This is a genomic window from Mesorhizobium sp. WSM4808 (genome assembly GCF_055811675.1).
Genome location: NZ_JBVVQX010000004.1, coordinates 172,386 through 228,875, shown reverse-complemented (window position 1 = coordinate 228,875; position 56,490 = coordinate 172,386). Strand labels below are relative to the sequence as shown.

The following is a 56,490-nucleotide window of genomic DNA, read 5'->3' as shown; positions in this document are numbered from 1 at the left end:
CAAAGTTTCTCGTGGATACATTGTTGACAGTGACTACTTCAAGGCTTATGTAGAGGCATAAGTTTCTCTTGTCTACATCAGAGTGGATCATGAACGCCATATCAAAAACCACCGACGCCGATCACATAGGCGGTTTTCTGTCAGCCCAGCTGCGCGACGAGGCCCTGAGCCATGCCAAGGGCATCTATGAGCAGGTTCGGTGGAACACCATCAAGCTCCTGCACGCCCCCTCCGGGCGGCCGGTCGAAATCAGTCTCAACATGATGCTGCGGTGACCGGAATGGCGTCCCCAAATGAAACCCAGAAGCATCAGCACGTGACCGCCGACAGCTCGTTCCCGCTCACCGGCTCGTGCGAGTGCGGCGCCTGCTCGTTCGAAATCCAAGTCGCGCCAAAGGGCAGGTTCCGGTGTCATTGTCTCATATGCCAAGGCTTCACTGGCAGGCACTTTTCCGACGTCGTCGTCGTGCCGGCCAGGCATGTCACGCTGAATGACGCCTCGAACATCTCCTTCGCTAAGTATCGCCCGCCGCCGAACTTCAATCGCGGCAAATGCCGGACATGCGGAAAGCCCGTAGTCGAGGTCGCGGGGGTAGGCTCCCTGCAGCTGATGTTCATTCCGGTCTTCAATCTGCGGCCGACCGCGCCTTTGACTCCCGTTCGCGCCGACGTCTTCTACCACCGCCGCGTCGAGGACATGCATTACGGCGTCCCCCACTACAGCGGTTACTGGCCAAGCCAATATGCCATCACCCGCACGATTATCCGCAGCCTGTGACGAGCTGCTTCTCAGCGCTTGCTGCCATCACAAATCGAACCAACTGAAAGAGACATTCAAATGAGCAAAGACAACAAGGCAATCGCGCTGGTGACCGGCGCTTCCTCGGGCATCGGCCTGGCGACCGCCAAGGCACTGGTCAGGGCGGGCTACTGGGTGTTCGGCACGAGCCGCAAGGCCGTTGCAGACCGCGACGGGATCACCATGCTGGTCTGCGATGTCACTGAAGATGCATCGGTGGAGGCGCTGGTTGCCGAGATCGCGCGACGCGCCGGGCGCATCGACCTCGTCGTCAACAACGCCGGGATCGGCATGCTGGGTGGCGCCGAGGAATCATCCATTGGCCAGACTAAAAGACTGTTCGACGTCAATGTGTTCGGCGTCGCCCGCGTCGTCAACGCGGTGTTGCCCATCATGCGCCGTCAGAAGAGTGGTCGGATCATCAACATGAGTTCCATTCTCGGCCTGATCCCCTCGCCGTTCAACGCCTTCTATGCATCGACCAAGCACGCCATCGAAGGTTATTCGGAGTCGCTGGATCACGAAGTGCGGGGCTTCGGCGTCCGCGTCCTCATGGTCCAACCAGGCGTAACGCACACCGCCTTCGAGGAAAACCTGACGCGGGCGGACCAGCCTATTGACGTCTATGGCGTCGGCCGCGACCGCAGCGAGAAGCTGATGCGCAAATGGGTGGATGCTGGCGATGATCCGCAGGTGGTCGCCGATGCTGTGGTGAAGGCCGCAACCGCGGCCAACCCCCGGCTGCGTTATCCTGCAGGACCACAGGCCCGCCAGCTCAGCATGGTGCGCCGGTTCATGCCGCAGCGCATCATGGACCGCATGCTGCATCGGTATAACGGCTTCAACGGCTAACGCTCGCAAACCGAAGGCCCGCAGCCCGACCGCACCTTGGCGAAGCTCGCGACGGCGATCCGGCACACCCAAACAATCAATCAATCTGGAGGCGATGATCAATCGTGCCGTACTGCCGCCCGACGCCGACCTGGTCGCCGCGTATGGTGAGTTCAGCCGATCACTCACCTTGCCAGGATTTCTCGTGCGTGCCGCTGGGAGCCAGGCCTTGATCCAGCAAGCGGGCTCCGATATCGAGTACCGTCTAGGGCACTACCTCGGCATCGCCAATCAACGGGGCTGAGACAACGCCGGGTGACGAGCGCAACAGCGCTCCTCACCCCCACTGCTACACAAAGTGTGAGGCAGCTTTGGGCCACTTCCGGCCCTAGGCTTTCATCGGCGGTATGTCCGTTTCTCGATAAACGTCCCCCAATAGCGGCCTGTCTGCCACCGGCCCCATGACAGACATAGAAGCGAGCGAACTGCACGTCTGCTTTCCTGAACTGCTTCCCCGAAACCTGCCGTTCCGCTTTCCACCAATCAGCCGTTGGCGGGAAAGCCCAAGTTGATTTTGCCCCGCCTCGGCCGTCAGATCGCCTCCTTGACCCGCGCCGAGAGAAAATCCGGCAGGTCGGCGACCGAATCCAAGATCACATCGGCAATGCCGGCCAGCGATTCGCGGGTGCCGGTGCCGGAGAGCACGCCGACTGCCAGCCCGCAGCCACCGGCACGCGCCATTTCGAGGTCGTGCCTGTTGTCGCCGACCATGGCGATCTCCGCCGGCCTGAGGCCGGTGAGGTCGCTGAAAGCCAGGATGGTGTCGGGCGCCGGCTTCGGATTGGCCACCGCGTCGTAGCCATAGGCCGCGTCGAACAATTGGGCGACGCCGAGCGTCACCAGCGTCTTTTCCGCGCCGCTGGTCGAATCATTGGTGGCGACGCCAAGCCGGTAGGATTTCCTGTGCAAGGCCGTCAACGTGTCGACGATGCCCGGCAGCGCCACGGCCATCGCCGAGCCCTGCACAGAGGTGATCTCGTTGAAGCGGGCAACCGCAAGCATCTGGTCCTCGTTGGACAGGCGCGGAAACCACAATTCGACGACGTCGAGATTGGTGCCGGACGCAAAGATCGAGTCGGGCTTGAAGCGTTTGTTGGCGAAATCGAAGCCGGCGGCGGCCAGCAGCCTGTCGGCTTTCCAGCGATCGCCTTCGGACGCATCCATGGCCATGAAGTCGGCAACGCCGAGCCAGGTTGCGTTGAAGTCGACAAGCGTGCCGTCCTTGTCGAACAATATTCCCTTGATGTCTGCCAAGCTTTTCACTCCGCGCCACGCAAATGGTGGATGAATCCCACAAGGCCAGCGGTCGATGCATCCCGCTTGGCGGCACTTTCCTTGCCCTCCACGACAGGCAGAAGGCCGGTGGCCAGTTCCTTGCCGAGCTCGACGCCCCACTGGTCGAAGGAGTTGATGTCGAACAGCGTGCCCTCGACGAAGACGCGGTGCTCGTAGAGCGCGATCAGCCGGCCGAAGGTGCGTGGGTCGAGTTTGCGGTAGAGGATGGTCAGCGAGGGCCGGTTGCCCGAGAAGACGCGGTGCGGCGCTATCTTGTCGACGTCGGCCGGCTTCATGCCCTTGGCCAGCATCTGGGCGCGGGCTTCGTCCAGCGTGCGGCCCTTCATCAGCGCTTCCGACTGCGCCAGGCAGTTGGCGAGCAGCAGATCGTGCTGGTGTTTGAGTTCCGGCTCGTGGCCGACCGCCGCGGCGAGGAACTCGACCGGGATGAAATCGGTGCCCTGGTGCAGCAGCTGGAAGAAGGCATGCTGGCCGTTGGTGCCGGGCTCGCCCCAGACCAGCGGTCCGGCCGGCGTCGTCACCTCTGTGCCTTCGAGGGTGACGCTCTTGCCGTTCGATTCCATGTCGAGCTGCTGCAGATAGGCCGGCAGCCTGGACAGGCGCTGGTCATACGGGATGACGGCGCGCGCCGGGTAGCCGCAGATGACGCGATGCCACCAGCCGACCAGTCCAAGCAGCGCCGGCAGGTTCTCCTGCACCGGCGCGGTGCGGAAATGCTCGTCCATCTCATGCGCGCCATCGAGGAAGGCGCGAAAATTCCGCGGGCCGACAGCGATCATCACCGGCAGGCCGATGGCGCCCCAGAGCGAATAGCGGCCGCCGACCCAGTCCCAGAAGCCGAAGACGCGATCCGGCTCGATGCCGAACTTGGCCACCAGGTCGAGTGCGGTGGAGACGGCGGCGAAATGCTTGCCGACCGCTTCCTTACCCAGTGCTTCCTGCACCCATTTCCGAGCGGTTTCGGCGTTGGTCATCGTTTCGACGGTGGTGAAGGTCTTGGAAGCGATGATGAAAAGCGTGGTTTCGGCGGAGAGGCCCTTCAGCGTGTCGTGGATATGGGCGCCGTCGATGTTGGAAACGTAATGTGCGCGCGGCCCGTCATGATAGGGCGCCAGCGCCAGCGTCGCCATGGCCGGGCCGAGATCGGAACCGCCGATGCCGATGTTGACGATGTCGGTGATCTTCTTGCCGGTGGCGCCAGCCGCCTTGCCCGAGCGCACGGCATCGGCAAAGGCGCCCATGGCGTCGAGCACGGCGATGACGTCAGCCTTGACGTCCTGGCCATCGACGGTGACGCCCTTGCCGGTCAGGTTGCGCAGCGCCGTGTGCAGCACGGCACGGTCCTCAGTGACGTTGATCTTCTTGCCGGCGAACATGGCGGCGCGGCGGCCTTCGAGATCGGCGGCCTGGGCGAGCTTTTCCAGCAGCTCCATGGTGGTCGCGTCGACCGCGCATTTCGACCAGTCGAGCAGCAGATCGCCGTCGGCAGCGGAGAATTCCACGAACCGCTTGGGATCGGCGGCGAAGGCCTGGCGCATGCTGGCGGGCGCCGCCGCGCGGTGGTCACGCAAGGCGGCGAGCTGTTTTTGAAAGGACGATTGATCCACTGCCAAACTCCGAGACCTCGAGCCATCATTACGGACCGGATGTTTCCGGCGCGTGTCGTCGCGACAATCTATCGGGCCGAACTCCACCCGTTTCAATGCGCAGCGATGACGCACACCGTCACCCCAGCGATGACGCAGACGTCACGCGGCGATCACGCAGACGTCACGTACGGTGTCATCGCCGGGATGAGGCGCCGCGTCACCCCAGGATGCCGCAACGCGGCATCAAAAGGACGTGAAGGATCACTGGCATAAATCCCAACGATCAGAAAAATTGATTGGCGCAACCCCTTGTGCCACGGTTACGTTCGGCTGGTCCAGCCAAGCGAAAAAGGCTGGCCATCGAGGAAATCTCCCATGCCACAGCGAAACGACACGGCGATATGGTCCGGCCTGTTCCGGATTTCGGCCGAATCCGGCCAAACCCTGCAGGCGCAGATCCGCCAGGCCATCGTAGCCGCCATTCTCGACCGCCAGATCGCCGCTTCGATGCCGCTTCCTTCCTGCCGGATCCTGGCCGAAAAACTTGGCGTGGCTCGCGGAACCGTGGTGCTGGCGTTCCAGCAGCTCGTCGACCAGGGTTTCCTGGTGGCGCGCGAGCGGCGTGGCCATTTCGTCAATCCCGATGTGCTGGCGACACCGGCCAAGCCCCACCAGAAGGCGCCCGACCAGGCCAACGAGATCGACTGGAAGGCACGCCGCAAGATCGCCGCAAGCGACATGCCGCCGCCAGCGAAGCACGAGAACTGGATCAAGTCGTCCTATCCCTTCGTCTACGGGCAGTTCGACCCGGCGCTGTTCCCGACCGCCGAGTGGCGCGAGTGCAACCGCATGGCGCTTGCCGTGCTGGAAATCCGTAACTGGGCGTCCGACATGGTCGACCGTGACGATCCGCTGCTGATCGAGCAGATCCAGGCGCGGCTCCTGCCCCGGCGCGGCATCTTCGCCAATCCGGACGAGATCATCGTCACGCTGGGCGCTCAGAACGCGCTCTACATGCTGGCGACGCTGCTGATGTCCAAAGGCTCCAAGGTGGCGATGGAAGACCCGGGCTATCCCGACGCCCGCTCGATCTTCCGCCTTGCGGGCGCGGAGATACAGCCGGTGCCGGTCGACCAGTCCGGCATCGTAACTGCTTCTATTGCCAACGATTCCGGGTTCGTCTTCGTCACGCCAAGCCATCATTGCCCGACCATGGTGCCGTTGTCGGCGGAGCGGCGGCAGGATCTTCTGGCGCGCGCCAACCGCTACAACCAGATCATCATCGAGGACGGCTATGACAGCCAGCTTCTCGACGAGGCACCGCAGCAAGCGCTGAAGAGCCTCGATCGCTCCGGCCGCGTCGTCTATGTCGGCTCGATGTCCAAGACGCTGGCTCCGGGCCTGCGGCTCGGCTACATCGTGGCGTCCGCCGGACTGATCGCGGAGCTCAGGGCGCTGCGCCGCTTCATGCTGCGTCACCCGCCGGCCAACAATCAGCGCGCCGTAGCGCTATTCCTGTCGCTCGGCCACCACGAGGCGCTGGTGCGGCGGCTGTCTTCAGCCTTCGACGAGCGGCGTAAGCGGCTGGTCCATGCGATTTCCGCCTTCCTGCCGGAATGGCGTTCGACCGATTCGGCCGGCGGCACGTCGCTGTGGCTCGAAGGGCCGCGCGGCACCGATTCGCGCGGGCTGGCCGAGGCAGCCGCCTCGCGCAGCGTCATCATCGAGCCAGGCGACCGTTTCTTCGATCGCACTGAAAAGCCTTCGCGTTTCATGCGGCTGGGCATCTCGTCGATCGCACTGCAGCACATCGAGCCAGGCATTCGCGAACTGGCCACGGCCGCCGGACGCAGACCCGCGGCCGCCTGATCCATCGTCGATCTCTCGTGACCGGAGCCGTTCGCAGCGGCTCCGGTATTTTAGCTCTGGCACATGGAACTGGGCCAGCTGGCCCATAGGATGGGCCAGTGCCAGCGGCATAGTCGGCGTCAGGGGAAGAAGCAGGCCGATGGTGGACCAACCGCCACGAGTTCCTGCCGACGAAGGTGGAGTGCTTCCATGCCAGTGGCTGTCGAACAGCAGGACACGCCGGCGAACCGTCGTCCGCAGCGCTCCGGTCTTCGCGAAACAGGACATGCCATGCGATCATCTCCCCTGGTGGAGGATACCAGACCACAGCACAAGGCCATCGAGGGCGGCGGCTACGGGCCGCTGCGCGGGGATGACCGCGAGCGTATCCACGAGGGCGTGCTGACGCTTTTGGAGACAGTGGGTTTCGCCAACGCCATTCCTTCCTGCATAAAGGTGCTGACCAAGGTGGGGGCGGTCCACGGCGACGATGGCCGGGTCCGCTTTCCGCGCGCGCTCGTGCTCGACACCATCAAGCGAGCGGCACGACATTTCACGCTTCATGGCCAGGACCCCAGGCACGACATGGTGGTCCAGGGCAAGCGCGTGCACTACGGCACGGCAGGCATCGCCGTGCACCTGGTGGATCTGGAGAAGCGCGAGTACCGCGAGTCCAAGCTGCAGGATATTTATGATGCCGCCCGCATCGTCGACGGGCTGGACAACATCCATTTCTTCCAGCGGCCGATGGTGGCGCGCGACATCGCCGATCCGCTCGAGATGGATTTCAACACGCTTTATGCCTGTGTGATGGGAACATCGAAGCACGTCGGAACATCCTTCACCGTGCGTGAGAACGTGAAGCCTGCGCTTGAAATGCTGTACGCCATCGCCGGCGGCGAGGAGAATTTCCGTGCCCGGCCGTTCGTTTCCAACTCCAACTCATTCGTCGTGCCGCCAATGAAGTTCGCCGAGGATGCCTGCGGCGTGCTTGAGGCCTGCGTCGAAGGCGGCATCCCGATCCTGCTGCTGTCGACCGGCCAGTCCGGCACCACGGCACCCGCGGCGATGGCCGGCGCCGTCGTGCAAGCAGTGGCCGAAGTGCTGGCCGGCCTGGTCTATGTCAACGCGCTCAAGCCCGGCCATCCGGCGATCTTCGGCGCATGGCCGTTCATGTCGGACCTGCGCACCGGCGCCATGGCGGGCGGGTCGGCCGAGCAGTCGGTGGCAACGGCGGCCTGTGCCCAGATGGCGCAATTCTACGACCTGCCCGGTGGCTCCGCCGCCGGCATGACGGATTCGAAATTGCCCGATATTCAGTCCGGCTACGAAAAGGGCATCACCAATGTGATGGCCGGCCTCTCCGGCCTCAACCTCGTCTACGAGGCGGCCGGCATGCATGCCTCGCTGCTCGGCTTCTGCCTGGAAAGCCTGGTCATCGACAACGACATGCTCGGTCATTGCCTGGGCTGCGCGCGTGGCATCGACGTGACTGACGAGGCCCTGTCGATCGACAGCATCGCCGAGGTCTGCCTCAAGGGTCCGGGCCACTATCTCGACAACGAACAAACGCTCAAGCTGATGCAGACCGAGCACTTCTATCCCGCCCTCGGCGATCGTTCCTCGCCGAAGGAATGGAACGAAAAAGGCCGGCCTGATATATTGCTGCGTGCGATCATCGAGAAGAAACGCATTCTTGCCGAGCGATTTCCGCGCCACGTGCCAAAACAGGTCGACGACAGATTGCGTGCCCGCTTCGGCAACCTGATCCACCTGCCGCGCACGCAAATGGGCGGCTGACCGGAGACGAGTTCGTGCAGCCATACAGCCACCACCCGGAGCCAATTCAGGACGGGAAACCGCTTCACACTTTTCCTGGAATTGCGCTCTTCGTTTGACGCAATTCCTAACAGAAAACCGCTTCACACTTTTCCTGGAATTGCTCCGGGATCAACCATCGGGCAGAATGACAAATGAGTGTGCATCCTATCCAGCAAGCACCCACCGACGGCGACGCGATCGATCGGCTGGTGGCATCTCATCAGCCAGGTCACGGCCTGGTGCGTGCCTTCTATCATGATCCGGCGATCTTCGAGCGCGACATCGAACGTGTTTTTCGCCGCCATTGGCATTGCCTGGCCCATGCCAGCGTTATCCCGAACCCCGGCGATTTCGAGCTGTTCAAGCTGGGCGACGAGGCGGTCATCCTGACACGCGGCATGGATGGCACCGTGCATGCCATGCTCAATGTCTGCCGCCACCGTGGTGCCGAGGTCTGCACCAAGGAGAAGGGCAATGCGAAGATGTTCGTGTGCCCCTACCACGCATGGGCCTATTCCAATGACGGATCCTTGCGTGCCGCGCGCCTGATGCCAAAGGATTTCGACCGCTCGGCGCACGGGCTGAAGAAGCTTCATGTCCGCGTCGCTTCCGGGCTGGTCTTCATTTCCTTCGCCGAGACGCCGCTCGATTTCGATCCGATCGAACAGTCGCTGCGCACGAGCTGCGGCCAATATGGCTGGGGCGACGCCAAGGTGGCGTATCGTCAGTCCTATCCGCTCGACGCCAACTGGAAGCTCGCCGTCGAGAACTATGTCGAATGTTACCATTGCGGGCCGGCGCATCCGGAATATTCGCAGACGCATGCGCTGGAAAAACCGGCCGAGATGATCGAGCAACTCAATGCCGCGATGGAGCAACGCACCTGCGCGCTCGGCATCGAGATCGGCAGCGCCAACCGCTGGCAGAACTCGGCCGCCGGACAGGAGGCGATCCACACTTTCCGCTATGCGCTCTATGACGGCGTTTCCAGCGGCAGCAAGGACGGCTCGCCGGTCGCGCCGCTGATGGGCCGTTTCACCGACTATGATGGTGGCGTGACATCGATCCATCTTGGCGGTACGACCTTTCTCGTCTGTTATCCCGATCACGGCATGATCTATCGTTTCATCCCGAAAACAGCTGGTACCTGTGAGATGGAGCTGATCTGGCTGGTGCGCGGCGACGCGGTCGAGGGCCAGGACTACGATCTGGAGAAGCTGACCTGGCTGTGGAAGGTCACCACCGAAGAGGACAAGAAGATCATCGAGCACACCGCGCGCGGCGTGCGCTCGCACTATTTCGTGCCCGGACCGATCGCGCCGATGGAATACAACGAACTGCGCTACATCGGCTGGTATCTCGAGGAGATCAGCCGGGCCTGATCGGCTCGGCTGCCGCAGGGGATCAGGCAGATCTTGCCTAATTGTGCCACAGACGCATAGGTGCCCGGCGGCGGCTCGTCGGGCCAGCGATCCTTCATCAGGTTGACGATGGTAAGCTTCACGCCCTCCGGCACAAGGGCTGGATGCAGATCGGCGCCGCGCAAGGCATCGTCGAGCTGCCTCAAGTCGCCCGAACGGCCGAACATTCCGAGGAAGCCGAGGGAAGAGCGCCGTCCGGCCATGATGTTTCCTTCCGTTTCCAGCCCACTTAGGTGGTGGGCAAGCGGATTACAAAGGCGGTGCTGTCTAACCAGCCGCCGCCAGCAAGACCCCTGCAAGGGCGGATAGCGCGAGTGCCGGCAGCATGCCGACTTTCAGCTTCAGGATGGCGACCATGGCGGCTACGGATAGCAAGGCCGCACGCCAGTCGATGGACGAAAGCACCGGCACGTTCATGCCAAGCCCCGTCGCGTGCACCTCACGGAAAATGACATGCAAAGCAAACCATAGGGCCAGATTCATGATCACCCCAACAATTGCGGCGGTGATAGCGCCCAGTGCGGCCGACAATGCCTTGTTGCCGCGCAAGGCCTCGATGTAGGGCGCCCCGAGGAATATCCAGAAGAAGCAGGGCGTGAACGTGACCCACAGGGTGAGCAGCGCCCCCAGCGATCCGGCAAGTAACGGGTCGAGCGAGCCGGAATGGCGGAACGCGGCGATGAAGCCGACGAACTGCAGCACCAGGATGAGCGGTCCTGGCGTCGTTTCTGCAAGTCCAAGACCGTCCACCATTTCACCCGGCGCCAGCCAGCCGAAGGACTGGACGGCTGCCTGCGCGACATAGGCGAGCACCGCATAGGCGCCACCGAAGGTGACGACAGCCATCAGGCTGAAGAACCGGCCTATCTCGGTCCAGACGCTTGCGGAGCCGGTGAACCACCAGATCAAAAGAACAGGCCCGAGCCAGATCGGCAGCCAGATGGCGAGGGTGCGCGGCGCGTGCCATTTGGTCGGTTTGACATGGGCCAGTTCGCCACGCTCGAACATCAGGTCGACCGCTCCCTTGGAGTCGGCAACACCGTCCTTGGCATGGGCCGAGCCGGAAAACAGGCCGGGAGCAACGCGGTCCCCCAGCCATCCCGTCAGGCCGGCGAGAAGGACGATGAGCGGAAACGGCACATTCAACGCATAGATGGCAATGAACGCCGCGACCGCGATCGACACCATGACCCGGTTCTTGAGGGCGCGTCGCCCGATCCGGATCACCGCCTCGATGACAATGGCGAGCACCGCCGCCTTCACCCCGAAAAACAGCGCCGCGACGAGCGGCATGTCGCCATAGAGGACGTACAGGCTGCTCAAGGCGAGCATGACAAGCGCGCCCGGCACGACGAACAGGATGCCGGCGACAAGGCCACCGGCCGTCCTGTGCAGCAGCCAACCGATGTAGATGGCGAGTTGCTGGGCTTCCGGGCCAGGCAGCAGCATGCAGTAATTCAACGCATGCAGGAAACGCCGTTCCCCGATCCAGCGCCGCTCCTCGACCAGTTCCTTGTGCATCAGCGCGATCTGCCCGGCCGGTCCGCCAAAGCTGAGCAATCCGATTTTCGCCCAGACCTTCGTGGCTTCCGCGAAGGTCGGCGCAGCCGGCGGCTCGACGGTCACCGCCTTATTGTCGGGGACAAGAATGGTCATGACGGTTTACCTGCAGCGGGCCAGTTGTGCGTTTCTTCGGTGGCGTCGCGACACCAGCGGAAGAACGCGTCGTAGAGCAGCATGCCTGCTTCCAGTTGTTCCAAATCGTCGCGGAACATACGCGACAGACCGAGCGAGGCAGCCAGAAAACCGGCCGCCTGGGGCACCAGGTCGAGGCTTGCGGTGTCGGCCGCGCGCACGATCAACGCCAGGCGATCGAGCGCCCCGGATTCCAACCCGAACTCCTCGATCATGGTGTCGAAGGTGCAGCGTTCGCCGCGATGGCTCCAGAACACATTGTCGATGTCGAACGGCACGGCCTGAAAGCGGTCGGCAACAGCCAGCACTTCAGCGGGTTCGACAAACAGGAACACCGCATCAGGGTCGAGGAAACGCCGGATCAGCCATGGGCAAGCGATGCGGTCGACCTTCGGGCGGGATCGCGTCACCCAGACGGTGGCGCCCTTTTCATTGCGTGGCGGCAACTTGGCGGTGCGGACCAGAAGCCCCCCGGCATCGCGCCAGGCCTCAAAGCCGCCTTCAAGGGATTCGGCTGATATCCCCTCATGGCGCAGCCATGCGACGACGCCTTGCGAGAGCTTTTGCCCCTTCTGGCAGACGACGGCCACCGGCTTGCCGGCGAATGCAGCGGCCCAAGTCGAAACGGTTTTGAAATCGCGCCGGCACGAGGCCGGCAACAGGCGCGGATCGGCGTCGAAATCTTCATCTATGCGAACATCGACAATGACAGGTGCACCCGGCAGACCTATGAGCCGGGACAATTGCGGTGCGGTGATAGCGGTTGTTGACGGCATGGCGTCCACCTCCTGAAAAGAGAAGCTTGGACGCGAACGTTGGGCTGACGCCTCACGGGGTCGTCGCGATGCACCCCTTGTCATGATGGTGGATTTGTTGGGCGCGCTTGTCAAGGACGGTGACCGTTCTCGACCTACCCGGCCGGGATGCAACACACTGACCGGAAAACCGACGGCGGCCTGATTTGATCAAGCCGCCATCCGTCGATCCAGAATCAATGATTGTCCCGCGGCACGCCGCTGGTGTGCGCGACATCCTGGTATTTCACCGCCGGCTTCAGCACCATTCCCTCCGAGAACTGCGCGACCATGCCGCGCTGGATCTCCTGCCAGGGTGTCTGGTGCTTGGGATAGTGGAAGCCGCCATTGTTCTGCAACTCGGCGCGGCGCCGGGTGATCTCGTCGTCGGTGACGAGGATGTCGGCCGTACCCTTGCGCAAGTCGATGCGGACACGATCGCCCGTCTTGAGCAGCGCCAGTCCGCCGCCAATCGCCGCTTCCGGCGAGGCGTTGAGGATCGAGGGCGAACCCGACGTGCCCGACTGGCGGCCGTCACCGATGCAAGCGAGCGCGTGGATGCCCTTCTTGATGAGATAGGCCGGCGGCTGCATGTTGACGACCTCGGCACCGCCGGGATAGCCGACCGGGCCAGCGCCGCGCATGAACAGGATGGTGTGTTCGTCGATGCCTTGCGCCGGGTCGTCGATGCGGGCGTGGTAATCCTCCGGCCCGTCGAAAACCATGGCGTTACCTTCGAAAGCCTCGGGATCCTTGGGGTTGGAGAGATAGCGTTCGCGGAATTCCGGCGAAATGCCGCTGGTCTTCATGATCGCCGAATCGAACAGATTGCCCCGAAGATTGATGAAGCCGGCATTGGCCTTCAGCGGCTTGGCGACAGAGCGGATGACGTCGGGATTTTCGTTGGCAACGCCCTCGCTGTTCTCACCGATCGACTTGCCGTTGACGGTGCGCGCGCCGGGATGCGGCAACAGCCCGCCCTTCATCAGTTCGGCGATGACCGCCGGCACGCCGCCGGCATGATGGTAGTCCTCGCCGAGATATTCGCCCGTCGGCTGCAAATTGACCAGCAGCGGCACATTGAGGCCGACCGTCTGCCAGTCGTCATTGTCGAGCTTGACTCCAAGGTGGCGGGCGATGGCGTTGAGATGGATAGGCGCGTTGGTCGAGCCGCCAATGGCCGAATTGACGACGATGGCGTTCTCGAAAGCCTCTCTCGTCATGATATCGGACGGCTTCAGATCCTCATGCACCATCTCGACGATGCGTTTTCCGGTCTCATAGGAAATCTGGCCGCGCTCGCGGTAGGGCGCGGGAATGGCGGCCGAGCCCGGCAACTGCATGCCAAGCGCCTCGGCCAGCGAGTTCATCGTGGTGGCGGTGCCCATGGTGTTGCAATAGCCGGTGGACGGCGCCGACGAGGCGACGATATCCATGAACTCGTCATAATCGATCTCGCCGGCCGACAGGCGCTGGCGTGATTCCCAGACGATGGTGCCGGAGCCGGTGCGCTTGCCCTTGTGCCAGCCATTGAGCATCGGGCCGACCGACAGGGCGATCGCCGGGATGTTGACGGTGGCCGCCGCCATCAGCAGGGCCGGTGTCGTCTTGTCGCAACCGATGGTCAGCACGACGCCATCGAGCGGATAGCCGTAGAGCACCTCGACAAGGCTGAGATAGGCAAGGTTGCGGTCAAGTGCCGCGGTCGGGCGCTTGCCGGTCTCCTGGATCGGATGGCAGGGAAACTCGAAAGGAATGCCGCCCATCGAGACGATGCCTTCGCGCACACGCTTGGCGAGTTCGATATGGTGACGGTTGCAAGGCGACAGATCCGAGCCGGTCTGGGCGATGCCGATCAGCGGCTTGCCGGACATCAATTCGGCGCGCGTCAGACCGTAATTGAGATAGCGCTCGAGATAGAGCGCCGTCATGCCCGGGTTGTCGGGATTGTCGAACCACTCCTGCGAGCGAAATTTTTTCTTATGGGTGGGGGCGCCTGCCATCATGGTCTCCGTATTTGTAAGACAAATCGATATGGCAACGCGCGGGAGCAGGCAAGAGGGCGTGCGGTCGCAACCGGACTTTGGTGCGATAGACACGCACCGAGCCGTGCATTACGGGTTCGGGCAGTCTTGTCCGGGAGGTTTTCATGGCTTTGGTGATCGAAGGCGAGGAGCGCATTGCCGCACCGCTGCAAAAAGTGTGGGAAGCGCTGAACGATCCCGAGGTCTTGAAGGCGACGATTCCCGGCTGCCAGAGCCTGGAGATGAAGTCGCCGACCGAGATGGCGGCGACCGTGGTGGTGAAGATCGGACCGATCAAGGCGACGTTCAAAGGCGAAGTGACGCTGAAGAACCTGAAGCCGCCGCACTCCTACACCATCCAGGGCGAAGGCAAGGGCGGCATTGCAGGATTCGCCAAGGGTGGCGCCGACGTGACGCTGACGGCGGATGGACCCGACGCCACGATATTGAACTACGCGGCCAAGGCCGATGTCGGCGGCAAGATCGCACAACTCGGCAGCCGCCTGATCGAATCGACCTCGAAGAAACTGGCTGGACAGTTTTTTTCCAGCTTTGGCGAGAAGGTCGGCGCGGCCTAGGCTGCAGCACGGCGGCGCCTGCTATTCAAACACAATACTCGGCACGGCAGCAGCAGCCGCACCACGCTCTTCGTTGACCCGGTCCCAAACCTTCGAGGCGATGTCGCGGTAGATTTTCGCCTCGGCGCCGTCAGGCTTGGAGACGACAACCGGGGTGCCGGCATCCGAGCTTTCGCGAATGCCCATCTCGAGCGGCACTTCGCCGAGGAAGGTGACGCCGAGGCGCTCGGCCTCGCGGCGGGCGCCGCCATGGCCAAAGATGTCGTAGCGCTTGCCGGTGTCCGGGGCGATGAAATAGCTCATGTTCTCGACGATGCCGAGCAACGGGACGTCGACCTTCTTGAACATGTTGAGGCCTTTTCGCGCGTCGATCAGGGCCAGGTCCTGTGGGGTCGAGACGATGACGGCACCAGCCAGCGGCACCTGCTGGGCCATGGTCAGCTGCGCGTCGCCAGTGCCGGGCGGCATGTCGACGACGAGCACGTCGAGACGGCCCCATTCGACCTCACGCAGCATCTGCGTCAGCGCCGACATCACCATCGGGCCGCGCCAGATCATCGGGGTTTCCTCGTCGACGAGGAAACCCATCGACATCACCTTCAGGCCGTAATTCTCCATCGGTTTCAGGACCTTGCCGTCGACGGTCTGCGGCCGGCCGTGGATGTTGAGCAGCCTGGGCATGGACGGTCCGTAGATGTCGGCATCCAGCACGCCGACGCGCAGGCCGTTGGCGGCGAGGCCGAGCGCGATGTTGACGGCGGTGGTCGACTTGCCGACGCCGCCCTTGCCGGAGGCGACCGCAATGATCGCCTCGATACCGGGCACGCCACGCTTGCCCGAGCTGTGCGAGGCGGGCGCGTGCGGAGCCGCACGCGGCGCGGCAGTAGCGGGCGCAGCCGGCGGAACGGGCCTGGGTGCGGCGCGCGACGGAACCGGCGCCTCCATGCCGCCGCCCTTCTTCTCGGCCGTCAGCGCGACGACGGCGCCGGCGACACCGGGGATCGCCTTGACGACGCGCTCGGCGGCGGCGCGCAGCGGCTCCATTTCCTGGGCACGGGCGGCGGGAACGGTAATCGAGAAGAAGACCTTCCCGTCGGCGATGAAAATTTCCGAAACCATGCCGAGGTCGACGATGTTGCCGGTAAAATCCGGCCCGTTGACTGTCTTCAGACGCTCGGTGACGATTTCCTTGGTGACGGACATGGCAGTTTTTCCTTACGCAGCTTGCGCCTGAGATGCAGCTTGCACCCGAGATAATGCAGTTTCCGGACAGAACCAAGCCGTGGAGCAATGGCTGCCTTGGCGTGCCTGGAAAAGCGGCGGGTCCTGTCGGATTTCATCCGCGCCAAACGTCTTCCAGATAATCGAGCGCCGATGCGGCCAACAATCAGGTCAAGCGACAGTCGTCAAACGATCGCGGCGACCTATTTCGGTGACCAGCACGGGGTCGACAACCAGGAAAGGAGACCATCATGCTCGCAAACAGCAATGCAACGGCCAATCTCGCGGTGAAGGATCTCGCGAAAGCCAAGGCTTTCTATGAGGGAACGCTTGGCCTGAAACAGGTGCACGATGAGGGCGGCGAACTGATCGTCTACAAAAGCGGCGATACCACCCTCAACGTCTATCATTCTCAATTTGCCGGAACCAACAAGGCGACAGCGGTAACCTGGATGGTTGGCGACGAGATCGGCAACATCGTCAAGGAACTGAAGTCGAAGGGCGTCGCCTTCGAGCACTATCAGATGCCGGGCTTGACGCTGGAGGGCGATCTCCACGTCGGTTACGGAATGAAGGTCGCCTGGTTCAAGGACCCGGACGGCAACATCCTGAACCTTGTGGACAGGTAGATTTCTTTACGTCACCTCGCCAGGCCAACCGCGAGGTAGGTGAGCGCTGAAATCAAAGCGGTGGCCGGCAAGGTGACGATCCAGGCAATGACGATATTGCCGGCAATGCCCCAGCGCACGGCCGAGACGCGGCGGGCGGCGCCGACGCCGATGATGGCGCCAGTGATGGTGTGCGTGGTCGATACGGGAATGCCGAGCCAGGTCGCCGCAAACAGCGTGATCGCCCCGCCGGTCTCGGCGCAAAAACCCTGCATCGGGTTCAGCCGGGTGATCTTCGAGCCCATGGTGTGGACGATGCGCCAGCCACCGAACAGGGTGCCTAGCGCCAGCGCCGCCTGACAGGTGAGGACAACCCAGAGCGGTACATGGAAAGTCGCGCCGAGCATGCCTTGTGAATAGAGCAGCACGGCAATGATGCCCATGGTCTTCTGGGCGTCGTTGCCGCCGTGCCCGAGGGAATAGAGCGAGGCGGAAAAAAACTGCATGACGCGGAACGTGCTGTCGACCGCAAACGGCGTCTGGCGCACGAAGAGCCACGAGACGACAAGAATCAGGACGAGCGCCAGGATAAAGCCGGTCGCCGGCGACAAGACGATTGCCGCAACCGTCTTGCCAAGCCCGGTCCAGACGATGGCGCCCACGCCTGCCTTGGCCACACCGGCGCCGACCAGGCCGCCGATCAGCGCATGTGAGCTACTCGAAGGGATGCCGGCGATCCAGGTGACGATGTTCCAGACGATGGCGCCGACGAGGGCTGCAAAGATCACCGCCGGGGTGACGATGCTGACGTCGATGATACCTTTGCCTATGGTCTCGGCAACGTGGAGGCCAAAGAACATGAAGGCGATGAAATTGAAGAATGCCGCCCACAGCACCGCATATTGCGGCCGCAGCACCCTGGTGGAAACGATGGTGGCGATGGAATTGGCGGCATCGTGCAAGCCGTTGAGAAAGTCGAAGAACAGTGCGACGCCGACGAGGCCGACCAGCACGGGAAAGGCAATGGTGGCTTCCATCACCTAGACATTCTCAATGACGATGCCGCTGATCTCGTTGGCGACGTCCTCGAAGCGGTCGACCACTTTTTCCAGTTGGCCATAAATCTCGCTGCCGATCATGTACGCCATCGGATCGCTGCTGCCGTGCTTCCTGAAGAGATCCTTCAGCCCTTGCTCGTGCAGGTCGTCGGCCCGGCTTTCGACGCGCATCACCTCTTCGGCGATGGCGTTGAGGCGCACCGTGTGCGTCGCGACCTTGTTGAGCAGCGGGATCGCCTCGGCCACCAGCTTGGCGGCGGCGACGATGACGCCACCCATTTCCTGCATCAGCGGATCGAATTCCTTGCGCTCGAACAGCTTCACCGTCTTGACCGTCTTGTGCATCATGTCGATGGCATCATCCATCGACTGGATCAGGTCCTTGATGTCGCCGCGATCGAAAGGCGTGATGAAGGAGCGCCGCACCGCCAGCAGGACTTCCGCGGTGATGTGGTCGGCCTCATCTTCGAGATCGACGATTTTCTGGCACCAGAGGTCGATATCCCTGCCCTGGAGAAGCTGCTCCAGCGCCTCGGCGCCGCCGACCACGGTGCGCGAATGTCGTTCGAACAGGTCGAAGAAGCGATCTTCGCGCGGCAGAAGCTTGCGGAACCAGCCCAGCATGGTCGATCTCCCAGTTTCATCCACATAGCGCCGCATCGCGCCGCGGGAAACAGGTAGCCGGCTTAAAGGTGTGGATGCAGGGCAATTGTGCATCGCGCTTGCGGTAAGGCGCGATTTCCCCGACCTTGCAGCGAACCACCGGAAAGATCGCATGATCGACAAGCTGGAATTCTTCATCGCGCTCGCCAGGGAGGAGCATTTCGGCCGAGCGGCGGAGGTATGCGGCGTCACCCAGCCGACGCTCTCGGCCGGCATCAAGCAGTTGGAGGGCCAGCTTGGCGTCATGCTGGTTCTGCGCGGCTCACGCTTCCAGGGGCTGACGCCGGAGGGAAAACAGGTGCTGGTGTGGGCACGCCGCATCGTCGGCGACACCAGGACCATGCGCGAGGAAATGCGCGCGGCGCGCCACGGACTTTCGGGCCGTATCCGCATCGCCGCCATTCCGACGGCGCTCGCCATGCTGCCGCGGCTGACGACGCCGTTTCGCGAAAAGCATCCAGGCGTCACCTTTTCGGTGCTGTCGCGGACCTCGATCGAGGTGCTGTCGCTGCTCGGCAATTTCGACATCGATGCCGGCATCACCTATCTCGACAACGAGCCGCTGGGGCGGGTGACCAGCGTGCCGCTCTATGACGAGCGCTATCAATTGATCACCGCGATGGGAAATCCCTATTCCGACCGCGACAAAGTGACATGGGCGGAGCTCTCAAGCCTGCCGCTATGCCTGTTGACGCCAGACATGCAGAACCGCCGCATCATCGATCAGCATCTGGCCGAAGCCGGCGTGCAGGTGCGGCCGACGCTGGAATCCAATTCGATGATCGTGCTGTTTTCGCACATCCGCACCGGCAAATGGTCGTCGATCATGCCGCTCAACCTTGCGGAAACATTCGGTTTTTCCGAGCCGATCCGGGCCATTCCGATCGTCGAGCCAGACGCCAGCCACACGGTCGGCCTGGTGGCGACACCGCGCGAACCGCACACACCTTTGGTCTCGGCGCTGCTGGACGAGGCAATGGCGCTGGCGGACGATTTCCACGCCAACCGTTCCGCTAGACAGAGTTAGCCGAACGGAGCGATAGAAAATTTCTATCGTGCAACGAAACCGCTTTATTGATTTCAGAGGTTTTCTCTGGTTTCTTAAGCACTTAGCGATAAAGCGGCACGCGCATGTCGTTGTTCCAAAACAGCTTGATGCTTCTGGCCGATATGTATGGGTCGCTACGATAGGGAGGGCGCTGCATGACAATGCAGCCTGCAAGTACCGAGATCACGTCGCGCACGGCCGCGATCATCCAGGAGATGAAGGGCCTCGAAGGCCCGTTGCTGCCGATCCTCCACGGCATCCAGGAAGAGTTCGGCCATGTGCCCAAGGATGCGCTGCCGGTCATCGCCGAGGCGCTGAACATTTCCAGGGCCGAGGTGCACGGCGTCGTCAGCTTCTATCATGATTACCGCAGCCACCCGGCAGGCCGGCATGTGCTGAAGCTCTGCCAGGCGGAATCCTGCCAGTCGATGGGTTCGGACGCCATCGCCGCCAAGCTGAAGCAATTGCTGGGCATCGGCTTCCATGAGACGACCCGCGACGGTTCGGTGACGCTGGAGCCGGTCTATTGTCTCGGCCTGTGCGCCTGTTCGCCCGCCGCAATGCTGGATGGCGAGGTGATCGGGCGGCTCAATGACGAGAAGCTCGACGAGATCGTTGCAGAGGTGCGCTCATGATCCCGCGTATCTACATTCCCGGCGATTCCGGTGCGCTGGCGCTTGGCGCCGAAAAGGTCGCCAAGGCGATCGCCGGCGAACTCGCCGAGCGCGGCATCGAAGCCAAGATCGTGCGCAACGGGTCGCGCGGCGCCTATTTCCTCGAACCAATGGTCGAAGTTGCGACAGCGAACGGCCGCGTCGCCTATGGGCCGGTCAAGCCGTCCGACGTCAAAAGCCTGTTCGACGGCGGCTTCCTCACCGGCGGCCACCACAAGCGCTGGCTGGGCACGCCGGACAAGATCCCCTTCCTGGCCAAGCAGACGCGGCTGACCTTCGCGCGCTGCGGCGTCACGGATCCGCTGTCCCTCGAATCCTACAAGAAGCATGGCGGGTTGAACGGACTGACGAACGCGCTGGCACTGACGCCTGCCGACATCGTCGCCCAGGTTACCGAATCGGGCCTGCGCGGGCGCGGCGGCGCCGGCTTCCCGACCGGCATCAAGTGGAAAACGGTGCTCGATACCGCAGGCGACCGCAAATACATCGTCTGCAACGCCGACGAAGGCGATTCAGGCACCTTCGCCGACCGCATGATCATGGAGGGCGATCCGTTCGTGCTGATCGAAGGCATGACGATCGCCGGTATAGCCACGGGCGCGACCAAGGGCTTTGTCTATGTCCGCTCGGAATATCCGCATGCGGTGGCGGTGATGAACAAGGCCGTCGAGGTCGCCCGCAAGGCCGGCGTTCTTGGCGCCAGCGTGCTGGGTTCGCCCTACGCTTTCGACATGGAGATCCGGGTCGGCGCCGGCGCTTATGTCTGCGGGGAGGAGACGGCGCTGCTCGATTCGCTTGAGGGCAAGCGCGGCATGGTGCGCGCAAAGCCGCCGCTGCCGGCGCATAAGGGGCTGTTCGGCAAGCCGACGGTGATCAACAACGTCATCAGCCTAGCCTCTGTGCCCATCATCATGGACAAGGGTGCGGCCTTCTACAAGGATTTCGGCATGGGCCGTTCGCGCGGCACGATCCCGATCCAGATCGCCGGCAACGTCAAATATGCCGGCCTGTTCGAAGCCGCTTTCGGTATGACGCTAGGCGAAATCATCGACGATATCGGCGGCGGTACGGCCACGGGGCGACCGGTCAAGGCGGTGCAGGTCGGCGGGCCGCTCGGCGCCTACTTCCCGCGCGCGCTGTTCGACACGCCGTTCGATTATGAAGCCTTCGCGGCAAAGGACGGGCTGATCGGCCATGCCGGCATCGTGGTGTTCGACGACACCGCCGATATGCTGAAACAGGCGCGCTTTGCCATGGAGTTCTGCGCCATCGAAAGCTGCGGCAAGTGCACGCCCTGCCGCATCGGCTCGACGCGCGGGGTCGAGACCATCGACAGAATAGTCGCGGGCATCGAGCCGGAGAAGAACCTCGCTCTGGTCACCGACCTCTGCAACACGATGAAGTTCGGTTCGCTCTGCGCGCTGGGCGGCTTCACGCCCTATCCCGTGATGAGCTCGATTACCCATTTCCCCGACGACTTCAAGCCAGCGCCCGTGCGCGTGGCTGCCGAATAGGAACTGGCAGATGAACATCAAGGCCGACTTCCCCTCCCTCGTCGAAGAGATCGACTACGGAACCCCGCAATCGAAGGCGCAGAAGCAGGTCACGCTGAACGTCGACGGTCGCAGCATCACCGTGCCGGCAGGCACCTCGATCATGCGTGCCGCGATGGAAGGCGGGGTCGAGATCCCGAAGCTTTGCGCCACCGACATGCTGGACTCCTTCGGTTCGTGCCGTGTCTGCCTTGTCGAGATCGAAGGACGCGGCGGCACGCCGGCATCGTGCACGACGCCCGTCGGCGAAGGCATGATCGTGCGCACGCAGACCGAGCGGCTCGATGCCATTCGCCGCGGCGTCATGGAGCTCTACGTCTCCGATCATCCGACCGGCTGGAACGAACAGGCCGGAACCGGCGCGAGTGAGTTCGATGCGGTGGCGAAGTCGATCGGCCTGACCGAGAACCGCTACGGCATCGAAGGCCGCAACCACGTCAAGCCGGAAGGTGGCGTGGCGCCCGGCCATGGCTCGCTGGCGGTCGACTACATCGCCCGCGATGAATCCAACCCCTATTTCACCTATGATGCCTCGCAATGCATCGTCTGCTCGCGCTGCGTGCGGGCCTGCGAAGAGGTGCAGGGCACCTTCGCGCTGACCATCGAGGGACGAGGCTTCGAATCCCGGGTTTCGGCGGGGATGCACGAGGCGTTCATCGATTCGGAATGCGTGTCCTGCGGCGCCTGCGTGCAGGCCTGTCCGACCGATGCGCTGCGCGAGAAGACGGTGCTTGCCAAGGGCCTGCCGGAGCGCTCGGCTGTTACCACCTGCGCCTATTGCGGCGTCGGCTGCTCGTTCAAGGCCGAGGTGAAGGGTGACGAAGTCGTTCGCATGATGCCCTATAAGGAGGGGAAGGCGAACCACGGCCATTCCTGCGTCAAGGGCCGTTTCGCCTATGGCTACGCCACCCACAAGGACCGCATCCTGTCGCCGATGATCCGCGAAAAGGTCACCGACCCGTGGCGCGAAGTGAGCTGGGAAGAGGCGATCTCCCATACAGCGAAAGAATTCCGCCGCATCCAGTACCAGTACGGACGCACCGCGATCGGTGGCATCACCTCGTCGCGCTGCACCAACGAGGAAACCTATCTCGTCCAGAAGATGGTGCGGCAGGGTTTCCGCAACAACAATGTCGACACCTGCGCACGCGTCTGCCATTCGCCGACGGGCTACGGGCTCGGCCAGACCTATGGCACCTCGGCCGGCACGCAGGATTTCGATTCCGTCGACTTCACCGACGTCGCCGTCATCATCGGCGCCAATCCGGCTTCCGCTCACCCGGTGTTCGCCTCGCGGCTGAAGAAGCGGCTGCGCCAGGGCGCCAAGCTGATCGTGCTCGATCCGCGCCGCACCGAGATGGTCAAGTCGGCCCATATCGAAGCGGATTATCACCTGCCGCTGAAGCCCGGCACCAATGTGGCCGTGCTGACGGCGCTGGCGCATGTGATCGTCACCGAGGGCCTGTTCGACGAAGCCTTCATCCGCGAACGCTGCGACTGGACGGAGTTCCAGGATTGGGCATCGTTCGTAGCCTTGCCGGAAAACAGCCCCGAAACCGTCGGCAAATTGTCCGGCGTCGATCCAGAGCTGATCCGGGGCGCTGCGCGGCTCTACGCCACCGGCGGCAACGGCGCGATCTATTACGGCCTCGGCGTGACGGAACACAGCCAGGGCTCGACCACTGTGATGGCAATCGCCAATCTCGCCATGGCCACCGGCAATATCGGCCGGCCCGGCGTCGGCGTGAACCCACTGCGCGGCCAGAACAACGTGCAGGGCTCCTGCGACATGGGCTCCTTCCCGCACGAACTGCCGGGCTATCGCCACATCTCCGGCGAAGCCGTGCGCGATATCTATGAGACCTTGTGGGGCGTGAAGCTGGACGACGAACCCGGCCTGCGCATCCCCAACATGCTCGACGCCGCCGTCGACGGCAGCTTCAAGGGCATCTACATCCAGGGCGAGGACATTCTGCAGTCCGATCCCGACACCAAGCATGTCGCCGCCGGCCTTGCCGCGATGGAATGCGTCGTCGTGCATGACCTCTTCCTCAACGAGACGGCGAACTACGCGCATGTCTTCCTGCCGGGCTCGACTTTCCTGGAGAAGGACGGCACCTTCACCAACGCCGAGCGCCGCATCAACATGGTGCGCAAGGTTCTTGAGCCGAAGGCGCGCTACGCCGATTGGGAGGCGACGCAGGAGCTTGCCCGCGCGATCGGGCTGGACTGGAATTATCAGCACCCCTCCGAGATCATGGACGAGATCGCGATGACCACGCCGAGCTTCGCCGGCGTCTCCTTCGAGTTGCTCGACCGTGTCGGATCCGTGCAATGGCCCTGCAACGAGAAGGCGCCGCTCGGTACCCCGATCATGCACATCGATGCGTTCGTGCGCGGCAAGGGCAAGTTCATCCGCACCGAATATGTGGCGACGGACGAAAGGACGGGGCCGCGCTTTCCGCTGCTGCTCACCACCGGCCGCATCCTGTCGCAGTACAATGTCGGCGCGCAGACCAGGCGCACCGACAACAGCATGTGGCACTCGGAGGACCGGCTGGAGATCCATCCGCACGATGCCGAGAACCGCGGTTTGCGCGACGGCGACTGGGTCCGGCTGACCAGCCGATCGGGCGAGACGACGCTGCGCGCGCTGATCACCGACCGGGTGTCGCCCGGCGTGGTCTACACGACGTTCCATCATCCGGACACGCAGGCCAACGTCATCACCACCGACTTCTCCGACTGGGCGACCAATTGTCCGGAATACAAGGTGACGGCGGTGCAGGTCGGCGCCTCCAACGGACCGTCGGAATGGCAGCGCGACTATGACGAGCAAGCCAAGCAGAGCCGGCGCATCGCGTCTTTGCAGGCGGCGGAGTAGTCTTGAGCGCGCGCCGCAAAGCCACGACGCAGGTATCGCGGCTGGCGCACCGCGCGGTTGGGACGACGGCTGCCAACCGGATGGTGCCGGAAGAGACGCCGGTGGCGTTCTCCTTTGCCGGCACCACGCATGCGGTGATGATGGCAAGCCCGGCCGATTTCGAGGATTTCGCGCTTGGCTTCTCGCTGACCGAAGGCATTGTGGCTGCGCCGGAAGAGATCGAAGCGATCGAGGTCGAGGACCATGGCGCCGGCATCGACATTCAGATCCGGCTGAAGGACCGAGCCAACACACGTTTCGAAGCGCGGCGGCGAAGGCTCGCCGGCCCGGTCGGCTGCGGGCTTTGCGGCATCGAATCGATCGAGGAAGCAATGCGCTCGGTCGATGCGGTTGGTGCCTCAAGCCTTACGCTTGATGCCGACGACATCGCCCGTTCGGTCAAGCTTTTGTCCAAAGTGCAGCCGCTGCACACCGAGACCGGAGCGGTACACGCCGCCGGTTTCTATATGCCTGGCAAGGGCATCGTCATGGCGCGCGAAGATGTCGGCCGTCACAATGCGCTCGACAAGCTGGCCGGTGCGCTGGCCAAGGCCGGCATCGATGGCGCATCCGGTGCCGTCGTGGTGACATCCAGGGTGTCGGTCGAAATGGTGCAGAAGACGGCTTCCATCGGCTCGGCCTTCATCATCGCCGTCTCGGCGCCGACCGCCCTTGCCATCCGCACGGCGCAAGAGGCTGGCATGACGCTGGTGGCGCTGGTTCGCGGCGACGATTTTGATATTTTCACCCACCCCGACCGGGTGGTTTGCGGAGTTGCCAAGCATGTCGCATGACGAAGAACACATTATGAGCACCGCCGAGAAGCTGGTGCGCATGGCAAACCAGATCGCCGATTTCTTCCATTCCAAGCCGCGCGAGGAAGGCATTGCCGGCGTCGCCGAGCACATCAACAAGTTCTGGGAGCCGAGGATGCGGCGGCAGTTCTTCGAAATGCTGGACGACGGCACCGGGAACTTCAACGAGTTGGTGGTGGCCGCCTCCGCCAGGATCAGGCGGCCGATCACGCCGGCTGCGGCCGACCTCAAACTCGGACTCGAGCCCTCCCCTGCCGACGTCGCCGCCTCGCAGGAATAATCGCCAAGCCGCGCCGGCTTACATTCGTCATCGCTAAAGTTTAAGCTGCCGCATCCGCGCTGTTCTGCTATGGTTTGACGACCAGAAATCGTCAGGCCGGGGTGGAAATCTCGTGAGGCCGATCGAGACGCGATACGCCCGTAGCGGCGATATGAGGATCGCCTATCAGGTGGTCGGGCAGGGATCGCTCGATCTGGTCTTCGTGCCGGGCTTCATTTCCAACCTCGACCTGCACTGGGAAGACGAGGGCTATACCAGGCTCTTGAAGCGGCTTTCGGCATTCTCGCGGCTGATCCTGTTCGACAAGCGCGGCACGGGTCTGTCCGACCGCGTCGACGCGCATAACCTGCCCAGTCTCGAAACGCGGATGGACGATGTGCGCGCGGTTATGGACGCCGCCGGCAGCGGCCGTGCAGCCCTGCTCGGCTCCTCCGAAGGCGCGCCGATGGCGATGCTGTTCGCCGCCACCTATCCGGAGCGGACGCGGGCGCTGGCGCTCTATGGCGGCTATGCGCATTTCCACAAATGGGTGATGTCGCCCGAACGCCTCGACGCTTTCATCGAGATGGCGGAGACAGCCTGGGGCACCGGCGCCACTCTGCCCCATTTCGCGCCGAGCCGGGTCGACGACGCGCATTTCGCCCAGTGGTGGGCACGTTTCGAACGATTGTCGGCGAGCCCGACGGCGGCGGCGGCGCTGGCGCGCATGAACGCCGACGTCGACATCCGCCACATCCTGAACGTGATCAGCGCGCCGACGCTTGTGATTCATCGCCGCAACGATGCGCGGGTCGACCCCGATGCCAGCCGCTTCCTTGCACAGAAGATTCCCGGCGCCCGGCTGGTCGAGATTGCCGGACGCAACCATCCGATCTGGACCGGCGATGTCGACGGGGTGGCCGATCTGATCGAGGAATTCCTGACCGGCGAGCGCGCCGTAGGCGAAGTGGACCGCGTGCTGGCGGCACTTCTGGTGACACGCATCTACGATACGGCGCGGCTCGGCGACCGCATGTGGAGCGAACGCAGCCAACGCTTCCAGGAAACCTGGCGGCTGCTGGTCGGACGCCATGGTGGGCGCTCTGTGGGCCTGCATGGCGAGTTGATGATTTCGCGCTTCGACGGCCCGGCACGCGCCATACGCTGCGCGGCAGCCCTGCGCGAGGCGGCGCAGGAAATCGGCGTGGCAAGCGCGCAAGGGGCGCATGTCGGCGAGATCGAAATGCGCGGTCCGCCCGTTGGGATGACCGCGCGGGTGGCGATGCAGTTGGCCGCCCATGCCGGCCCCGGCGACATTATCGCGTCGCGTCTGATCGCCGATCTGACGGCTGGGTCGGGCCTGCATTTCACCGACGCCGGGCGCATCAGCGTCGACGAGTTGGAGGAGCCGCTGGCGCTGGTCCATGCGACGTCCGAACAGCATCTGGAACCCGCCTGCCGGCCCAAACCCAGGGTTGCCGAGCCGGCCGCATTGACGGCGCGCGAAAGCGAGGTGGTGAGCCTCGTCGCCGACGGCAAGAGCAATGCCGCGATCGCCGCCGAATTGAGGCTGAGCGAACACACGGTCAAGCGCCATGTCGCCAACATACTGCTCAAGCTGGACCTGCCGTCGCGGGCGGCGGCGGCGGCGTTTTCGGCCAGGCACCCTGGCCCGCACGGGCCATGAGAGCCATGGCGCTTTCGGGCGAAGCGGCCATGGGCGGGTCAGCGCTATCAATTCTCTCCATGCAGGCCAGGCGGATGTCGTCGGGAAAGGTGCTGCGAACGGAGGAGGAAATGCTGACGTCGAACCAAACACTCAAATCGCTTGCGATAGCGGCAGGGCGCCAGCGATGAGGAGATCAAGGAGGCGGTGGCGATGTCCGCGATCGTGCGCCACTGGCCGACGATGCTCAACGGCAGTCAGGTCGATCTGACGACCTTCAAGAAGCAGGCCGACGACGTGTTCGCGGCCGTCAAGGCGAAGTCGCAGTAACAACCACTGCCCGGCGACGAGCGCCGGGCAGCCCTTCGACCATCAACCGCCCGGTCGCAAGACGGGCCAATGGAGGATGACATGCTGACCAAGACCCAAACAGTGGATGGCGCATCGATCAAGAAGGCCATCGAAACCCGTGACGGCAAGATGCTGTCGAGCTTCTATGCCGACGACGCGCTGGTGCGGGTGATCGACCGCAACAACCCGCCGAGCAAGCCGCGCGAGATCCGCGGACGCGCGGCGATCACCACATTCTGGGACGACATCTGCAGCCGGGCGATGACCCACAAGGTCGACACCACCATCGCCGACGGCGACAGTCTCGCCTTCACCCAGGCCTGCGCCTATCCGGACGGCACCAAGGTGTTCTGCGCGGCGATGCTGGAGCTGAAGGACGGGCGGATCGCAAGGCAGACCGTCGTGCAGGCCTGGGACGAGTAGACCAACAGCCGGTGGATCAACCGCGGCCTGGGCCGCAAACCTGGAGGAGAAGACGATGTTCAGCGCCAGATGGCAGATCGACGCCAAGTTCGGACACAAGCAGACCGTGCTCGACCTGTTGAAGAAATGGGAACGCGAGATCGGCTCGCAGGTCGGCATCGACGAGTTGGAATTCCAGATCATGACCGGTTCGATCGGGGCGCGGGAGGCCACGGTCGAGTCCCATCACCAGGTCGAAAGCCTGGCCCAGTTGGAAGCGTTCTTCGCCAAGATCGGCAAGATCGACGCGCATGCCAAATGGGGCAAGGAGATGGAACCCTATGTCGTGTCGGGCACCAGCCTGTGGAATATTTATCGCATTGTGGAGTAGTGATTCTTCTCCTCGTTTCACGGGGAGAAGATGCCGGCAGGCAGATGAGGGGCGGAGCCCGCTTTGCCAGCGACGCGCTGCTCCTCATCCGGCCCTTCGGGCCACTTTCTCCCCGTAAAACGGGGAGAAGGGAAGGCGCTAGCTGTGAGCCACCATCACATGGCGCACGGCGGTGTAGTCTTCCAGCGCGTAGAGCGACATGTCCTTGCCGTAGCCGGACTGTTTCAGCCCGCCATGCGGCATCTCGTTGGTCAGCATGAAATGCGTGTTGATCCAGGTGCAGCCATATTGCAGGCGGGCGGCCGTCGCCATGGCGCGCGAGACATCCTTGGTCCACACCGATGACGCCAGGCCGTAGTCGCTGTCATTGGCCCAGTTCACCGCCTCGTTGACCTCCGAAAAACGGGTAACCGAGACGACCGGGCCGAAGACTTCGCGGCGCACGATCTCGTCTTCCTGCAGCGCGCCGGCAACCACGGTCGGCTGGTAATAGAAACCGGAACCCTCGCCCGGCCTGCCGCCGGTGGTGATCTCGATGTGCTTCAGTTCCGAGGCCCGCTCGACGAAGCTCGACACGCGGTCGCGCTGGCGGCGGGAGATGAGCGGGCCAATCTCGTTTTCAGTGTCGTCGGGACGGTTGTACTTGATGGTCGAGACGGCCGAGGACAGATCGGCGACGAGCTTGTCGTAGATCTTCTTGCCGGCGTAGATGCGGCAGGCGGCGGTGCAGTCCTGGCCGGCATTGTAATAGCCGAAGGCGCGCAGGCCGTTGACCACGGCACCGAGGTCGGCGTCATCGAAGACGATGACCGGCGCCTTGCCGCCGAGCTCGAGATGCGTGCGCTTGACCGACTTGGCGGCCGCCTGCAGCACTTTCTTGCCGGTGGCGACGTCGCCGGTGATCGAGATCATGTTGACCTTGGGATGATTGATCAGCGTGTTGCCGACGCTGTCGCCGCGGCCGAGCACGACGTTGACCACGCCCACCGGCAGAATATCGGCGAGGATCTTCGCCAGCTTCAGCGCCGTCAGCGGTGTCTGCTCGGATGGTTTGAAGACGACGGTATTGCCGCCGGCGATCGCCGGCGCCAGCTTCCAGGCCATCATCATCAGCGGGTAGTTCCACGGCGCGATGGAGGCGACGATGCCGATCGGATCGCGCCGGACCATGGAAGTGTGGCCGGGCAGATATTCGCCGGCGACGACGCCGGGCATCGAGCGAACGGCGCCGGCGAAGAAGCGGTAGCAATCGACGATCGCCGGGATTTCGTCATTGAGCACAGCGTTGATCGGCTTGCCGCAATTGAGCGCCTCGAGCGTGGCGAACTCCTTCGCGTCTGTTTCGATGCGGTCGGCGATCTTCAGCAAATAGCCGGAGCGCTGCGCCGGCGTGGTGCGCGACCACAAGACGAACGCCTGTTCGGCGGCGGTGACCGCCGCCTCGATCTGCGCCTGGCTGGCCTCGGGCAGGCTGAGGATGGTCGCCCCGGTCTTTGGATTGAGGATCGGTTCCTCGGTCTCGGTGCCCTTCTCGAATTTCGAGCCGATCAGCATCTGGGTGTCCATAAGGTTTCTCCTTGAACAGGAGCGAGTAGCGAGTAGCGAATAGCGAGTAGGTTTGACCGTCGATCTTCCCTATTCGCTATTCGCTACTCCCTATTCGCTGTTTTTCATTTCCCACTTCCGGCGATCTGGTCGCCGTCACGGGTGAGGTAATAGGCGGCAAGGATCGGCAGCAGCGTCACCAGCACCACGACCATGGCGACGACATTGGTGACCGGGCGCTGGCGCGGACGGATCAGTTCTTCCAGCATCCAGATCGGCAGCGTCTGCTGCTGTCCGGCAGTGAAGGTGGTGACGATGACCTCGTCGAAGGACAGCGCGAAGGCCAGCATGCCGCCGGCAAGCAAAGCCGTGGCGATGTTGGGCAGCACGACATGGCGGAAGGTCTGGAAACCGTCGGCGCCGAGATCCATCGACGCCTCGATCATCGATCCGGAGGTGCGGCGAAAGCGGGCGACGGCATTGTTGTAGACGACGACGACGCAGAAGGTGGCGTGGCCGAGCACGATCGTCCAGAACGAGAACGGGATATCGGCGAGCGAAAAGGCCGAGCGCAGCGCGATGCCGGTGATGATGCCGGGCAGGGCGATCGGCAGGATGACCAGCAGCGAGATGGTTTCGCGGCCGAAGAATTTTGTCCGCGACACCGCCGCCGAACAGAGCGTTCCGAGGACCAAAGCAATCGCAGTCGAGATCGAGGCAACCCTGACCGATAGCGACAGCGCCTGCCAGACATCCGGCCGGTTCCAGGTCACGGCGAACCATTGCGTCGTCAGCCCTGGCGGCGGCCAGACGAAGCTCTTCTCCTCGGTGGTGAAGGCGTAGACGAAGATCAGCAGGATCGGCAGATGCAGGAACAGCAGGCCGCAGGCGGCGGCTATCTTCAGGCCGAGCGGAGCCGACTGGGAACCATCAGAGCGCATCGAAGGCCCCCATGCGCTTGGCGCCCCAGAGGTAGAAGCCCATGATGACGATCGGCACCACGGTGAAGGCGGCGGCGAGCGGGATGTTGCCGGCGGTGCCTTGCTGCGAATAGACGGCCTGGCCGATGAACAGGCGCGAGGTGCCGATGATCTGCGGGATGATGTAGTCGCCGAGCGTCAGCGAGAAGGTGAAGATCGAACCGGCGACAATGCCCGGCAGGGCCAGCGGGAACAGCACGTTGCGGAAGGTCTGTCCCGGCGAAGCCCCCAAATCGGACGAGGCCTCGACAAGATTGCCGGGCACGCGCTCGAGCGCCGCCTGTACCGGCAGGATCATGAACGGCAGCCAGACATAGACGAAGACGATGAAGGTGCCGGTGAACGATACCGACAGCGAATTGCCGCCGACAATCGGCAGCGACAGCCATGCGTCGAGCACCCACAACAAATGCAGCTTGGCGAGCAGCCAGGTGAGGATGCCCTCCTTTGCCAGGATCAGCTTCCAGGCGTAGATCTTGACCAGATAGCTCGACCACAGCGGCAGCATGATGCCGAGATAGAACAGCGCCTTCCAGCGACCGCGCGCATAGCGCGCCGCGTAATAGGCGATGGGGAAAGCGATGACGGCCGAGGCCAGCGTGACCAGGGCCGCCATCGTCACCGTGCGCAGGATGATGTCGAGATTGGCGGCTTGGAACAGGTCGCCATAAGTCTTCAGCGTGAACTCACGGTTGATGAGGCCGGAAAACTCGTCGATGGAGAAAAAGCTCTGCGCCAGGAGCGCAAACAACGAGCCGATATAGACGATACCCAGCCACAGAACCGGAGGCAGCAGCATGAGCAGCAGCAGGACCTTCGGCTTGCGCCAGAAAAGGTCCGATAGCGCGCCGCGCAAGCCGCCGCTGCCGCGCAGGATGGCGGGCGCTGTTGCACGCATCATGGTGGCGTCGAGGCTCATGCCGGCTCGTCCATCAGATGCAGGTGCTCGCGGTTGAAGGTGAGCACCACCGCCTCGCCTTCCCCAGGCAAGGCCGTGCCGGCGGGCACGATGGCGTGCAGCCGCAGCCCGTCGGCATCGAGCGACAGTTTCGTCGTGGCGCCGAGATAATTGGTCGAGACAAGGCGGGCGGACACGCCCTCGCCACTTGTGACCCCGCTGGCCGCGCGGCCGACGCGAATGGATTCAGGGCGGAGACTCCCCCAGCGATGCTGGCCGGAATAGCGCTGGACGAAATCCGGCGGCAGCACGTTGGAGGAGCCGACGAAATCGGCGACGAAGCGGGTCTTCGGCCGCTGGTAGATATCCTCCGGCGTGCCGACCTGCATGATCTTGCCATCGTTGAAGACGGCGACGCGGTCGGCCATCGACAGTGCTTCGCCCTGGTCGTGGGTGACGAAGACGAAGGTGATGCCGAGCGCCTTCTGCAGCGACTTCAGCTCCTCCTGCATGTTCTCACGCAATTTGAGGTCGAGCGCGCCGAGCGGCTCGTCGAGCAGCAGCACCTTTGGCTGGTTGACCAGCGCACGGGCGAGCGCGACGCGCTGGCGCTGGCCGCCGGAAAGCTGGCCGGGGCGGCGGGCGCCATAGCCGGGCAGCCGCACCAGTGACAGCGCCTCTTCCGCCGCCTTGTGCCGCTCAGCCTTGCCGACGCCCTTGACCATCAGCCCGTAGGCAACGTTGTCGAGCACATTCAGATGCGGGAACAGCGCATAGTCCTGGAACACGGTGTTGACGTTGCGGCGATAGGGCGGAACGCCCTCGGCGCGTTCACCGAAGATCGAAATCGAGCCCGATGTCGGCTGCTCGAAGCCGGCTATGAGGCGCAGGCAGGTGGTCTTGCCGGAACCGGACGGCCCGAGCATGGCGAAGAACTCGCCCGGCACAATGTCGAGATCGACCGCATCAACGGCGCGCACGCTGCCGAAATGGCGCGAGGCTTTCTGGAAGGAGACGGCGGAGGTCATGGGCTGTCAGTCCGTTGCCGGTTTGATGCGTTGATGTCGCGCGACGTCCTACCTCCCCCCGCGACGGGGGAGGTCGCGACGAAGCCGCGGGTGGGGGTGCTTCGAAAAACGCCGAGCGCACGCCACCCCGACGCTATGCGTCGACCCTCCCCACAAGGGGGAGGGTAAGAAGAATCACCGCCCGCCGATGACGCCGATATAGTCGGATACCCAGCGGTAGTAGGGCACGCACTGATCGTTCTGGGTGGCGCATTTCGACACCGGCGTCTTCCAGAACTTGATCTTGTCGAAATTCTCGTAGCCGTTGGTCTTGCAGCCTTCGTCGGTCAAAAGCTCATTGCCCTTGCAGGCGGCGGGCACGACCGGCAGCGAGCCGAACCAGGCCGAGACATCGCCCTGCACCTTCGGCGACAGCGAATGTTCCATCCACATATAGGCGCAGTTGGGGTTGGCCGAATCGGCTTCCATCATCGTGGTGTCGGCCCAACCGGTCGCGCCCTCCTCCGGAATGGTGGACGCTATCGGCTTCTTGGCGGCGACCAACGTGTTGACCTGATACGGCCACGAGCCGGAAGCGACGACGCCTTCGTTCTGGAAGTCGTCGACCTGGATGGCGGCGTCATGCCAGTAGCGGCCGACCAGCGTGCGCTGGACGCGCAGCAATTCCAGCGCGGCCTTGTACTGGTCCTCGTTCAGTTCGTAGGGATCCTTGATGCCGAGTTCCGGCTTGTGGAACATCAGATAGTTGGCGGCGTCGGCAATGTGGATCGGCCCGTCATAGGCCTGGACGCGGCCCTTGTTGGACTTGCCGTCGGGCAGCTTCATTTCCTCGAAGACGATGTTCCAGCTCTTGGGAGCTTCCTTGAACACGTCGGTGTTATACATGAGGACGTTGGGGCCCCACTGGTAAGGAACGCCGTAGTGGGCGCCGCCGACGGTGAACCACGGCGCATCCTTGAGGCGCTCGTCGACCGTCTTCCAGCTCGGGATGAGATCGGTGTTGATCGGCTGGACACGCTTGCCAGCAACGAGGCGCAGGGAGGCATCGCCTGAAGCGGTGACGAGGTCGAAGCCGCCCTCATTCATCAGCGAGACCATCTCGTCGGAGGTGTTGGCGGTCTTGACGTTGACCTTGCAGCCGGTCTCCTTCTCGAAGGAGGTCACCCAGTCATAGCCCTTGTCGGTTTCGCCGCGCTCGATATAGCCCGGCCAGGCAACGATGTTGACCTGGCCCTCGCCCTTGCCAAGCTCCTTTACCTGGGCGACGGCCTGACCGGAAAAGGTCAGCGCGACCGTCAGAGCAGTGCACGACTTCAGGAATGAATTCATTGTCGATCTCCCATTTAGGCGCCTGACCCTGAAAGCCGTGTTCGGTCTTCCTAGGGTCACGCGCGGACTGAAAACTGTCAGTTCGTCCGTTGGGCTTGATGCCGCTCTGGTGGCGACTTTGGTCCCTGAGCCGAAAGTGCTTTGAAAATTCCGGTTTCGCAAATTCATTTATCAGAAGGGCGATATCGGTTTTTCCGATAGGTGGGCAGCCGACCTCTCAGGGACGCTGGCGGACCGTCCGCTGCGACTGGGCAAGGCCGATGAAATCGCGCGCCGCCTGCGGCAGACCGGAGCCGCGCCGCCAGACCATGCCGACCTGGACCACCGGCAAGGAGCCGGAAATATCGCGCGATTCGATGCGGTCGCCTTCCAGCGACCAGGGCCGGTAGACGAGGTCGGGCAGCAGCGCCACGCCGGCGCCGGTGGCGACCAGACTGCGCACGGCCTCCACGGAACGGGTGCGGAAGGCGACATGCGGCTTGGCGCCGATCGCCGTCAGCAGCTTGCCGGTATTCTCCTCTATCTCGTCGACGGTCAGCATGATCAGCGTTTCGGAGGCAATGTCGCCAATGCTGATGATGTCGGCGCCGACGAGCGGATGACCGAGCGGCAGCCACAGCCGATAGGCCGAGACTTCGAGGATTTCCGACTGCAACGCGGTGCGGTCGCGCAAATTGGAGGTGACCATGACGGCAATGTCGAGCTTGCCGCCAATCAGGAGGTGTTCGAGATAATCGCCATTGTCCTCGATGGCAGAGACCTCGACGCCGGGATAGGCGCGGCGGTAGCGGGCAAGCAGATCCGACAGCACATAACCAGCGACCAGCGAGGTGACGCCGAGCTGCAGCCGGCCGGCCGCCACCGCCTGCTCGCCGGAGAAAGAGCGGCGCGCGTCGGAAACGTCCGCGAGGATTTTCGTCGCGTGGCGCAGGAACTGGTGGCCCTTGTGGGTGATGTTGAGGCCACGCGGATGGCGTTCGAACAGTTCGACGCCGAGATCGCTTTCGAGCTCCTTGATCGCTTCGGTGACCGACGACTGCGAGATTGACAGGTTCTGCGCGGCGCCCGAAACCGTGCCTTGCTCGGCGACGGCGATGAAGAACTGCAACTGGCGGATGGTGAAAGCCATGGCCGGACTAAACACGGCGGACGCGATGCTGGGAAGTGGCAACCGGCGAACACTTGACGGCTTCGCCAATCGTAACTAACTAAGTTACATGAAACGCAACAGCCGACTGTCCTCGACCTTGCACATTCTCGTCCACATGGCCGAGAAGCCCGAACAGGCGCTGACCTCCGAGCAGCTTGCCACCTTCATCCACACCAATCCGGTTGTGGTCCGCCGCACCATCGCAGGCTTGCGCGATGCCGGCATCGTCACCTCGTCGCGCGGCCACGGTGGCGGCTGGCTGCTCGGGCGGGCGCCCGAGAAAATATCCCTGGCCGAGATCAGCGTCGCCCTTGGCGAGACGCTGCTGCCGTTCAGCACAGAGCCGGAAAGCCCCGGCTGCCTCGTCGAGCAGGCGGTGATCGCCGTCCTCGACGATTTTCGCATCGCCGCCGAAAGGCTGCTGGCGGAGAAGCTGAGCCGCATCACGCTGGCCGACCTGACCGCCGATTTCCGCCGCCGTTTTGATCTCATTGGAGTCTCCAGCCATGCAGTATGATCTTGCCGTCATCGGCGGCAGCTTTGCCGGCCTGTCCGCCGCCATCCAGGTGGCGCGGGCAGGACGCAAGGTGCTGGTGATCGACGCCGGCCAGCCGCGCAACCGCTTTGCCGAGCATTCGCACGGCTTCCTCGGCCAGGACGGGCGCGCGCCTGGCGCAATCCTGGCTGACGCAAGGCGGCAGCTGCTGGCCTACCCGACGGCCAGGGTTGTCGACGGGCGCGCGGAGAAGGCCGTTGCCGCCGGCAGCAGCGATTTCGAAATCACCACCGATGGCGACGAGACATTCGGTGCCGCACGATTGGTGCTGGCCACCGGGGTGCGCGATATCCTGCCGGAGGTTGCCGGGCTTGCCGAGCTCTGGGGCAGGAGCGTGCTGCACTGCCCCTATTGCCACGGCTACGAGGTTTCCGGCGGGCCGCTCGGCGTGCTCGCAACCGGCCCGATGTCCCTGCATCAGGCACAGCTGATCGCCGATTGGGGCGATGTCACACTGTTCGGCAATGGCCTGTTCGAACCCGACACAGAGCAGATGCGCGCGCTGGAGAGCCGAAAGGTGCGGTTTGAGCCCACCAGCGTTGCCGAGCTAAGGGAAGACGGCTCCGGCGGATTGATCGTCCACCTCGACGACGGCAGAAAGGCCGGCGTCAGGGCGATGTTCACCGCGCCGCGCAACATCATGGCCAGCCCGCTGGCCGAACAGCTCGGCTGCGGCTTCTCCGAAGGCCTCCTCGGCCCGGTGATATCAGTCGATGACAGGCAGCAGACGACCGTGCCCGGCGTCTACGCCGCCGGCGACGCGGCACGCTCGATGCACAATATTGCCTTTGCGGTATCGGGTGGCACTTTTGCGGGCGTCTGCGCCCACCAGTCGCTGGTGTTCGGCTAGAACCCGGCTTCCTCGCCGGCGATGCTGAGCCGCGCGCCGGCCTGGGCCAGGGCGGCAGCCAGGTCGTGCGGCGGCGAGCGGTCGGTGGCGAGTTCGGAAAAGCTGTCGAAGCCGCAGACCTGGACCAGACCAAGACGGCCGAATTTCGAGTGATCGGTGATGACGAGGGACCGCTGGCCGCGCGACAGCACCATGCGGGCGAACTCGGCCTCATCCAGATCAAAATCCATGACGCCCATCACCGCGTCGACGCCGCCGGTGGAAATGATGGCGTGGCTGACCGAAAAACGACTGACAAAATCGATTGCCGAGGCGCCGAAAGCAGCGCCGGAATCGCTGCGCAGTTCGCCGCCCGCCATATAGACCTTGTTGCCGTTGATGGTGGCCAGGGTGCGGGCAATATCCGAGGAATTGGTGACGACCGTCAGGCGCCGGTGGCCGAGCAGTTCACGCGCAAGGAACGAGGTCGTCGTGCCGGTGTCGAGCATGATCGATTCGCCGTCGCGTATGGTGGCGGCGACCATGCGGGCAATGACGCGCTTGGCGTCGGCGTTCTCACGCATGCGCCGTTCGAACGGCGCTTCGCCGATCATCGACGGCAGGCCGATGGCGCCATGCATCTTGAGGACAGAGCCATCACCAGTCAGGGGCTTGACGTCGCGGCGCACCGTCTCCAGCGACACGCCCAGCCGGTCGGCCAGGCTGGCGATGGTGACGGTGCCCTCTTCCTGCAGGAGCCGCAGGATCTCGCCGTGTCGTTTGGACTGGGCCATCTGGTTTCCCGAACTGATGCTCCTGACCGATTTTAAGGTAATTCAAGTGCTTTTAAAGGAACTACCTTACGCTTTCGGGCAAAATACCCAAAAAAAGTCACACCTTTTTATTGACAAGCGGGCAGCCCTGGCGTGAAATCGAAGACATCCACAGGCTTCAGATCTGCGACTGGGGGCAGAGCCGCAATTCAGCGATCAGGCCGTTTGGAACGTGCCTGTTCAAGGAATTTTCAGATCCGCGGGGGCGGATGCCGGGCTCAAAAACCTGGCCAAGGGGCTCGTCGGTGCGGTGCGGGATACCGATCCTGGCGTCCCGCACCGACGAGATCATTTACGTTTCTCCCGCCATCGTTGCGCTGTTCACGGCGCCTTGTCGAAGCCCAGCAAACCAGGGATGTTCCGTGACCGCCGAAGATCGCATCCGCGCCCTGCCCTGCTGGACCGGTAGCATCGAGATCGCACCGCTGCCCGGCGGCCTGAGCAACGCGAATTATGTGGTCAAGGACGCGGCCGGACGACATGTCGTGCGCTTCGGCAAGGACTATCCGTTCCACCATGTCTTTCGCGAGCGCGAGGTTATGACCGCGCGGGCGGCGCATGCCGCCGGTTTCGCGCCAGCCGTCCGCCATGCCGAACCGGGCATCCTGGTGACGGAATTTCTCGGTGCGAAAACCTATCTGGCGGAAGACGTGCGCGCCAATCTCGGCCGGGTCGCGGCCCTGATGCGCGCCTTCCACCGGGAGATGCCCAATCACGTCTCGGGCGCCGGCTTCATGTTCTGGGTGTTCCATGTCATTCGCGACTATGCGCGCACGCTTGAAGAAGGCGGCAGCCGCAAGCGCAGCGACTTGCCGCGCCTTTTGACACTGGCCGACGAACTGGAGCGCGCGCAGAAACTGCTGCCGATCGTCTTTGGCCATAATGACCTGTTGCCGGCCAATATTCTCGACGACGGCAACAGACTATGGCTGATCGACTTCGAATATGCCGGCTTCAACACGGCGATGTTCGACCTCGCAGGCGCCGCCTCCAACGCCGGCATGAGCGACGAGGAATCCTTTGCCTTCCTGACCGCCTACTTCATGAAGGAACCGGACGAGGCGATCCGCCGTTCGCACGCGGCCATGCAATGCGCCTCGCTGCTGCGCGAGGCGATGTGGAGCATGGTCTCCGAGCTCTATCTCGACGCGCCGGGCATCGACTACGTCGCCTACACCGAGGAAAACCTCGCCCGGCTCGACGCGGCACTGGAAAACTACCGGACAAAATACGGGATACAGAAATCATGACATTGCCGAGCCAGGCCGCCATCGTCGTCATCGGCGGCGGCATCATCGGCTGTTCGACGGCCTATCATCTGGCGCGCGACCACAAGGCTGACGTGGTGCTGCTGGAGCAGGGCAAGCTGACCTCGGGTTCGACCTGGCATGCCGCCGGCCTTGTCGGGCAATTGCGCTCGTCGGCGTCTATCACCCGCGTGCTGAAATACTCCGTCGACCTCTACAAGGGACTGGAGGCCGAGACCGGTCTCGCCACCGGCTGGAAGATGACCGGTTGCCTCAGGCTCGCCACCAACGCCGACCGCTGGACCGAGTACAAAAGGCTGGCGACGACAGCAAAAAGCTTCGGCATGGACATGCAATTGCTGTCGCCGGACGAGGTGAAAAGGATGTGGCCGCTGCTGGAGACCGGCGATCTCGTCGGCGCCTCCTGGCTGCCGACCGACGGCCAGGCGAGCCCCTCCGACATCACGCAGTCGCTGGCCAAGGGCGCGCGCATGCATGGCGCCAAACTGTTCGAGGATGTTCGCGTCACCGGCTTCGAGATGAAGGACGGCCGCATCGCGGCGGTGAAGACCAGCAGGGGCGACATCGCCTGCGACAAGGTGGTCAATTGCGCCGGCCAATGGGCGCGGCAAGTGGGGGCCATGGCCGGCATCAACGTGCCGCTTCAGCCGGTGAAGCACCAGTACATCATCACCGAGAAGATCGACGGGCTGGCGACCGACGCGCCGACCATCCGCGACCCTGACCGACGCACCTATTTCAAGGAGGAAGTCGGCGGGCTGGTGATGGGCGGCTATGAGCCTAACCCGCAGGCCTGGGCGACTGGTCTCCCCGGCGACGACGTTCCCAATGATTGGGAATTCAGGCTGTTCGACGACGACTACGACCATTTCGAGCAGCACATGAGCCAAGCGATCGCGCGTGTGCCGGCGCTGGAAACCGTCGGCGTCAAGCAGATGATCAACGGGCCGGAGAGTTTTACGCCGGACGGCAATTTCATTCTCGGTACAGCGCCCGAATGCGCCAACATGTTCGTCGGCGCCGGCTTCAACGCCTTCGGCATCGCCTCGGGCGGCGGCGCGGGCTGGGTGCTGGCGCAGTGGGTGGTCGACGGCGAGGCACCGCTCGACCTGTGGGTGGTCGACATCAGGCGTTTTTCCAATTTGCACCGCGACCGGCAGTGGGTCTGCGACCGCACGCTGGAGGCCTATGGCAAACACTATACGACCGGCTTTCCGCATGAAGAGTATGCCAGCGGGAGGCCGCGCATCGTCTCGCCGCTGTACGAGCGGCTGAAACAGCAGCGCGCCGTATTCGGCTCGAAGCTCGGATGGGAGCGGCCGAACTGGTTCGCACCGCTAGGCGTCGAGCCGCAGGACATCTATTCGATGGGCCGGCAGAACTGGTTCGCGGCGGTCGGCGACGAACACCGGCATGTGCGGGATAAGGTCGGCATCTTCGATCAATCGTCTTTCGCCAAATACGAGCTGACCGGGCCAGATGCGTTGAAGGCGCTGGACTGGATCTGCGCCAACGACGTCAGCAAGCCGGTCGGCCGGCTGACCTATACGCAGCTTCTCAACACGCGCGGCGGCATCGAGGCCGATCTGACGGTGGCGCGGCTGGCCGAAGAGAAGTTCTATATCGTCACCGGCACCGGTTTCCGCACGCATGATTCCTCATGGATCAGCGATCATATCAGCGAAGGGCTCGACGCCAGGCTTGTCGACGTCACCGAGGATTTCGGCACGCTGTCGCTGATGGGTCCTCGGGCGCGCGACGTGCTCTCGGTGGCGACCGGAGCCGACGTGTCGAATGCCGGCTTCCCGTTCGGCCATGTGCGCGAGATTGCCATCGCCGGCCACACGGTTCGGGCACTGCGCGTCACCTATGTCGGCGAACTCGGCTGGGAACTGCATGTGCCGATCGCGGCCACCGGCGAAGTCTTCGACGCACTGATGGCGGCAGGCGAGAAGCATGACATCCGACCGGTCGGCTATCGGGCGCTGGAATCGCTAAGGCTGGAAAAAGGCTATCGCGCCTGGGGATCCGACATCACCCCCAACGACACGCCACAGGAAGCCGGGCTCGGTTGGGCGGTCAAGCTGCGCAAGAACACCGATTTCGTTGGACGGCGCGCGCTGGAAAAGACCAGCGGCGCGGCACTGAAGAAACGCTTTGCCGGCTTCACGGTCGAAGACCCCGAGATCGTGCTGCTCGGCCGCGAAACCATCCTGCGCAATGGCGAGCCGGTCGGTTATCTCAGCAGCGGCGGTTATGGCTACACGCTGGGCAGGAACATCGGCTACGGCTATGTGCGCAACGCCGACGGGGTGAGCGATGATTTTCTCGCTTCCGGCGACTATGAACTGGTGGTTGCGATGGAGAGGACGCAGGCCAATATCCACCTCGAGCCAATGTATGATCCGGCAGGCGCCAGGGTCAAAGCGTAGGTCAAATAACGCGCAAAGCGAGGCCGCGGCTTGGTACCGTGTCGGCCTCGCCGGGCATCGAGACGTAAGGACGCGTTTCCTCGACGCGGGTGACGAGGCCTTGCGCCTCGATCTCGCCGACACGCGTGGCAAAGCCGGCATCCCACAGCGTGTTCTTGACCGTCAGCACGATCACGCCGCCCGGACGGCAGATGCGGATTAGCTCGTCCAGCCCCTCGACGCCGACATGGCCCGAGGTGAAGACGCCGGCCGAGATTATCCCGGCATAGGCATCATCGGCAAAGGGCAGATGACCGCCGAGCGCAAGGCAGTGGAGCGCGGAATAGACGCCCTTGCGGGCCGCCTGATCCAGCATGCCTTGTGAAATATCGAGTGCCTCGACCAGGGGATAACCAGCAATATCAAGCCATTCGCCGATGAGCCCGGTGCCGGCCCCGGCATCGAGCAGCGGTGCTGAACCGCGCGGCAGATGGCGGGCCAGCAACGCAAGGCAGATCGTCGGATGGCGATAGCCGGCGGCCGACATGTCGGCGTCATAGGTTTCCGACCAGCGGTCATAGAGTGCGGCCACCTCTTCGGGCCGCTTTGCCGCGTAGGCCGCGCCGAGCGCACCCTGATGTTTGCTGTCCGCCACTTTTATCCAGTCCGCCAATTTTTGATCTCGCAGTGATGATAGCCAAAGCGCGAAAATTGTGGAACCGTCGCTGCGACAAATAACAGCATGGGGGCGCAGGCATGGTGACAGACGAGGCGCGTGCGGCACTGGACGCCATTCCCATGCTGGCCGGCTACAGCGGGCCGCTGGAACGGCTGGGCGGCCTCACAAACCTCGTCTTCAAGGCCGGCGACTTCTGCCTGCGCATTCCCGGCAAGGGCACCGAGGAATACATCAACCGGGCCAACGAAGCGGTGGCTGCACGCGAAGCGGCAAAGGCAGGGGTCAGTCCCGAGGTGCTGCATGTCGACCCCGGTACCGGGGTGATGGTGATACGCTACATCGCTGGCGCCGAGACGATGTCGCCGGAGAAATTCCGGACACGTCCGGGCAGTCCGGCACGCGCCGGCGAAGCCTTTCGCAAGCTGCACGATTCAGGCGCGGTGTTTCCCTTCCGCTTCGAATTGTTCGCGATGATCGACGATTACCTCAAGGTGCTGTCCACCAAGGAGGTCGCCCTGCCCGCCGGTTATCATGACGTGGTGCGAGACGCCGAGAGCGTCCGCTCGGCGCTGGCCGCCCATCCGCTGCCGATCGTCGCCTGCCACTGCGATCCGCTGTGCGAGAACTTTCTCGATACTGGCGAGCGGATGTGGATCGTCGACTGGGAATATTCGGGCATGAACGATCCGCTCTGGGACCTGGGCGACCTCAGCGTGGAGGGCAAGTTCGACGCCGCCCAGGACGAAGAGATGATACGCGCTTATTTCGGCGGCGAGGCAAGGCCGGCGGAGCGCGGCCGCATCGTCATTTACAAGTCAATGTGCGACCTGTTGTGGACCTTGTGGGGGCTGATCCAGCTCGCCAACAACAACCCGGTCGATGATTTTCGCGCTTATGCCGATGGCCGTTTCGCTCGCTGCAAGGCGCTGATGGAGACGCCGGAGTTTTCGCGGCATCTGGCAGCAATACACCGGGGCTGAGCCTGGACTAACTCACGCCCTTCGGCACGTTTTCGGGCGGCACAGTGGTTTCGACCACTTTCTGGCGATGGAAGATGAACAGGCCGGCGAGAACAACGATGGCCGAGCCGATCAGGATGCGCGGACCGGGAACGTCGCCGAAGAACACCAGGCCGAACACCACCGCCCACAGCAGCAGTGTGTAGTGCAGCGGCGCCAATGTCGAAGCCGGCGCCAGCTTGAGCGCCCTGGTGATCATCAGGTGGGCGCCGCAGGAGACGATACCGAGCAGCAGCATGGCGCCGAGATCGAGTGCCGACGGCGTCTGCCAGGCGCCGATGGTCAGCACACCGCCGACCAGCAGCGTGCCGATGGTCTGCCATGTCACCAGATTGGTGTCGCTGGTGCCACGCAGGCGGCGGTTGAGGATAATGGCGAAGGCGAAGGAGATGCTGCCTACCAGCGCAAAACCCGATGACAGCGAGAACGCCGCCGAGGACGGTTTCAGCATGATCAAAACGCCGCAGAAGCCGAGCAGGATCGCCATCCAGCGGCGCCAGCCGACCTTTTCGCCAAGCAAGAGGTGCGAGAGTGCCGCAACGTAGATCGGCCCGGCCATGTAGAAACTCATCACATCGGCAAGCGGCAGATAGACCACGGCGGCATAGAAGAGCGCGGTGTCGAGCGTGGTCATCACCACCCGCAGCAGCTGCAGCTCCAGACGTTCCATGCGAAACAGCTTGGCCGGCCCCTGATTGGCGATCATCGGGCCGAGCACGAAGAAGGCGCCGATAGAGCGGATCAGCACCACCTGGCCGACGGAGAAGCTGGCGACCAGCCACTTGCCCATGGCGTCGTTCAGTGCAAACAGGAAGTCGCCGGCCAGCATCAGCAGAATGCCGGCCAGAAGCACATTCCTGATCGTCGAATTCTGCGCCACGGGCTGCGTCATGCCGATCCCGATTCCTCCCTAGTAAGCCGCGTCGTAGACGGAAGCGGCGGCTTTGACGAGGAGAAATCCGGAAATCGGCAAGGCCAGCCTCGGGAATCGGCTGGGTCTGCGCGATTCAGTTCCCTTTTGGCTGCGGCCTGAGAATAATGGGCCGATAGATCACCGGCCTGTCCCAAGGGTCGAAAGCCGGGGAGCGTCTGAGCTCCGCACGCCGCTCCAGATCGATGCGCTGCAGACACTCGGCAAAGGCGTCATTCTTCTTGACGAAGCCGTAGGACCGGCATTTCGCTTCGTCGGCGGCGCGGCGATCCTCTGCCGTTACCGTCATGCAGCCGGCGCAAAGCGCCGACAACGCCACCGCCATCACAGTCTTGCGCCACATGGAATCCTCCTCGGAACAAAGTGGAGGCTTAATGTAAACTTATTTCGCGACGAGCGAAGCTTTGAGCTTTGATGCAGATGTGGCGTCCTATTGGGCCTGATGCGAATGGTGCCGTCGGTTCACAAGTACCGGCCTTCCGTCGATGGACAGCCTGGTTTCCTGCTTCGTCCGCTCCGCCACCACCTTGCCCCTGGCGATGACGCACAGGCGCTCGGCGCGCAAGCGCAGGGCTTCGACCGGATTGCCGGCATCGAGGACGACAAGGCTGGCGCGCTTGCCGACCGCCAGGCCGAGATGATCGAGGCCCATGATCGCGGCATTGACGTTGGTGACCATGTCGAAGCAGCGCGCCATCTCGGCCGGGCTCGACATCTGAGCGACGTGCAGGCCCATGAAGGCGACATCGAGCATGTCGGCGGTGCCCAGCGAATACCAGGGATCGAGCACGCAATCCTGGCCCCAGCCGACGCGAATGCCGAGCGCCAGCATTTCCTTGACCCGAGTCAGGCCCCGGCGCTTCGGGAAGGTGTCGTGGCGGCCCTGCAGCATGATGTTGATCAGCGGATTGGGAATGACCGAGACGCCGGCCTCGGCGATCAGCGGCAGCAGCTTCGAGACGTAGTAATTGTCCATCGAATGCATCGAGGTGAGATGCGAGCCGGCGACCTTGCCTTGCAGACCAAGGCGCTGCGTCTCATACGCAAGCTGTTCGATGTGACGCGACAGCGGATCATCGGTCTCGTCGCAATGCAGGTCGACCATCAGGCCGCGTCTGGCCGCGATCTCGCACAGCTCCGTTACCGAGCGCGTGCCGTCGGCCATGGTGCGCTCGAAATGCGGGATGCCGCCGACAATGTCGACGCCCATGTCGAGCGCGCGAATGGTGTTTTCACGCGCCGATGGAGCACGATAAAACCCGTCCTGCGGGAAGGCGACCAGTTGCAGGTCGATATAGGGGGCGACCGTCTTCTTGACCTCGAGCAGCGCCTCGACCGCCAGCAGCCTGTCATCGCAGACATCGACATGGGTACGGATTGCGAGCAGGCCCATCGACACCGCCCAGTCGCAATAGGCCAATGCGCGATCACGCACCGCCTCATGCGTCAAAAGCGGCTTCAACTCGCCCCACAGCGAAATGCCTTCGAGCAGCGTACCCGACGCGTTGATGCGCGGAATGCCGTAGGAGAGCGTCGCGTCCATGTGGAAATGCGGATCGACGAAGGGCGGCGAGACCAGGTTGCCGCGGGCGTCGACCTCGGTCCGCGCAGGACCCTGCAGGGTGGGCTCGATCGCCGTGATCGTCTCACCGTTGATGCCGATGTCGGCAACCCTGCCATCAGGCAGTGTGCCGCCGCGAACGATAAGGTCGAAAGCCATCTGTCGTCATCCCGTCAAAAGAATCATCTGATAGTGCCGAGGCTGAAAATCGCATCCCGTCGATGCCGCTTGCAACAGCGGTTTGTCCGCGGCGGCCGCGGATGGTTCCATCCGGCCGCAACTCCCTCTATAAGCCGCCTTCGTTGTCCCGATTTCAAGGATCCGCCGTTTGTTTCGTTTCTTCCGCTCGACGGAAAACCAGCGCCTCGTTGCGAGGTTGATCCGGGAATCCTTTTATCAGCACAGGTTTGGCTACGGCGCCGCCATCTTGTCGATGCTTGTGGTGGCCGCCACGACCGGCGCCAGCGCCTGGATTCTCAAAGAGATCACCGACGAATTCGTGGTCTTCAAGCGGATTGACCGCGTCAACCTGATTGCGGTGGGGGTCGCCACGATCTTCATTCTCAAGGGTCTCGCCAACTTCATCCAGGCCTATTTCATGAGCCGGGTCGGCAACGCCATCATCGCCGACCGCCAGCGCAAGATCTACGACCGCATCCTGGCGCAAGGCATCGAATTCTACCATTCGACCTCGTCGTCCGACCTGATCACACGCATGACCAACAATGCGCAGGCGGCGCGCAACGTGCTCGACCTCGTTGTCACGTCCTATGTGCGCGACCTGTTGTCGCTGGTTGTCCTGGTAGGGGTCATGGTCTGGCAGCAGCCAGCCCTGTCTATAATCTGCTTCGTCGTCGGCCCGTTGGCTATCTACGGGGTCAACCGCATCCTCAAACGTGTTCGCAAATTCGCCGCGATGGAGTTTCGCTCGGTCGGCCAGATCGTGCAGGTGATGCAGGAAACGGCAATCGGCGTGCGCGTCGTCAAATCGTTCAACCTCGAAGGCGCAATGCGCAACCGCATGTACAAGGCCGTGTCGGACGTCGAGAACCGGGCCAATAACATCGCGACGCTGGAGGCTGCGACAAGCCCGGTGATGGAGACGCTGGCCGGGCTGGCAATTGCCGGGGCCATCTTCGTCAGCGGCTTCCTGGTCTTGCAGGGCGGCCAGATGCCGGGAAACATCATGGCCTTCATCGGGGCGCTCCTGTTTGCCTATGAGCCGGCAAAGCGCCTTGCCCGCGTGCGCATATCGCTGGAAAGCGGTATTGTCGGCGTGCGCATGATGTTCGAGCTCGCCGACCAGCCGCTGACTCTGGTCGAGAAGCCCGACGCGAAGCCGCTTCTGGCCGGACCGGGCGAGATCCGGTTCGACGCCGTCGACTTCGCTTATCAAAACGGGCCGCCGGTGCTGGACAGGTTCGATCTGACGCTTGCGCCCGGCAAGATGACGGCGCTGGTCGGGCCTTCCGGCGGCGGCAAGTCGACGATTCTAAACCTGATCATGCGCATGTACGACCCGAAGAGCGGCAAGGTGCTGTTCGATGGTCAGGATATTTCCCATGCGACGCTCGCATCGCTGCGGGAAAAGATCGCCTATGTCAGCCAGGATACATTCCTGTTTGCCGGCACCATCATGCACAACATCCGGCTTGGGCGCGAGGGTGCGACCGACGAAGAGGTTATCGCCGCCGCCAAGGCGGCCAACGCCCATGACTTCATCAGCGCGCAGGCGAAAGGCTACGAGACGGATGTCGGCGAGAATGGCGGCCTGCTATCGGGCGGCCAACGCCAACGGATCTCGATCGCACGCGCCATGCTGCGCAATGCCGAGATCCTGCTGCTGGACGAAGCGACCAGCGCGCTTGATGCCGAATCGGAAGCGCTGTTCCGCGACGCGCTGCAGCAATTGACGGAAGGCCGCACGACGATCGTCATCGCGCACCGTCTGTCGACGGTGCACCAGGCAGACACGATCGTGGTGCTCGAAGCCGGCAAGGTGGTGGAAAGCGGCCCGCACAAGACCTTGCTCAAGCAGGGTGGGCTCTACCAGAAGCTTTATGAGTATCAGTTGATGCCGTGATGGTGTTCCGGTGTTGGAGCCAGCCCCCTCATCCGGCCCTTCGGGCCACCTTCCCCCCGAGGGGAGAAGAGATCGTCAGCGCCGGCGCCAGCCTCTTGTCCCCAGCGGGGAGAAGGTGGCCGCGTAGCGGCCGGATGAGGGGCCTGGGCGCAAACCTTATTCCGGCACAAACCTCACCGCGCCCTTGGCCGCGCTGGTCGCCATGGCGGCATAGGCTCGCAAGGCGGTCGTCACCTTGCGCTTGCGCTTTTCCTCGGGCTTCCAGGCCAGGGCGCCCTTGGCCTCCATCGCCGCCCGGCGGGCAGCGAGTTCCGCCTCATCGACAGCCAGGCGGATGCTGCGGTTCGGGATGTCGATCTCGATCGTATCGCCCTCCTGCACCAGCCCGATCAGCCCGCCTTCGGCGGCTTCCGGCGACGCATGGCCGATCGACAGGCCCGACGTGCCTCCCGAGAAGCGGCCGTCGGTGACCAGGGCGCAGGCCTTGCCGAGCCCTTTCGACTTCAGATAGCTGGTTGGATAAAGCATTTCCTGCATGCCTGGGCCGCCGCGCGGCCCTTCATAGCGGATGACGACCACATCGCCGGCCTTGATCTCGTTGGACAGGATCGCCTTGACGCTGGAATCCTGGCTTTCGAAGACGCGGGCCGGTCCGGTGAACTTCAGGATCGATTCATCGACGCCGGCGGTCTTCACGATGCAGCCGTCGAGAGCCAGATTGCCTTTCAGCACGGCGAGGCCGCCATCTTTGGAAAAGGGATGTTCGGTCGAGCGGATGACGCCTTTCTCGCGGTCGAGATCGAGTTCGTCCCAGCGGCGGTCCTGGCTGAAAGCGACCTGTGTCGGCACGCCGCCAGGGGCGGCGAGGAAGAAATCACGCACGCTCTGGCTGGTCGTGCGGGAAATATCCCAATGGTCGAGCGCTTCGCCCAGCGTTCGCGTGTGCACCGTCGGCAGGTCGCGGTTGAGCAGGCCGGCATTGTCGAGCTGGCCGAGGATGGCCATGATGCCGCCGGCGCGGTGCACGTCTTCCATGTGCACGTCGGACTTGGCCGGAGCAACCTTGCACAGCACCGGCACCTTGCGCGACAGCGCGTCGATGTCGTCCTGATCGAAATCGATTTCGCCCTCATGCGCGGCGGCGAGAATGTGCAGCACGGTGTTCGTCGAGCCGCCCATGGCGATGTCGAGCGTCATGGCGTTCTCGAACGCACCTTTGGAGGCGATGTTGCGTGGCAGCGCGGTTTCGTCGTCCTGCTCGTAATAGCGCTGGGCGAGATCGACGATCAGGTGGCCGGCCTCGACGAACAGCCGTTTGCGGTCGGCATGCGTCGCCAATGTCGAGCCGTTGCCGGGCAGCGACAGGCCAAGCGCCTCGGTCAGGCAGTTCATCGAATTGGCAGTGAACATGCCCGAGCAGGAGCCGCAGGTCGGGCAGGCCGAGCGCTCGATGACCTTGACGTCCTCGTCGGAGACCCTGTCGTCGGCGGCCGCCACCATGGCATCGACCAGGTCGAGCGCCTGCGTCTTGCCGGCGAGCACCACCTTGCCGGCTTCCATCGGACCGCCGGAAACGAAGACGGTAGGGATGTTGAGGCGCAATGATGCCATCAGCATGCCGGGCGTGATCTTGTCGCAATTGGAGATGCAGACCATGGCGTCGGCACAGTGAGCGTTGACCATGTATTCGACGGAATCGGCGATCAGCTCGCGCGACGGCAGCGAATAGAGCATGCCGTCATGGCCCATGGCGATGCCGTCGTCGACGGCGATGGTGTTGAATTCTTTGGCGACGCCGCCGGCCTTCTCGATCTCGCGCGCCACCAGTTGGCCGAGATCCTTCAGATGGACATGGCCCGGCACAAACTGGGTGAAGGAGTTGACCACCGCGATGATCGGCTTGCCGAAATCGCTGTCCTTCATGCCGGTGGCGCGCCAGAGGCCGCGAGCGCCGGCCATGTTGCGGCCATGGGTGGTGGTGCGGGAGCGATAGGCAGGCATGTTTTTTCCTTGGTGGCTGGCCACAGCCAGGCATGGCGCGGCGGAGCTGAATTCGGACCGCAGGCGTTATAGACGCGCAAGCCCGGTCTGGCCACAATTTTGCAATGCGCCAGATTCTCTCAAAAAAAATGCGTAGCGCTGTCGGATGGCGCACTGCATGCCCGTCCTTAGGCAGACGACATGGAAATGGCACCACGTTCGGAGTCAGCCGTTTCGCCGTAACGCAACCAAAACAACCCGAGGAGCACGACATGCAAAAGATCACCACCTGCCTGTGGTTCGACGGCCAGGCCGAAGAGGCCATGAATTTCTACGTCTCCATCTTCAAGAATTCGAAGGTGCTGAGCGTAATGCGCTGGCCCGAAGGCCACGCCGATGAAGGCAAGGTGCTGGTGACCACGTTCGAACTCGACGGGGTGCAATTCCAGGCGCTCAATGGTGGACCGCAGTTCAAGCACACCGAGGCGATGTCGCAGTCGATCGACTGCAAGACGCAGGAAGAGGTGGATTACTTCTGGGACAAGCTCATCGAAGGTGGCGGCCAACCGTCGCAATGCAGCTGGCTGAAGGATAAATTCGGCGTCTCCTGGCAGGTCGTGCCGGAGCAGCTGCCGCGCCTGCTTCTGGATCCGGACCGGGCCAAGGCCGGCCGCGTGATGTCGGCGATGATGCAGATGAGCAAGATCGACATCGCCAGGATCGAGGAAGCGGCGAGAGGATAGTCGAGGGTCGGCGCTGCCCCTCATCCGCCCTTCGGGCACCTTCTCCCCGTGAACGGGGAGAAGGGAAAACTGGCGCCTACGCCGCCTTGTCGCGGACCTGATAATCCTTGATCGTGGCAAACGTGATCGCCTTCCAGCGTTCCGCTTCGTAGTTCAGCGAGAAAGCGTGCTGGGCGAGGAACACCGGATCATTGTCGAGGTCGCGGGCGATGTCACCGCGATGCGCCTCGATGAAGCGAAGCGTCTCGGCCTTGTCGTCGGCGGAGATCCAGCGGCACACGGAAAAGCGCGACATCTCGAATTCGACCGGCAGCGTGTATTCGAAGTTCAGCCGTTCCTTCAGCACGTCGAGCTGCAGCGCGCCGACGACGCCGACGATGGCCGGCGAGCCATCCTCCGGCGAAAACAGCTGCACGACGCCCTCCTCTGCCATCTGGTGCAGCGCTTCCTTGAGTTTTTTCGCCTTCATCGCGTCGCCGAGGCGCACACGACGCAGGATTTCCGGGGCGAAATTCGGAACGCCGCGGAACAGTATCTCCTCGCCTTCGGTCAGCGTGTCGCCGATGCGCAGCGTGCCATGGTTGGGGATGCCGACGACATCACCGGCAAAGGCCTCGTCAGCGGTGACGCGGGTGCGGGCAAAGAAGAACTGCGGCGCCGACAACGACATCGGTTTTCCCGTGCGCACCAGCTTGGCTTTCATGCCGCGCTCGAGCTTGCCGGAGCAGACGCGGACGAAGGCGATGCGGTCGCGATGGTTGGGATCCATGTTGGCCTGGATCTTGAAGACGAACGACGTCATCTTCTCCTCGGTCGCCTCGACCTTGCGGGTGTCGGCCTCCTGCGCGCGCGGCGGCGGTCCAAAAGCACCGAGCGCCTCGATCAGGTCGCGGACGCCATAATTGCGCAGCGCCGAACCGAAATAGACCGGCGTCAGATGGCCCTCGCGGAAGGCTTCTATATCAAGGGGTCTGCACGCTTCTCGCGCGAGCTCCAGTTCCTCGATGAAGGCTTCGCGCTCGTTTTCCGGCAGCAGGCCGGCAACGCGGTTGGAATCGGGACCGTTGACCGGCGTGCGTTCTTTCTCCGCGTCGCCCCTGCGCACGGCATTCAGCGCCAGATGATAGGTGCCGGCAAAATTCTTGCCGCGGCCGATCGGCCAGGTGACGGGGGCAGTATCCAGCGCCAGCTTCTGTTCGATCTCGTCCAAAATCTCGAACGGATCGCGGCTTTCGCGGTCCATCTTGTTGATGAAGGTGATGATCGGAATGTCGCGCAGCCGGCAGACTTCGAACAGTTTCAGTGTGCGCGGCTCGATGCCCTTGGCGGCATCGATGACCATGACCGCCGAGTCGACCGCCGACAGCGTGCGGTAGGTGTCGTCGGCGAAATCCTCGTGGCCGGGCGTGTCGAGCAGGTTGAAGACATTGTCCTCATACTCGAAGGTCATCACCGAGGTGACGACCGAGATGCCGCGCTCGCGCTCGATCTTCATCCAGTCGGACCGCGTCTGGATCTTGTCCTTCTTGGCCTTGACCTCGCCGGCGAGCTGGATGGCGCCGCCGAACAGCAGCAGCTTTTCGGTGAGCGTCGTCTTGCCGGCGTCCGGGTGCGCGATGATCGCGAAGGTGCGGCGGCGTGCCACTTCTTCTTCTATTGCTTCGGGCATTCTCTGGGATTTCCGTGTGACAGGCCGGGCTTCTAGCAGCGCAGTGCCGGCCTGTCGACCGGTCCGGCGGCTCGGGCGCTGCTGATCGCCGCCTCACCGTCAGAGCATACAGCTCAGTCGTGCTGTGGCTCCGGCCAGTGCATTGCCGCATATTTTACGCTGCGCGATGTTGGCAAGCGGCTGCCGGGATGGCACTGGATGAACATCCCTCCGGATGACGAGGAAGAGGAGCAAGCATGACTGCGGCGAAACAAGTAATCGTCATCGGCGCCGGCATCATCGGTGCCTCCACCGCCTGGCATCTGAGCAGAGCGGGTGCGCAAGTGACGGTGATTGCCGACAGTGCTGCCGGTGGGGTGGCGACGCCAAATTCGTTCGCCTGGATCAACGCCAGCTGGGGCAATCCGGAGCCCTATTTCCGGCTGCGCACCCGCGCCATGGCCGAATGGTCGCGGCTGGCGCAGGACCTGCCCGACCTGCCGCTTATCTGGTGCGGCGGCCTGTGCTGGGACTTACCGGCGGCCGACATGGAAACCTACGCCACGGAACATTCCGCCTGGGGCTATGGCATCAGCCAAGTCGACCGCGCCGGTGCAGCGCGCATCGAACCTAATCTCACCGAGCTTCCGGATTTTGCCCTGCATGTTGCCGAAGAAGGTGTCGCAGAGCCCGTGGCCGCCGTCCGTGCCCTATTGGCAGACGCGAAGCGACATGGCGCGAAGACCATCTCCAGCACGGTGACGGCCCTGGTCCAGACCGGCGGCAGGATCACCGGTGTCGACACATCGCATGGCCTGATTGCATCGGACGAGGTGGTGGTCGCGGCCGGCGTTGGCTCGCCGGAGATCGCCGCGACCGCCGGGATCAACCTGCCGATCGAAACGCCGCCCGGCCTGATCGTCCATTCGCGACCGCACGAAAAGCTGCTCAACGGGCTGGTGCTGGCCGAGCGGCTGCACATGCGCCAGACGGCGGAAGGCCGCATCATCGCCGGCTCGGATTTTGGCGGAGCCGATCCGGGCATGGATGCCGAAGCCACCGCCCACGCCCTGTTTGCGGCCATGAAGGCCATGCTGCGCGACAGCGATGGGTTGGAACTCGATTTCCACACGGTCGGCTACCGGCCGACGCCGATCGACGGCTTTCCGATCATTGGCCGCGCCGAGGGCTTGGACGGTGTCTATGTCGCCGTCATGCATTCCGGCATCACGTTGGCGCCGGCCATCGGCCTGTTCGCCGCTCGGGAAATCCTCGACGGCGAGCGCGACCCCTTACTTGCCCCTTATGGATTGTCGCGTTTCGCTCAATAGGCGGGCGGACGCCGAAAGCCGCCGGTCAGTGGTTCGATTGCCCTGGCGATGCCGAGCAGCTGTGACTCCGACCAGCGTTTGCCGACCAGTTGCAAGCCGATCGGCAAGCCCTCGCTGCCCTGTCCGCATGGGATGGAAAGCGCCGGATGGCCGCTGTAGTTGAAGACGGCGCCATAGGCCGGCAGCATCCAGTAGCTCTGCTCCTTGCCGTCGACCGTGATCGGCGTGCCCGGCTCGCAATGCGGGAAGGCGGAAGTCATGGCGACCGGGCAGAGCAGCGCGTCATGGTTTTCGAAAAACCGGTCCCAGGCGAGAATGGACCTGTCGCGGCGGGCGAGTGCCTCGAACCAATGCGAGACCGGTGTCGGGTTCTCCGGCGACTCCGGCTGGGCGGCCTCCAGCATCATGCCGATCAGCGCGCCGCCCTGCTCCAGATCGTGGTGCAGATCGAGTTTCGGCAGTTTTGCCTCCTCAACGAGGGCACCGGCCGATTGCAGCTGCCTTGCGAGGTTTTCGACCGCGGCGCTGATGTCGCCGGCCACCGGAAAGCCGGGAAAGGACGGCGCGAAGGCGATGCGCAATGTCCTAGGGTCGAGCTTCGGCATATCCTGGACCGGCACCGGAGCAAGATCGGTGTCGCTTCCATCCGGGCCGGCGATGATTTGATAAATCAGCGCCAAATCTTGCACGCTGCGCGCCAACGGCCCGAGGCAGGACATCAGCCGCACGCTGCGCGCGGCACCGCCGGGATCGGGGAAGGCACCGGCCAGCGAGACACGATGCTCCGTCGGCTTCAAGCCATAAACACCGCAAAAGGCGGCCGGCAGCCGGATCGAATCCTGCATGTCTGTGCCCACGTCGAACGGCGTCATCCCCAAGCAAATTGCCGCTGCCGCGCCTCCGCTGGAGCCTCCCGCCGTGCGCTGGAGATTCCATGGATTGTTGGTGCGGCCGAACAGCGGGTTGTTCGATTGCCAGTCCGAAAGCATGGCCGCGACATTGGTCTTGGCCATCAGCACGCCGCCGGCCGCTTTCAGTCTGATGACGACCGGGCTGTCCTGCTTGGCGACATAGTCGGCAAAGGGCGGGAAGCCGACCGTGGTCCTTATGCCTGACGTTTCGTGCATGTCTTTCAGCGTGAACGGCACGCCATGCAGAGGTCCGGGTGCGGCGCCGCGCGCCTGGGCAGCGTCCGCCTTCTTGGCACGCTCGCGGGCGCCTTCCCTGTCGAGCGAGATGACGGCATTCACCGCATGGTTGTGCGCATCGATTTGCGCCAGATAGGCGTCGAGTGCTTCCACGGCGGAGATTTTGCGCTTGGCGATGGCTGCAGCGAGATCGACGGTTGAGGAGAAGACGATGTCCATCAGGAATGCTCCGGCTTGGCCGCGCGTGCCTGACCAATTGGCGGAACGCGGCGCGATTTCAAGCGGAGTTGAGCATTCGGTATTCGCTAGTGCTTGATCGAAGTTGTGCTGCCGATGTCGGCACTCTACGGCGCCCCCCTCTGGCCTGCCGGCCATCTCCCCCTCAAGTGGGGAGATTGGATAGCGTCACGGCTTTCGCCAATCTTCAACGTTGCAAGAACGCGCGGTCGGCGAAGCTGCCAATCTCCCCACTTGAGGGGGAGATGTCCGGCAGGACAGAGGGGGCGCTGGCCCGCGACTTTGCAGCATTTGCGATCCGGCGAAGAAACTTACCCGACCAGCGCCAGCTTTGCCGCCGCTGGAGCAAACGGGCGAATGCTGATGCCGTCCCGCGTCATCGTGACAAAACTCGATGGCGGGATCGCTTGCCAGTCGCCGCCCTCGCGGTCGAACGGCTCGGACACGATGCAGCGGCCGCCGCCCTTGCGCAAGACGGAGGTGTAGAGCGTCGGCGCGTGGGCGTCGGTGGCATAGCGCACCGCATGCAGCGCCTGTCCATCCGAGAAGGCGGCGGTGAGCTTCAGCGCTGGTTCGAGGCCGGCGCGGCGCGAGGCTTCGAGCACGCGGCTAGTGGCGCGGGACACCGCGCCTTGCGGATCGCCGGCCAACCCTTCGTCGATCATCAGCAGGAAAAAGAGTTCGGAATCGGTGGTGCCTTCGCGCTGGTCGAAGACGGCGTCTGACAGCGAATTCTCCAGCGCGCGGCGGATCTTCTCGAAGCCGCCGATCTGGCCGTTGTGCATGAACGACCAGGCGCCGGAGATGAACGGATGGCAATTCATGCGGCTGGTGGCGCCGCCGGTGGACGCCCGTACATGGGCGAGGAACAGGCCGGATTTGATCTGCCGGCACAGGCTTTTCAGATTGGGATCGGACCAGGCCGGCAGGATATCGCGATAGAGACCCGGCTCTGGGCGGTCGCCATACCAGGCAAGGCCGAAGCCGTCGCCATTGGTCGGCGATTTCGCTTCCTGGGCGCAATGGCTCTGGGCGATCAGCGAGTGACAGGGCGCCGTGAGGATGTCTTCGAGAAAGACCGCTTCACCGAGATAGGCCGCCCACCGGCACATCGCTTCTGTCGTCCTCTAGGCGCGATCCATAAGAGCCGCAGGCTCCTTGATCGCGTGTGTGCCTCTGTTGTGCGTCCGCTCGTAAAGCTCGCGAACGATTCGGCTGGCGGTAGTTTCAAACAGAAATGGCAAGAAAGCATGAACGAGCGCAGCACAAGCCGCCATCAACAGGCGCGACGAAAACCAGGCGGCAAAAGCCATATGACTGAGATAGGTTTCGCCGACCTTGGCCGGATGAGAGGTGAAAATCCTTGCGACCGACATGCTGGTTCCCCTTCAGCGCTTCAAGTTCCTGATATGAGTATCCTGACACGCTTCGCCGGTTCATCGGTCTCAAAATGTCCTTGTATTTCGGTGATCCTTGGGACAAACATCCCACATGACGCTGGAAATTGACGAAATCGACCGGAAATTGCTCACTGAGCTGCAACGCGACGGCACGCTGTCGGTCGACCAGCTGTCGGAACGGGTGGCGCTGTCGCGCAATGCCTGCTGGCGCCGGGTGAGGCGGCTGGAAGAGGCTGGTGTCATCACCGGCAGGGTGGCGCTGGTCGATGCCGAAAAGCTCGGGCTTGGCCTTTCCGTCTTCATCCTGATCCGCACGTCCAACCACGATCCGGAGTGGCTGCAGAAGTTCCGGGCGGCGGTGACCGGCTTTCCCGAGATCATCGGCGTCTACCGCATGTCCGGCGACCTCGATTATGTCTTGCGCGCCCGCGTCGCCGACGTGAAGGCCTATGATCGGCTCTATCAGCGGCTGATTGCCAAGGTGGCGCTGTCGGACGTTTCCGCGTCGTTCGTGA

50 protein-coding genes and 4 pseudogenes (1 of these 54 cut by a window edge) are annotated in these 56,490 nt (G+C 63.4%); 29 read left to right on the top strand and 25 right to left on the bottom strand.

From position 1 onward, the window contains the following. Positions 1–89 precede the first annotated feature (89 nt). From AC0L2U_RS08795 to AC0L2U_RS08780, 4 genes are all read left to right on the top strand, one after another. Positions 90–275, top strand: coding sequence for a hypothetical protein (locus AC0L2U_RS08795; protein ID WP_127808076.1), 186 nt, complete (start codon positions 90–92; stop codon positions 273–275). A 41-nt stretch (positions 276–316) separates the two neighbouring features. Continuing rightward, the gene (locus tag AC0L2U_RS08790; protein ID WP_127808077.1) at positions 317–778 is read left to right on the top strand and encodes a GFA family protein; all 462 of its coding nucleotides are present in this window, start codon (positions 317–319) and stop codon (positions 776–778) included. 60 nt (positions 779–838) lie between these two features. Further along, positions 839–1,651, top strand: coding sequence for an oxidoreductase (locus tag AC0L2U_RS08785; RefSeq protein WP_127808078.1), 813 nt, complete (start codon positions 839–841; stop codon positions 1,649–1,651). 94 nt (positions 1,652–1,745) lie between these two features. Beyond that, positions 1,746–1,934, top strand: a complete 189-nt coding sequence (locus AC0L2U_RS08780; RefSeq protein ID WP_174800301.1) for a hypothetical protein — start codon at positions 1,746–1,748, stop codon at positions 1,932–1,934. Between the two features lie 287 nt (positions 1,935–2,221). On the opposite strand, the gene AC0L2U_RS08775 is transcribed toward AC0L2U_RS08780, so the two are convergent. Then, a complete protein-coding gene (locus tag AC0L2U_RS08775; protein ID WP_127808079.1) occupies positions 2,222–2,944 on the bottom strand; it encodes an HAD family hydrolase in 723 nt (240 codons plus the stop codon). Between the two features lie 5 nt (positions 2,945–2,949). Further along, positions 2,950–4,599: a glucose-6-phosphate isomerase gene (gene pgi / locus AC0L2U_RS08770; protein WP_473563747.1), complete on the bottom strand. Its 1,650-nt coding sequence runs from the start codon at positions 4,597–4,599 to the stop codon at positions 2,950–2,952. Positions 4,600–4,950: 351 nt separating this feature from the next. Here pgi and pdxR point away from each other — a divergent pair, with 351 nt between their 5' ends. The 3 genes from pdxR (at position 4,951) to AC0L2U_RS08755 (ending at position 9,626) form a co-directional block, all read left to right on the top strand. After that, entirely contained in the window at positions 4,951–6,444 is a 1,494-nt protein-coding gene (pdxR, locus tag AC0L2U_RS08765; RefSeq protein ID WP_128287522.1) for a MocR-like pyridoxine biosynthesis transcription factor PdxR, read from the top strand. 189 nt (positions 6,445–6,633) lie between these two features. After that, the gene (locus AC0L2U_RS08760) at positions 6,634–8,223 is read left to right on the top strand and encodes a trimethylamine methyltransferase family protein (protein ID WP_473601741.1); all 1,590 of its coding nucleotides are present in this window, start codon (positions 6,634–6,636) and stop codon (positions 8,221–8,223) included. A gap of 173 nt (positions 8,224–8,396) precedes the next feature. Further along, the gene (locus AC0L2U_RS08755) at positions 8,397–9,626 is read left to right on the top strand and encodes an aromatic ring-hydroxylating oxygenase subunit alpha (RefSeq protein ID WP_128287520.1); all 1,230 of its coding nucleotides are present in this window, start codon (positions 8,397–8,399) and stop codon (positions 9,624–9,626) included. Positions 9,627–9,649: 23 nt separating this feature from the next. Here AC0L2U_RS08755 and AC0L2U_RS08750 read toward each other — a convergent pair. From AC0L2U_RS08750 to AC0L2U_RS08735, 4 genes and pseudogenes are all read right to left on the bottom strand, one after another. Beyond that, positions 9,650–9,868, bottom strand: a pseudogene (locus AC0L2U_RS08750) (hypothetical protein); the annotation flags it as partial. Positions 9,869–9,932: 64 nt separating this feature from the next. Continuing rightward, a complete protein-coding gene (chrA, locus tag AC0L2U_RS08745; RefSeq protein WP_128287518.1) occupies positions 9,933–11,321 on the bottom strand; it encodes a chromate efflux transporter in 1,389 nt (462 codons plus the stop codon). Then, positions 11,318–12,136 (bottom strand): chromate resistance protein ChrB domain-containing protein, encoded by an 819-nt coding sequence (locus AC0L2U_RS08740; RefSeq protein WP_128287556.1) that lies wholly within the window; start codon positions 12,134–12,136, stop codon positions 11,318–11,320. Before AC0L2U_RS08740 ends, chrA begins: the two co-directional genes overlap by 4 nt. Positions 12,137–12,351: 215 nt before the next feature. Further along, a complete protein-coding gene (locus AC0L2U_RS08735) occupies positions 12,352–14,157 on the bottom strand; it encodes an IlvD/Edd family dehydratase (RefSeq protein ID WP_023811496.1) in 1,806 nt (601 codons plus the stop codon). Positions 14,158–14,303: 146 nt separating this feature from the next. Here AC0L2U_RS08735 and AC0L2U_RS08730 point away from each other — a divergent pair, with 146 nt between their 5' ends. Further along, positions 14,304–14,756, top strand: a complete 453-nt coding sequence (locus AC0L2U_RS08730) for an SRPBCC family protein (protein ID WP_128287517.1) — start codon at positions 14,304–14,306, stop codon at positions 14,754–14,756. A gap of 21 nt (positions 14,757–14,777) precedes the next feature. Here the strand turns inward: AC0L2U_RS08730 and AC0L2U_RS08725 are convergent, their stop codons facing one another. Continuing rightward, the gene (locus AC0L2U_RS08725) at positions 14,778–15,959 is read right to left on the bottom strand and encodes an Mrp/NBP35 family ATP-binding protein (protein ID WP_473601740.1); all 1,182 of its coding nucleotides are present in this window, start codon (positions 15,957–15,959) and stop codon (positions 14,778–14,780) included. Between the two features lie 269 nt (positions 15,960–16,228). On the opposite strand from AC0L2U_RS08725, the gene AC0L2U_RS08720 reads away from it, so the two are divergent. Further along, positions 16,229–16,606 (top strand): VOC family protein, encoded by a 378-nt coding sequence (locus AC0L2U_RS08720; protein ID WP_027039668.1) that lies wholly within the window; start codon positions 16,229–16,231, stop codon positions 16,604–16,606. Positions 16,607–16,617: 11 nt separating this feature from the next. On the opposite strand, the gene AC0L2U_RS08715 is transcribed toward AC0L2U_RS08720, so the two are convergent. Continuing rightward, positions 16,618–17,622 (bottom strand): inorganic phosphate transporter, encoded by a 1,005-nt coding sequence (locus AC0L2U_RS08715; RefSeq protein ID WP_127317733.1) that lies wholly within the window; start codon positions 17,620–17,622, stop codon positions 16,618–16,620. 3 nt (positions 17,623–17,625) lie between these two features. Next, entirely contained in the window at positions 17,626–18,267 is a 642-nt protein-coding gene (locus tag AC0L2U_RS08710; RefSeq protein WP_127267007.1) for a DUF47 domain-containing protein, read from the bottom strand. Positions 18,268–18,418: 151 nt separating this feature from the next. Between AC0L2U_RS08710 and AC0L2U_RS08705 the strand changes: the two genes are divergently transcribed. From AC0L2U_RS08705 to AC0L2U_RS08655, 11 genes and pseudogenes are all read left to right on the top strand, one after another. Next, entirely contained in the window at positions 18,419–19,333 is a 915-nt protein-coding gene (locus AC0L2U_RS08705; protein ID WP_127267008.1) for a LysR family transcriptional regulator, read from the top strand. A gap of 176 nt (positions 19,334–19,509) precedes the next feature. Then, complete coding sequence (locus tag AC0L2U_RS08700; protein WP_127317731.1) at positions 19,510–19,989, top strand: formate dehydrogenase subunit gamma; 480 nt, start codon at positions 19,510–19,512, stop codon at positions 19,987–19,989. Further along, positions 19,986–21,542 carry a formate dehydrogenase beta subunit gene (locus AC0L2U_RS08695; protein WP_128287515.1) on the top strand — a complete coding sequence of 519 codons (1,557 nt, stop codon included), beginning with the start codon at positions 19,986–19,988 and terminating at the stop codon, positions 21,540–21,542. Before AC0L2U_RS08700 ends, AC0L2U_RS08695 begins: the two co-directional genes overlap by 4 nt. A gap of 10 nt (positions 21,543–21,552) precedes the next feature. Then, positions 21,553–21,916: pseudogene (locus AC0L2U_RS08690) on the top strand (2Fe-2S iron-sulfur cluster-binding protein); the annotation flags it as partial. 59 nt (positions 21,917–21,975) lie between these two features. Further along, positions 21,976–24,465: pseudogene (fdhF, locus tag AC0L2U_RS08685) on the top strand (formate dehydrogenase subunit alpha); the annotation flags it as partial. 2 nt (positions 24,466–24,467) lie between these two features. Beyond that, positions 24,468–25,298, top strand: a complete 831-nt coding sequence (gene fdhD / locus AC0L2U_RS08680; RefSeq protein ID WP_128287513.1) for a formate dehydrogenase accessory sulfurtransferase FdhD — start codon at positions 24,468–24,470, stop codon at positions 25,296–25,298. Next, complete coding sequence (locus AC0L2U_RS08675; protein WP_023811684.1) at positions 25,288–25,599, top strand: formate dehydrogenase subunit delta; 312 nt, start codon at positions 25,288–25,290, stop codon at positions 25,597–25,599. Before fdhD ends, AC0L2U_RS08675 begins: the two co-directional genes overlap by 11 nt. 112 nt (positions 25,600–25,711) lie before the next feature. Then, positions 25,712–27,265 carry an alpha/beta fold hydrolase gene (locus tag AC0L2U_RS08670; protein ID WP_473601739.1) on the top strand — a complete coding sequence of 518 codons (1,554 nt, stop codon included), beginning with the start codon at positions 25,712–25,714 and terminating at the stop codon, positions 27,263–27,265. 156 nt (positions 27,266–27,421) lie between these two features. Then, positions 27,422–27,574, top strand: a pseudogene (locus AC0L2U_RS08665) (carboxymuconolactone decarboxylase family protein); the annotation flags it as partial. An 81-nt stretch (positions 27,575–27,655) separates the two neighbouring features. After that, on the top strand, positions 27,656–28,018 hold the full coding sequence (locus AC0L2U_RS08660) for a nuclear transport factor 2 family protein (protein WP_127267880.1): 363 nt from the start codon (positions 27,656–27,658) through the stop codon (positions 28,016–28,018). A 55-nt stretch (positions 28,019–28,073) separates the two neighbouring features. Continuing rightward, a complete protein-coding gene (locus tag AC0L2U_RS08655) occupies positions 28,074–28,388 on the top strand; it encodes a hypothetical protein (RefSeq protein ID WP_128287512.1) in 315 nt (104 codons plus the stop codon). A gap of 138 nt (positions 28,389–28,526) precedes the next feature. Here AC0L2U_RS08655 and AC0L2U_RS08650 read toward each other — a convergent pair whose 3' ends face one another. From AC0L2U_RS08650 to AC0L2U_RS08625, 6 genes are all read right to left on the bottom strand, one after another. Further along, positions 28,527–29,954, bottom strand: a complete 1,428-nt coding sequence (locus tag AC0L2U_RS08650) for a gamma-aminobutyraldehyde dehydrogenase (protein WP_128287511.1) — start codon at positions 29,952–29,954, stop codon at positions 28,527–28,529. Positions 29,955–30,058: 104 nt separating this feature from the next. Further along, positions 30,059–30,874, bottom strand: coding sequence for an ABC transporter permease (locus AC0L2U_RS08645; RefSeq protein WP_127267883.1), 816 nt, complete (start codon positions 30,872–30,874; stop codon positions 30,059–30,061). Beyond that, positions 30,864–31,814, bottom strand: a complete 951-nt coding sequence (locus AC0L2U_RS08640; RefSeq protein WP_473601824.1) for an ABC transporter permease — start codon at positions 31,812–31,814, stop codon at positions 30,864–30,866. Before AC0L2U_RS08640 ends, AC0L2U_RS08645 begins: the two co-directional genes overlap by 11 nt. A 14-nt stretch (positions 31,815–31,828) precedes the next feature. Beyond that, on the bottom strand, positions 31,829–32,839 hold the full coding sequence (locus tag AC0L2U_RS08635; protein WP_473601737.1) for an ABC transporter ATP-binding protein: 1,011 nt from the start codon (positions 32,837–32,839) through the stop codon (positions 31,829–31,831). 174 nt (positions 32,840–33,013) lie between these two features. Then, positions 33,014–34,168 (bottom strand): ABC transporter substrate-binding protein, encoded by a 1,155-nt coding sequence (locus tag AC0L2U_RS08630; RefSeq protein ID WP_128287509.1) that lies wholly within the window; start codon positions 34,166–34,168, stop codon positions 33,014–33,016. A gap of 217 nt (positions 34,169–34,385) precedes the next feature. After that, positions 34,386–35,297 carry a LysR family transcriptional regulator gene (locus AC0L2U_RS08625; RefSeq protein ID WP_013528025.1) on the bottom strand — a complete coding sequence of 304 codons (912 nt, stop codon included), beginning with the start codon at positions 35,295–35,297 and terminating at the stop codon, positions 34,386–34,388. 88 nt (positions 35,298–35,385) lie between these two features. Between AC0L2U_RS08625 and AC0L2U_RS08620 the strand changes: the two genes are divergently transcribed. Both AC0L2U_RS08620 and AC0L2U_RS08615 read left to right on the top strand, forming a co-directional pair. Next, entirely contained in the window at positions 35,386–35,835 is a 450-nt protein-coding gene (locus tag AC0L2U_RS08620; RefSeq protein ID WP_024503367.1) for an RrF2 family transcriptional regulator, read from the top strand. Continuing rightward, positions 35,825–36,724, top strand: coding sequence for an NAD(P)/FAD-dependent oxidoreductase (locus tag AC0L2U_RS08615; RefSeq protein WP_128287508.1), 900 nt, complete (start codon positions 35,825–35,827; stop codon positions 36,722–36,724). Before AC0L2U_RS08620 ends, AC0L2U_RS08615 begins: the two co-directional genes overlap by 11 nt. Here AC0L2U_RS08615 and AC0L2U_RS08610 read toward each other — a convergent pair. Further along, a complete protein-coding gene (locus AC0L2U_RS08610) occupies positions 36,721–37,497 on the bottom strand; it encodes a DeoR/GlpR family DNA-binding transcription regulator (RefSeq protein ID WP_027039687.1) in 777 nt (258 codons plus the stop codon). The genes AC0L2U_RS08615 and AC0L2U_RS08610 overlap by 4 nt on opposite strands. A gap of 401 nt (positions 37,498–37,898) precedes the next feature. Here AC0L2U_RS08610 and AC0L2U_RS08605 point away from each other — a divergent pair, with 401 nt between their 5' ends. Both AC0L2U_RS08605 and AC0L2U_RS08600 read left to right on the top strand, forming a co-directional pair. Beyond that, positions 37,899–38,786, top strand: a complete 888-nt coding sequence (locus AC0L2U_RS08605) for a phosphotransferase family protein (protein ID WP_128287507.1) — start codon at positions 37,899–37,901, stop codon at positions 38,784–38,786. Next, positions 38,783–41,236 (top strand): GcvT family protein, encoded by a 2,454-nt coding sequence (locus AC0L2U_RS08600; protein ID WP_473601736.1) that lies wholly within the window; start codon positions 38,783–38,785, stop codon positions 41,234–41,236. Before AC0L2U_RS08605 ends, AC0L2U_RS08600 begins: the two co-directional genes overlap by 4 nt. Before the next feature lies 1 nt (position 41,237). Here AC0L2U_RS08600 and AC0L2U_RS08595 read toward each other — a convergent pair whose 3' ends face one another. Next, positions 41,238–41,870, bottom strand: a complete 633-nt coding sequence (locus AC0L2U_RS08595; protein ID WP_164873721.1) for a class I SAM-dependent DNA methyltransferase — start codon at positions 41,868–41,870, stop codon at positions 41,238–41,240. Positions 41,871–41,971: 101 nt separating this feature from the next. On the opposite strand from AC0L2U_RS08595, the gene AC0L2U_RS08590 reads away from it, so the two are divergent. After that, complete coding sequence (locus tag AC0L2U_RS08590) at positions 41,972–42,874, top strand: phosphotransferase family protein (protein ID WP_292133702.1); 903 nt, start codon at positions 41,972–41,974, stop codon at positions 42,872–42,874. Between the two features lie 7 nt (positions 42,875–42,881). Here the strand turns inward: AC0L2U_RS08590 and AC0L2U_RS08585 are convergent, their stop codons facing one another. From AC0L2U_RS08585 to AC0L2U_RS08575, 3 genes are all read right to left on the bottom strand, one after another. Then, positions 42,882–43,805: a DMT family transporter gene (locus tag AC0L2U_RS08585; protein WP_127319198.1), complete on the bottom strand. Its 924-nt coding sequence runs from the start codon at positions 43,803–43,805 to the stop codon at positions 42,882–42,884. A gap of 115 nt (positions 43,806–43,920) precedes the next feature. Next, entirely contained in the window at positions 43,921–44,187 is a 267-nt protein-coding gene (locus tag AC0L2U_RS08580) for a hypothetical protein (RefSeq protein WP_292133698.1), read from the bottom strand. A gap of 87 nt (positions 44,188–44,274) precedes the next feature. Next, positions 44,275–45,564 carry an amidohydrolase family protein gene (locus tag AC0L2U_RS08575; protein WP_292632199.1) on the bottom strand — a complete coding sequence of 430 codons (1,290 nt, stop codon included), beginning with the start codon at positions 45,562–45,564 and terminating at the stop codon, positions 44,275–44,277. A 169-nt stretch (positions 45,565–45,733) separates the two neighbouring features. Between AC0L2U_RS08575 and AC0L2U_RS08570 the strand changes: the two genes are divergently transcribed. Further along, a complete protein-coding gene (locus tag AC0L2U_RS08570) occupies positions 45,734–47,488 on the top strand; it encodes an ABC transporter ATP-binding protein (RefSeq protein WP_292133693.1) in 1,755 nt (584 codons plus the stop codon). 156 nt (positions 47,489–47,644) lie between these two features. Here the strand turns inward: AC0L2U_RS08570 and ilvD are convergent, their stop codons facing one another. Next, the gene (gene ilvD, locus AC0L2U_RS08565) at positions 47,645–49,489 is read right to left on the bottom strand and encodes a dihydroxy-acid dehydratase (RefSeq protein WP_027039695.1); all 1,845 of its coding nucleotides are present in this window, start codon (positions 49,487–49,489) and stop codon (positions 47,645–47,647) included. Positions 49,490–49,740: 251 nt separating this feature from the next. On the opposite strand from ilvD, the gene AC0L2U_RS08560 reads away from it, so the two are divergent. Next, positions 49,741–50,211: a VOC family protein gene (locus tag AC0L2U_RS08560; protein WP_127266620.1), complete on the top strand. Its 471-nt coding sequence runs from the start codon at positions 49,741–49,743 to the stop codon at positions 50,209–50,211. A 76-nt stretch (positions 50,212–50,287) separates the two neighbouring features. On the opposite strand, the gene AC0L2U_RS08555 is transcribed toward AC0L2U_RS08560, so the two are convergent. Continuing rightward, positions 50,288–51,880: a peptide chain release factor 3 gene (locus AC0L2U_RS08555; RefSeq protein ID WP_292632195.1), complete on the bottom strand. Its 1,593-nt coding sequence runs from the start codon at positions 51,878–51,880 to the stop codon at positions 50,288–50,290. Between the two features lie 236 nt (positions 51,881–52,116). Here AC0L2U_RS08555 and AC0L2U_RS08550 point away from each other — a divergent pair, with 236 nt between their 5' ends. Further along, the gene (locus tag AC0L2U_RS08550; RefSeq protein ID WP_127808106.1) at positions 52,117–53,190 is read left to right on the top strand and encodes an NAD(P)/FAD-dependent oxidoreductase; all 1,074 of its coding nucleotides are present in this window, start codon (positions 52,117–52,119) and stop codon (positions 53,188–53,190) included. Here the strand turns inward: AC0L2U_RS08550 and AC0L2U_RS08545 are convergent. The 3 genes from AC0L2U_RS08545 to AC0L2U_RS08535 form a co-directional block, all read right to left on the bottom strand. Then, positions 53,184–54,557: an amidase gene (locus tag AC0L2U_RS08545; protein WP_127396465.1), complete on the bottom strand. Its 1,374-nt coding sequence runs from the start codon at positions 54,555–54,557 to the stop codon at positions 53,184–53,186. The two genes, AC0L2U_RS08550 and AC0L2U_RS08545, sit on opposite strands and share 7 nt — an antisense overlap. 329 nt (positions 54,558–54,886) lie before the next feature. Further along, on the bottom strand, positions 54,887–55,687 hold the full coding sequence (locus tag AC0L2U_RS08540) for a class II glutamine amidotransferase (RefSeq protein WP_127266625.1): 801 nt from the start codon (positions 55,685–55,687) through the stop codon (positions 54,887–54,889). 15 nt (positions 55,688–55,702) lie between these two features. After that, on the bottom strand, positions 55,703–55,951 hold the full coding sequence (locus tag AC0L2U_RS08535) for a DUF6356 family protein (protein ID WP_128287501.1): 249 nt from the start codon (positions 55,949–55,951) through the stop codon (positions 55,703–55,705). A gap of 115 nt (positions 55,952–56,066) precedes the next feature. Between AC0L2U_RS08535 and AC0L2U_RS08530 the strand changes: the two genes are divergently transcribed. After that, on the top strand, positions 56,067–56,490 hold the 5' portion of the coding sequence (locus AC0L2U_RS08530) for an Lrp/AsnC family transcriptional regulator (protein ID WP_127332244.1). Its footprint extends 47 nt past the window's final position; only the first 424 of its 471 coding nucleotides appear in the window; its start codon is at positions 56,067–56,069; its stop codon lies off the right edge, out of view.

Bases quoted from the DNA above. Each gene is read 5' to 3' on its own strand.
- AC0L2U_RS08795 (WP_127808076.1), top strand. From the start codon at position 90: ATGAACGCCATATCAAAAACCACCGACGCCGATCACATAGGCGGTTTT.
- AC0L2U_RS08785 (WP_127808078.1), top strand. From the start codon at position 839: ATGAGCAAAGACAACAAGGCAATCGCGCTGGTGACCGGCGCTTCCTCG.
- AC0L2U_RS08780 (WP_174800301.1), top strand. From the start codon at position 1,746: ATGATCAATCGTGCCGTACTGCCGCCCGACGCCGACCTGGTCGCCGCG.
- pdxR (WP_128287522.1), top strand. From the start codon at position 4,951: ATGCCACAGCGAAACGACACGGCGATATGGTCCGGCCTGTTCCGGATT.
- AC0L2U_RS08760 (WP_473601741.1), top strand. From the start codon at position 6,634: ATGCCAGTGGCTGTCGAACAGCAGGACACGCCGGCGAACCGTCGTCCG.
- AC0L2U_RS08755 (WP_128287520.1), top strand. From the start codon at position 8,397: ATGAGTGTGCATCCTATCCAGCAAGCACCCACCGACGGCGACGCGATC.
- chrA (WP_128287518.1), bottom strand. From the start codon at position 11,321: ATGACCATTCTTGTCCCCGACAATAAGGCGGTGACCGTCGAGCCGCCG.
- AC0L2U_RS08740 (WP_128287556.1), bottom strand. From the start codon at position 12,136: ATGCCGTCAACAACCGCTATCACCGCACCGCAATTGTCCCGGCTCATA.
- AC0L2U_RS08735 (WP_023811496.1), bottom strand. From the start codon at position 14,157: ATGGCAGGCGCCCCCACCCATAAGAAAAAATTTCGCTCGCAGGAGTGG.
- AC0L2U_RS08730 (WP_128287517.1), top strand. From the start codon at position 14,304: ATGGCTTTGGTGATCGAAGGCGAGGAGCGCATTGCCGCACCGCTGCAA.
- AC0L2U_RS08725 (WP_473601740.1), bottom strand. From the start codon at position 15,959: ATGTCCGTCACCAAGGAAATCGTCACCGAGCGTCTGAAGACAGTCAAC.
- AC0L2U_RS08720 (WP_027039668.1), top strand. From the start codon at position 16,229: ATGCTCGCAAACAGCAATGCAACGGCCAATCTCGCGGTGAAGGATCTC.
- AC0L2U_RS08715 (WP_127317733.1), bottom strand. From the start codon at position 17,622: ATGGAAGCCACCATTGCCTTTCCCGTGCTGGTCGGCCTCGTCGGCGTC.
- AC0L2U_RS08710 (WP_127267007.1), bottom strand. From the start codon at position 18,267: ATGCTGGGCTGGTTCCGCAAGCTTCTGCCGCGCGAAGATCGCTTCTTC.
- AC0L2U_RS08705 (WP_127267008.1), top strand. From the start codon at position 18,419: ATGATCGACAAGCTGGAATTCTTCATCGCGCTCGCCAGGGAGGAGCAT.
- AC0L2U_RS08700 (WP_127317731.1), top strand. From the start codon at position 19,510: ATGACAATGCAGCCTGCAAGTACCGAGATCACGTCGCGCACGGCCGCG.
- AC0L2U_RS08695 (WP_128287515.1), top strand. From the start codon at position 19,986: ATGATCCCGCGTATCTACATTCCCGGCGATTCCGGTGCGCTGGCGCTT.
- AC0L2U_RS08675 (WP_023811684.1), top strand. From the start codon at position 25,288: ATGTCGCATGACGAAGAACACATTATGAGCACCGCCGAGAAGCTGGTG.
- AC0L2U_RS08660 (WP_127267880.1), top strand. From the start codon at position 27,656: ATGCTGACCAAGACCCAAACAGTGGATGGCGCATCGATCAAGAAGGCC.
- AC0L2U_RS08655 (WP_128287512.1), top strand. From the start codon at position 28,074: ATGTTCAGCGCCAGATGGCAGATCGACGCCAAGTTCGGACACAAGCAG.
- AC0L2U_RS08650 (WP_128287511.1), bottom strand. From the start codon at position 29,954: ATGGACACCCAGATGCTGATCGGCTCGAAATTCGAGAAGGGCACCGAG.
- AC0L2U_RS08645 (WP_127267883.1), bottom strand. From the start codon at position 30,874: ATGCGCTCTGATGGTTCCCAGTCGGCTCCGCTCGGCCTGAAGATAGCC.
- AC0L2U_RS08640 (WP_473601824.1), bottom strand. From the start codon at position 31,814: ATGATGCGTGCAACAGCGCCCGCCATCCTGCGCGGCAGCGGCGGCTTG.
- AC0L2U_RS08635 (WP_473601737.1), bottom strand. From the start codon at position 32,839: ATGACCTCCGCCGTCTCCTTCCAGAAAGCCTCGCGCCATTTCGGCAGC.
- AC0L2U_RS08630 (WP_128287509.1), bottom strand. From the start codon at position 34,168: ATGAATTCATTCCTGAAGTCGTGCACTGCTCTGACGGTCGCGCTGACC.
- AC0L2U_RS08625 (WP_013528025.1), bottom strand. From the start codon at position 35,297: ATGGCTTTCACCATCCGCCAGTTGCAGTTCTTCATCGCCGTCGCCGAG.
- AC0L2U_RS08620 (WP_024503367.1), top strand. From the start codon at position 35,386: ATGAAACGCAACAGCCGACTGTCCTCGACCTTGCACATTCTCGTCCAC.
- AC0L2U_RS08615 (WP_128287508.1), top strand. From the start codon at position 35,825: ATGCAGTATGATCTTGCCGTCATCGGCGGCAGCTTTGCCGGCCTGTCC.
- AC0L2U_RS08610 (WP_027039687.1), bottom strand. From the start codon at position 37,497: ATGGCCCAGTCCAAACGACACGGCGAGATCCTGCGGCTCCTGCAGGAA.
- AC0L2U_RS08600 (WP_473601736.1), top strand. From the start codon at position 38,783: ATGACATTGCCGAGCCAGGCCGCCATCGTCGTCATCGGCGGCGGCATC.
- AC0L2U_RS08590 (WP_292133702.1), top strand. From the start codon at position 41,972: ATGGTGACAGACGAGGCGCGTGCGGCACTGGACGCCATTCCCATGCTG.
- AC0L2U_RS08585 (WP_127319198.1), bottom strand. From the start codon at position 43,805: ATGACGCAGCCCGTGGCGCAGAATTCGACGATCAGGAATGTGCTTCTG.
- AC0L2U_RS08580 (WP_292133698.1), bottom strand. From the start codon at position 44,187: ATGTGGCGCAAGACTGTGATGGCGGTGGCGTTGTCGGCGCTTTGCGCC.
- AC0L2U_RS08575 (WP_292632199.1), bottom strand. From the start codon at position 45,564: ATGGCTTTCGACCTTATCGTTCGCGGCGGCACACTGCCTGATGGCAGG.
- ilvD (WP_027039695.1), bottom strand. From the start codon at position 49,489: ATGCCTGCCTATCGCTCCCGCACCACCACCCATGGCCGCAACATGGCC.
- AC0L2U_RS08560 (WP_127266620.1), top strand. From the start codon at position 49,741: ATGCAAAAGATCACCACCTGCCTGTGGTTCGACGGCCAGGCCGAAGAG.
- AC0L2U_RS08555 (WP_292632195.1), bottom strand. From the start codon at position 51,880: ATGCCCGAAGCAATAGAAGAAGAAGTGGCACGCCGCCGCACCTTCGCG.
- AC0L2U_RS08550 (WP_127808106.1), top strand. From the start codon at position 52,117: ATGACTGCGGCGAAACAAGTAATCGTCATCGGCGCCGGCATCATCGGT.
- AC0L2U_RS08545 (WP_127396465.1), bottom strand. From the start codon at position 54,557: ATGGACATCGTCTTCTCCTCAACCGTCGATCTCGCTGCAGCCATCGCC.
- AC0L2U_RS08540 (WP_127266625.1), bottom strand. From the start codon at position 55,687: ATGTGCCGGTGGGCGGCCTATCTCGGTGAAGCGGTCTTTCTCGAAGAC.
- AC0L2U_RS08535 (WP_128287501.1), bottom strand. From the start codon at position 55,951: ATGTCGGTCGCAAGGATTTTCACCTCTCATCCGGCCAAGGTCGGCGAA.